The sequence below is a fragment of the Streptomyces coerulescens genome (assembly GCF_042657965.1).
Lineage (GTDB): Bacteria > Actinomycetota > Actinomycetes > Streptomycetales > Streptomycetaceae > Streptomyces > Streptomyces coerulescens.
Genome location: NZ_JBHSKM010000001.1, coordinates 168731 through 224537 on the forward strand (window position 1 = coordinate 168731; position 55807 = coordinate 224537).

52 protein-coding genes (2 of these 52 cut by a window edge) are annotated in these 55807 nt (G+C 71.5%); 19 read left to right on the forward strand and 33 right to left on the reverse strand.

Annotated features, from left to right (window positions below):
• Positions 1–17 carry the 3' end of a HAMP domain-containing sensor histidine kinase gene (locus ACFPQ9_RS00740; RefSeq protein ID WP_380844759.1) on the forward strand. The gene continues 1090 nt to the left of window position 1, outside the view, so the window shows 17 of its 1107 coding nt (coding positions 1091–1107); its start codon lies beyond the left edge, outside the window; it ends in the stop codon at positions 15–17.
• A gap of 282 nt (positions 18–299) precedes the next feature.
• Complete coding sequence (locus ACFPQ9_RS00745) at positions 300–4100, forward strand: multifunctional oxoglutarate decarboxylase/oxoglutarate dehydrogenase thiamine pyrophosphate-binding subunit/dihydrolipoyllysine-residue succinyltransferase subunit (RefSeq protein WP_380844762.1); 3801 nt, start codon at positions 300–302, stop codon at positions 4098–4100.
• Positions 4101–4200: 100 nt separating this feature from the next.
• Here the strand turns inward: ACFPQ9_RS00745 and fxsT are convergent, their stop codons facing one another.
• The 9 genes from fxsT to ACFPQ9_RS00790 all read right to left on the reverse strand — a co-directional run bounded on the left by fxsT (position 4201) and on the right by ACFPQ9_RS00790 (position 16666).
• A complete protein-coding gene (fxsT, locus tag ACFPQ9_RS00750) occupies positions 4201–7161 on the reverse strand; it encodes an FxSxx-COOH system tetratricopeptide repeat protein (RefSeq protein ID WP_380844765.1) in 2961 nt (986 codons plus the stop codon).
• 112 nt (positions 7162–7273) lie between these two features.
• Positions 7274–8479 (reverse strand): FxsB family cyclophane-forming radical SAM/SPASM peptide maturase, encoded by a 1206-nt coding sequence (locus tag ACFPQ9_RS00755; RefSeq protein ID WP_380844768.1) that lies wholly within the window; start codon positions 8477–8479, stop codon positions 7274–7276.
• A complete protein-coding gene (locus ACFPQ9_RS00760) occupies positions 8476–8628 on the reverse strand; it encodes a hypothetical protein (RefSeq protein WP_380844771.1) in 153 nt (50 codons plus the stop codon). The genes ACFPQ9_RS00755 and ACFPQ9_RS00760 overlap by 4 nt, the downstream gene beginning before the upstream one ends.
• The gene (locus ACFPQ9_RS00765) at positions 8625–11903 is read right to left on the reverse strand and encodes an SAV_2336 N-terminal domain-related protein (protein WP_380844774.1); all 3279 of its coding nucleotides are present in this window, start codon (positions 11901–11903) and stop codon (positions 8625–8627) included. Before ACFPQ9_RS00765 ends, ACFPQ9_RS00760 begins: the two co-directional genes overlap by 4 nt.
• A 3-nt stretch (positions 11904–11906) precedes the next feature.
• Positions 11907–12905, reverse strand: a complete 999-nt coding sequence (locus ACFPQ9_RS00770; RefSeq protein ID WP_380844777.1) for an AAA family ATPase — start codon at positions 12903–12905, stop codon at positions 11907–11909.
• 136 nt (positions 12906–13041) lie between these two features.
• On the reverse strand, positions 13042–15003 hold the full coding sequence (locus ACFPQ9_RS00775; protein ID WP_380844779.1) for a VMAP-C domain-containing protein: 1962 nt from the start codon (positions 15001–15003) through the stop codon (positions 13042–13044).
• Positions 14996–15352 carry a CU044_2847 family protein gene (locus tag ACFPQ9_RS00780; protein WP_380844782.1) on the reverse strand — a complete coding sequence of 119 codons (357 nt, stop codon included), beginning with the start codon at positions 15350–15352 and terminating at the stop codon, positions 14996–14998. The genes ACFPQ9_RS00775 and ACFPQ9_RS00780 overlap by 8 nt, the downstream gene beginning before the upstream one ends.
• A gap of 97 nt (positions 15353–15449) precedes the next feature.
• On the reverse strand, positions 15450–15629 hold the full coding sequence (locus ACFPQ9_RS00785) for a DUF6104 family protein (RefSeq protein ID WP_147993681.1): 180 nt from the start codon (positions 15627–15629) through the stop codon (positions 15450–15452).
• A gap of 191 nt (positions 15630–15820) precedes the next feature.
• Positions 15821–16666: a hypothetical protein gene (locus ACFPQ9_RS00790; RefSeq protein WP_380844786.1), complete on the reverse strand. Its 846-nt coding sequence runs from the start codon at positions 16664–16666 to the stop codon at positions 15821–15823.
• A gap of 252 nt (positions 16667–16918) precedes the next feature.
• Between ACFPQ9_RS00790 and ACFPQ9_RS00795 the strand changes: the two genes are divergently transcribed.
• Both ACFPQ9_RS00795 and ACFPQ9_RS00800 read left to right on the forward strand, forming a co-directional pair.
• The gene (locus tag ACFPQ9_RS00795; protein WP_380844789.1) at positions 16919–17941 is read left to right on the forward strand and encodes a DUF4097 family beta strand repeat-containing protein; all 1023 of its coding nucleotides are present in this window, start codon (positions 16919–16921) and stop codon (positions 17939–17941) included.
• Between the two features lies 1 nt (position 17942).
• Positions 17943–19004 (forward strand): PadR family transcriptional regulator, encoded by a 1062-nt coding sequence (locus ACFPQ9_RS00800; RefSeq protein WP_380844792.1) that lies wholly within the window; start codon positions 17943–17945, stop codon positions 19002–19004.
• Between the two features lie 168 nt (positions 19005–19172).
• Here ACFPQ9_RS00800 and ACFPQ9_RS00805 read toward each other — a convergent pair whose 3' ends face one another.
• The 4 genes from ACFPQ9_RS00805 to ACFPQ9_RS00820 form a co-directional block, all read right to left on the reverse strand.
• Positions 19173–19742 (reverse strand): Clp protease N-terminal domain-containing protein, encoded by a 570-nt coding sequence (locus ACFPQ9_RS00805; protein WP_380844795.1) that lies wholly within the window; start codon positions 19740–19742, stop codon positions 19173–19175.
• A complete protein-coding gene (locus tag ACFPQ9_RS00810) occupies positions 19742–19951 on the reverse strand; it encodes a helix-turn-helix domain-containing protein (RefSeq protein ID WP_030952466.1) in 210 nt (69 codons plus the stop codon). Before ACFPQ9_RS00810 ends, ACFPQ9_RS00805 begins: the two co-directional genes overlap by 1 nt.
• A 112-nt stretch (positions 19952–20063) precedes the next feature.
• Positions 20064–21026: a zinc-binding dehydrogenase gene (locus tag ACFPQ9_RS00815; protein WP_380844798.1), complete on the reverse strand. Its 963-nt coding sequence runs from the start codon at positions 21024–21026 to the stop codon at positions 20064–20066.
• A gap of 164 nt (positions 21027–21190) precedes the next feature.
• Positions 21191–22414 (reverse strand): NAD(P)-dependent malic enzyme, encoded by a 1224-nt coding sequence (locus ACFPQ9_RS00820; protein ID WP_380844801.1) that lies wholly within the window; start codon positions 22412–22414, stop codon positions 21191–21193.
• 670 nt (positions 22415–23084) lie between these two features.
• On the opposite strand from ACFPQ9_RS00820, the gene ACFPQ9_RS00825 reads away from it, so the two are divergent.
• From ACFPQ9_RS00825 to ACFPQ9_RS00835, 3 genes are read left to right on the forward strand one after another with little or no spacing between them, the layout of a single operon-like run.
• Entirely contained in the window at positions 23085–24038 is a 954-nt protein-coding gene (locus ACFPQ9_RS00825; RefSeq protein WP_380844804.1) for an ABC transporter substrate-binding protein, read from the forward strand.
• A gap of 36 nt (positions 24039–24074) precedes the next feature.
• Positions 24075–25019, forward strand: coding sequence for an amino acid ABC transporter permease (locus tag ACFPQ9_RS00830; RefSeq protein WP_380844807.1), 945 nt, complete (start codon positions 24075–24077; stop codon positions 25017–25019).
• Positions 25016–25777, forward strand: a complete 762-nt coding sequence (locus tag ACFPQ9_RS00835; RefSeq protein WP_380844810.1) for an amino acid ABC transporter ATP-binding protein — start codon at positions 25016–25018, stop codon at positions 25775–25777. Before ACFPQ9_RS00830 ends, ACFPQ9_RS00835 begins: the two co-directional genes overlap by 4 nt.
• Positions 25778–25838: 61 nt before the next feature.
• On the opposite strand, the gene ACFPQ9_RS00840 is transcribed toward ACFPQ9_RS00835, so the two are convergent.
• The 3 genes from ACFPQ9_RS00840 to ACFPQ9_RS00850 all read right to left on the reverse strand — a co-directional run bounded on the left by ACFPQ9_RS00840 (position 25839) and on the right by ACFPQ9_RS00850 (position 27905).
• Positions 25839–26558: a hypothetical protein gene (locus ACFPQ9_RS00840; protein ID WP_380844813.1), complete on the reverse strand. Its 720-nt coding sequence runs from the start codon at positions 26556–26558 to the stop codon at positions 25839–25841.
• Complete coding sequence (locus tag ACFPQ9_RS00845; RefSeq protein WP_380844816.1) at positions 26555–27043, reverse strand: SigE family RNA polymerase sigma factor; 489 nt, start codon at positions 27041–27043, stop codon at positions 26555–26557. The genes ACFPQ9_RS00840 and ACFPQ9_RS00845 overlap by 4 nt, the downstream gene beginning before the upstream one ends.
• 91 nt (positions 27044–27134) lie before the next feature.
• Positions 27135–27905 carry a class I SAM-dependent methyltransferase gene (locus ACFPQ9_RS00850; protein WP_380844819.1) on the reverse strand — a complete coding sequence of 257 codons (771 nt, stop codon included), beginning with the start codon at positions 27903–27905 and terminating at the stop codon, positions 27135–27137.
• 97 nt (positions 27906–28002) lie between these two features.
• Here ACFPQ9_RS00850 and ACFPQ9_RS00855 point away from each other — a divergent pair, with 97 nt between their 5' ends.
• Positions 28003–28632, forward strand: a complete 630-nt coding sequence (locus ACFPQ9_RS00855; protein WP_380844822.1) for a CGNR zinc finger domain-containing protein — start codon at positions 28003–28005, stop codon at positions 28630–28632.
• Here the strand turns inward: ACFPQ9_RS00855 and sodX are convergent.
• Positions 28536–28970 carry a nickel-type superoxide dismutase maturation protease gene (sodX, locus tag ACFPQ9_RS00860; RefSeq protein WP_380845186.1) on the reverse strand — a complete coding sequence of 145 codons (435 nt, stop codon included), beginning with the start codon at positions 28968–28970 and terminating at the stop codon, positions 28536–28538. The two genes, ACFPQ9_RS00855 and sodX, sit on opposite strands and share 97 nt — an antisense overlap.
• Before the next feature lie 145 nt (positions 28971–29115).
• Between sodX and sodN the strand changes: the two genes are divergently transcribed.
• On the forward strand, positions 29116–29511 hold the full coding sequence (sodN, locus tag ACFPQ9_RS00865; protein ID WP_007491258.1) for a superoxide dismutase, Ni: 396 nt from the start codon (positions 29116–29118) through the stop codon (positions 29509–29511).
• Positions 29512–29626: 115 nt separating this feature from the next.
• Here the strand turns inward: sodN and ACFPQ9_RS00870 are convergent, their stop codons facing one another.
• The 4 genes from ACFPQ9_RS00870 to ACFPQ9_RS00885 all read right to left on the reverse strand — a co-directional run bounded on the left by ACFPQ9_RS00870 (position 29627) and on the right by ACFPQ9_RS00885 (position 35121).
• Positions 29627–30046 carry a DUF3592 domain-containing protein gene (locus ACFPQ9_RS00870; protein ID WP_380844826.1) on the reverse strand — a complete coding sequence of 140 codons (420 nt, stop codon included), beginning with the start codon at positions 30044–30046 and terminating at the stop codon, positions 29627–29629.
• A 41-nt stretch (positions 30047–30087) separates the two neighbouring features.
• Positions 30088–34143, reverse strand: coding sequence for a CHAT domain-containing protein (locus tag ACFPQ9_RS00875; protein ID WP_380844829.1), 4056 nt, complete (start codon positions 34141–34143; stop codon positions 30088–30090).
• 94 nt (positions 34144–34237) lie between these two features.
• Positions 34238–34912 (reverse strand): hypothetical protein, encoded by a 675-nt coding sequence (locus ACFPQ9_RS00880; RefSeq protein WP_380844832.1) that lies wholly within the window; start codon positions 34910–34912, stop codon positions 34238–34240.
• A complete protein-coding gene (locus ACFPQ9_RS00885; protein WP_380844835.1) occupies positions 34909–35121 on the reverse strand; it encodes a hypothetical protein in 213 nt (70 codons plus the stop codon). Before ACFPQ9_RS00885 ends, ACFPQ9_RS00880 begins: the two co-directional genes overlap by 4 nt.
• Before the next feature lie 496 nt (positions 35122–35617).
• On the opposite strand from ACFPQ9_RS00885, the gene ACFPQ9_RS00890 reads away from it, so the two are divergent.
• Positions 35618–37060, forward strand: a complete 1443-nt coding sequence (locus ACFPQ9_RS00890) for a glycosyltransferase family 39 protein (protein WP_380845189.1) — start codon at positions 35618–35620, stop codon at positions 37058–37060.
• Positions 37061–37127: 67 nt separating this feature from the next.
• On the forward strand, positions 37128–37868 hold the full coding sequence (locus ACFPQ9_RS00895) for a VOC family protein (RefSeq protein ID WP_380844838.1): 741 nt from the start codon (positions 37128–37130) through the stop codon (positions 37866–37868).
• Between the two features lie 64 nt (positions 37869–37932).
• On the opposite strand, the gene ACFPQ9_RS00900 is transcribed toward ACFPQ9_RS00895, so the two are convergent.
• From ACFPQ9_RS00900 to ACFPQ9_RS00920, 5 genes are all read right to left on the reverse strand, one after another.
• Complete coding sequence (locus ACFPQ9_RS00900) at positions 37933–38265, reverse strand: DUF952 domain-containing protein (RefSeq protein WP_380844841.1); 333 nt, start codon at positions 38263–38265, stop codon at positions 37933–37935.
• Between the two features lie 9 nt (positions 38266–38274).
• Positions 38275–39501 (reverse strand): RNA polymerase sigma factor, encoded by a 1227-nt coding sequence (locus ACFPQ9_RS00905; protein ID WP_380844844.1) that lies wholly within the window; start codon positions 39499–39501, stop codon positions 38275–38277.
• Between the two features lie 31 nt (positions 39502–39532).
• Positions 39533–39949 (reverse strand): YciI family protein, encoded by a 417-nt coding sequence (locus ACFPQ9_RS00910; protein WP_380844847.1) that lies wholly within the window; start codon positions 39947–39949, stop codon positions 39533–39535.
• 96 nt (positions 39950–40045) lie between these two features.
• Positions 40046–40261, reverse strand: a complete 216-nt coding sequence (locus ACFPQ9_RS00915; RefSeq protein ID WP_380844850.1) for a hypothetical protein — start codon at positions 40259–40261, stop codon at positions 40046–40048.
• A 27-nt stretch (positions 40262–40288) separates the two neighbouring features.
• The gene (locus ACFPQ9_RS00920; RefSeq protein ID WP_380844853.1) at positions 40289–40873 is read right to left on the reverse strand and encodes a dihydrofolate reductase family protein; all 585 of its coding nucleotides are present in this window, start codon (positions 40871–40873) and stop codon (positions 40289–40291) included.
• A 124-nt stretch (positions 40874–40997) separates the two neighbouring features.
• Between ACFPQ9_RS00920 and ACFPQ9_RS00925 the strand changes: the two genes are divergently transcribed.
• Positions 40998–41588: a TetR/AcrR family transcriptional regulator gene (locus tag ACFPQ9_RS00925; protein WP_380844856.1), complete on the forward strand. Its 591-nt coding sequence runs from the start codon at positions 40998–41000 to the stop codon at positions 41586–41588.
• A 32-nt stretch (positions 41589–41620) separates the two neighbouring features.
• Here the strand turns inward: ACFPQ9_RS00925 and ACFPQ9_RS00930 are convergent, their stop codons facing one another.
• The 3 genes from ACFPQ9_RS00930 to ACFPQ9_RS00940 all read right to left on the reverse strand — a co-directional run bounded on the left by ACFPQ9_RS00930 (position 41621) and on the right by ACFPQ9_RS00940 (position 45286).
• Entirely contained in the window at positions 41621–42214 is a 594-nt protein-coding gene (locus ACFPQ9_RS00930) for a GNAT family N-acetyltransferase (protein WP_380844859.1), read from the reverse strand.
• Positions 42215–42637: 423 nt separating this feature from the next.
• Complete coding sequence (locus tag ACFPQ9_RS00935; protein ID WP_380844862.1) at positions 42638–43777, reverse strand: family 2 encapsulin nanocompartment cargo protein polyprenyl transferase; 1140 nt, start codon at positions 43775–43777, stop codon at positions 42638–42640.
• 102 nt (positions 43778–43879) lie between these two features.
• Positions 43880–45286: a family 2B encapsulin nanocompartment shell protein gene (locus tag ACFPQ9_RS00940; protein ID WP_380844865.1), complete on the reverse strand. Its 1407-nt coding sequence runs from the start codon at positions 45284–45286 to the stop codon at positions 43880–43882.
• Between the two features lie 295 nt (positions 45287–45581).
• Between ACFPQ9_RS00940 and ACFPQ9_RS00945 the strand changes: the two genes are divergently transcribed.
• Together ACFPQ9_RS00945 and ACFPQ9_RS00950 are read left to right on the forward strand one after the other, a co-directional pair.
• Positions 45582–46172, forward strand: a complete 591-nt coding sequence (locus ACFPQ9_RS00945) for an N-acetylmuramoyl-L-alanine amidase (protein WP_380844868.1) — start codon at positions 45582–45584, stop codon at positions 46170–46172.
• A 32-nt stretch (positions 46173–46204) separates the two neighbouring features.
• The gene (locus ACFPQ9_RS00950; protein ID WP_380844871.1) at positions 46205–47131 is read left to right on the forward strand and encodes a 1-aminocyclopropane-1-carboxylate deaminase/D-cysteine desulfhydrase; all 927 of its coding nucleotides are present in this window, start codon (positions 46205–46207) and stop codon (positions 47129–47131) included.
• Between the two features lie 7 nt (positions 47132–47138).
• Here ACFPQ9_RS00950 and ACFPQ9_RS00955 read toward each other — a convergent pair whose 3' ends face one another.
• On the reverse strand, positions 47139–48734 hold the full coding sequence (locus ACFPQ9_RS00955) for a Na+/H+ antiporter (RefSeq protein WP_380844874.1): 1596 nt from the start codon (positions 48732–48734) through the stop codon (positions 47139–47141).
• A gap of 119 nt (positions 48735–48853) precedes the next feature.
• Between ACFPQ9_RS00955 and ACFPQ9_RS00960 the strand changes: the two genes are divergently transcribed.
• The 3 genes from ACFPQ9_RS00960 (at position 48854) to ACFPQ9_RS00970 (ending at position 50977) form a co-directional block, all read left to right on the forward strand.
• Positions 48854–49114, forward strand: a complete 261-nt coding sequence (locus tag ACFPQ9_RS00960) for a UBP-type zinc finger domain-containing protein (RefSeq protein ID WP_380844877.1) — start codon at positions 48854–48856, stop codon at positions 49112–49114.
• A 271-nt stretch (positions 49115–49385) separates the two neighbouring features.
• Positions 49386–49799 carry an ATP-binding protein gene (locus ACFPQ9_RS00965; RefSeq protein WP_004925829.1) on the forward strand — a complete coding sequence of 138 codons (414 nt, stop codon included), beginning with the start codon at positions 49386–49388 and terminating at the stop codon, positions 49797–49799.
• A 17-nt stretch (positions 49800–49816) separates the two neighbouring features.
• Positions 49817–50977, forward strand: a complete 1161-nt coding sequence (locus ACFPQ9_RS00970) for an RNA polymerase sigma factor SigF (protein ID WP_380844881.1) — start codon at positions 49817–49819, stop codon at positions 50975–50977.
• A 3-nt stretch (positions 50978–50980) separates the two neighbouring features.
• Here ACFPQ9_RS00970 and ACFPQ9_RS00975 read toward each other — a convergent pair whose 3' ends face one another.
• Positions 50981–51430 (reverse strand): hypothetical protein, encoded by a 450-nt coding sequence (locus ACFPQ9_RS00975; RefSeq protein ID WP_380844884.1) that lies wholly within the window; start codon positions 51428–51430, stop codon positions 50981–50983.
• A gap of 144 nt (positions 51431–51574) precedes the next feature.
• On the opposite strand from ACFPQ9_RS00975, the gene ACFPQ9_RS00980 reads away from it, so the two are divergent.
• The gene (locus ACFPQ9_RS00980) at positions 51575–52543 is read left to right on the forward strand and encodes a diacylglycerol/lipid kinase family protein (RefSeq protein WP_380844887.1); all 969 of its coding nucleotides are present in this window, start codon (positions 51575–51577) and stop codon (positions 52541–52543) included.
• Between the two features lie 319 nt (positions 52544–52862).
• Positions 52863–53120 carry a WhiB family transcriptional regulator gene (locus ACFPQ9_RS00985; protein WP_006142322.1) on the forward strand — a complete coding sequence of 86 codons (258 nt, stop codon included), beginning with the start codon at positions 52863–52865 and terminating at the stop codon, positions 53118–53120.
• A 176-nt stretch (positions 53121–53296) separates the two neighbouring features.
• Here ACFPQ9_RS00985 and ACFPQ9_RS00990 read toward each other — a convergent pair whose 3' ends face one another.
• Positions 53297–54763: a sensor histidine kinase gene (locus ACFPQ9_RS00990; RefSeq protein ID WP_380845192.1), complete on the reverse strand. Its 1467-nt coding sequence runs from the start codon at positions 54761–54763 to the stop codon at positions 53297–53299.
• Between the two features lie 461 nt (positions 54764–55224).
• A protein-coding gene (locus ACFPQ9_RS00995) for an SIS domain-containing protein (RefSeq protein WP_380844892.1) crosses the window boundary here: on the reverse strand, positions 55225–55807 show its 3' portion. 506 nt of this gene lie beyond the right edge of the window; only the last 583 of its 1089 coding nucleotides appear in the window; its start codon lies beyond the right edge, outside the window; it ends in the stop codon at positions 55225–55227.

The window sequence follows — 55807 nt, forward strand, 5'->3', positions numbered from 1 at the left end:
CTTCCGTTCAAAGTTGACGTAAAGTTCGAAGCGGAGTCTCAAGATCCATGTCGTCCTGACTGACGGACACGTGTGATCAGGTCCAGACCTGCGCTTTCGGTGCGCCGGGTCCGGGTACCCCCATCCCTGTTGAAGCGGAACCTCGCTTGTTTCCCGCCATTTCCGGGCCCGAAACACGCTTTCTGATGTGACTTACGCGACGATGACCTTGCTCGACCTGACCTTCCCGGCCAGGGAGGCGTAGCCTTTATTCCCGCTGTCCATCACCTTGTGAGAAGCGGAAGAGGGCGGTTGCCGCCGTGTCGCCACAGTCCCCCAGTAACTCGAGCATCTCGACCGACACCGACCAAGCGGGCAAGAACCCCGCGGCCGCGTTCGGACCGAACGAGTGGCTCGTCGACGAGATCTATCAGCAGTACCTCCAGGACCCGAATTCGGTAGACCGAGCCTGGTGGGACTTCTTCGCCGACTACAAGCCGGGAGCTGGTGCCCCGGCTGCGGCGGGCACTGCGGCCGCGGGGGCCGCAGAGACCTCCACGGCCCCCAAGCCCGCGCCCGCCGCCCAGGCTGCTCCGACGGCCCCGTCGGTGCCCGCGCCGGCCCCCGCGGCCGCGCAGCCCGCGCCCGCCGCCCAGGCCCCGGCCGCTCCCGCGGCTCCGGCGAAGCCCGCCGCGCCCGCCCCGGCCGCGAAGCCCGCCCAGCCGAAGGCCGCGCCCGCCGCCTCCGCCGCGGGCCCCGAGCTCGTCACCCTGCGCGGCCCGGCCGCCGCGGTCGCGAAGAACATGAACGCCTCGCTGGAGGTGCCCACGGCCACGTCCGTGCGCGCGGTCCCGGTGAAGCTGCTGTTCGACAACCGCATCGTCATCAACAACCACCTGAAGCGCGCCCGGGGCGGGAAGATCTCCTTCACGCACCTGATCGGCTACGCGATGGTGCAGGCCATCAAGGCCATGCCGTCGATGAACTACTCCTTCGCGGAGAAGGACGGCAAGCCGACTCTGGTCAAGCCGGAGCACATCAACTTCGGCCTCGCCATCGACCTGGTCAAGCCCAACGGCGACCGCCAGCTCGTGGTCGCGGGCATCAAGAAGGCCGAGACCCTGAACTTCTTCGAGTTCTGGCAGGCCTACGAGGACATCGTCCGCCGCGCCCGTGACGGCAAGCTGGGCATGGACGACTTCACCGGTGTGACGGTCTCCCTGACCAACCCCGGCGGCCTCGGCACCGTCCACTCCGTGCCGCGCCTCATGCCCGGCCAGTCGGTGATCATGGGCGTCGGCTCCATGGACTACCCGGCGGAGTTCCAGGGCACCTCCCAGGACACCCTGAACAAGCTCGGCATCTCCAAGGTCATGACGCTCACGTCGACCTACGACCACCGGGTCATCCAGGGCGCCGCCTCCGGCGAGTTCCTGCGGATCGTCGCGAACCTCCTGCTCGGCGAGAACAACTTCTACGACGAGATCTTCGAGGCGCTGCGCATCCCCTACGAGCCGGTCCGCTGGCTCAAGGACATCGACGCGTCGCACGACGACGACGTGACGAAGGCCGCCCGCGTCTTCGAGCTGATCCACTCCTACCGGGTCCGCGGCCACGTCATGGCCGACACCGACCCGCTGGAGTACCGCCAGCGCAAGCACCCCGACCTCGACATCACCGAGCACGGCCTCACCCTGTGGGACCTGGAGCGCGAGTTCGCGGTCGGCGGCTTCTCCGGCAAGTCCCTGATGAAGCTGCGCGACATCCTCGGCGTGCTGCGCGACTCGTACTGCCGCACCACCGGCATCGAGTTCATGCACATCCAGGACCCCAAGCAGCGCAAGTGGATCCAGGACCGCATCGAGCGCCCGCACTCCAAGCCGGAGCGCGAGGAGCAGCTGCGCATCCTGCGCCGGCTGAACGCGGCGGAGGCCTTCGAGACCTTCCTGCAGACGAAGTACGTCGGCCAGAAGCGCTTCAGCCTGGAGGGCGGCGAGTCCGTCATCCCGCTGCTTGACGCGGTCCTGGACTCGGCCGCCGAGTCCCGCCTGGACGAGGTCGTCATCGGCATGGCCCACCGCGGCCGCCTGAACGTGCTGGCCAACATCGTCGGCAAGTCGTACGCCCAGATCTTCCGCGAGTTCGAGGGCAACCTCGACCCGAAGTCGATGCACGGCTCCGGCGACGTGAAGTACCACCTGGGCGCCGAGGGCACCTTCACCGGCCTCGACGGCGAGCAGATCACGGTCTCGCTGGCCGCCAACCCGTCCCACCTGGAGACGGTCGACCCGGTCATCGAGGGCATCGCCCGCGCCAAGCAGGACATCATCAACAAGGGCGGCACGGACTTCACCGTCCTGCCGGTCGCCCTGCACGGTGACGCGGCCTTCGCGGGCCAGGGCGTGGTGGCCGAGACCCTGAACATGTCGCAGCTGCGCGGCTACCGCACCGGCGGCACGGTCCACATCGTCATCAACAACCAGGTCGGCTTCACGGCGGCTCCCGAGTCGTCGCGCTCCTCGATGTACGCCACCGACGTGGCCCGCATGATCGAGGCGCCGATCTTCCACGTGAACGGCGACGACCCCGAGGCGGTCGTCCGCGTTGCCCGTCTGGCCTTCGAGTTCCGCCAGGCGTTCAACAAGGACGTCGTGATCGACCTCATCTGCTACCGCCGCCGCGGTCACAACGAGTCGGACAACCCGGCCTTCACCCAACCGCTGATGTACGACCTGATCGACAAGAAGCGCTCGGTGCGCAAGCTCTACACCGAGTCCCTCATCGGTCGCGGCGACATCACCCTTGAAGAGGCCGAGCAGGCGCTGCAGGACTACCAGGGCCAGCTGGAGAAGGTCTTCACCGAGGTCCGCGAGGCCGTCACGGCCCAGCCTGCCGCGGGACCGATCTCGGACCCGCAGGCGGAGTTCCCGGTCGCCGTGAACACCGCGATCTCCGCGGAGGTCGTCAAGCGGATCGCCGAGTCCCAGGTCAACATCCCCGACACCTTCCACGTCCACCCGCGTCTGCTGCCGCAGCTGCAGCGCCGGGCGACGATGGTCGAGGACGGCACGATCGACTGGGGCATGGGCGAGACCCTGGCCGTCGGCTCCCTGCTCCTTGAGGGCACCCCGGTCCGTCTGTCGGGCCAGGACTCCCAGCGCGGCACGTTCGGCCAGCGCCACGCGGTCCTCATCAACCGCGAGACGGGCGAGGAGTACACCCCGCTCCAGTACCTCAACGAGGACCAGGCGCGCTACAACGTCTACAACTCCCTCCTCTCCGAGTACGCGGTCATGGGCTTCGAGTACGGCTACTCGCTGGCCCGTCCCGACGCGCTCGTGATGTGGGAGGCGCAGTTCGGCGACTTCGTCAACGGCGCGCAGACGGTGGTCGACGAGTACATCTCGGCGGCCGAGCAGAAGTGGGGCCAGACGTCCGGCGTCACCCTGCTCCTCCCGCACGGCTACGAGGGCCAGGGCCCGGACCACTCCTCGGCCCGTGTCGAGCGCTTCCTCCAGCTGTGCGCCCAGAACAACATGACGGTCGCGATGCCGACCCTGCCGTCGAACTACTTCCACCTCCTGCGGTGGCAGGTGCACAACCCGCACCACAAGCCGCTGGTGGTCTTCACCCCGAAGTCGATGCTGCGTCTGAAGGCCGCCGCGTCGAAGACGGAGGAGTTCACGTCGGGTCAGTTCCGTCCGGTCATCGGCGACTCCACGGTCGACGCGGCAGCGGTCCGCAAGGTCGTCTTCGTGGCGGGCAAGCTGTACTACGACCTGGAGGCCGAGCGTCAGAAGCGCGGCGTCACGGACACGGCGATCATCCGCATCGAGCGCCTGTACCCGCTGCCGGGTGCCGAGCTCCAGGCGGAGATCAAGAAGTACCCGAACGCCGAGAAGTACCTGTGGGCCCAGGAGGAGCCGGCGAACCAGGGTGCCTGGCCGTTCATCGCGCTCAACCTGATCGACCACCTGGACCTGGCGGTCGGCGCCGACATCCCGCACGACGAGCGTCTGCGCCGCATCTCGCGCCCGCACGGCTCGTCCCCGGCCGTCGGCTCCGCCAAGCGGCACCAGGCCGAGCAGGAGCAACTGGTGCGTGAGGTGTTCGAGGCGTAAGCCTCCGGCGGTTCACCGACACTCAGGGCCCGGTGCCGAGTTTCCTGCTCGGTACCGGGCCCTTCGGCCTACTCGTGGGGGCAGTGGCGCCGTCGGCTGATCAGATGGGCTGGGGCTCGAAGTCCCAGTACGGCCGGTGCCGTTCGAGGATGGTGCGGGTGTGCGGGTGGTCGGCGCCGAGGAGAGAGGTCAGCCGGGCGACGGCGTCCTGGTGCAGCGTCCCGGCTTCCGCGTGTTCTCCCAGTTCGCTCAGGTCCAGTGCCAGTCCGGCCCGCAGGCTGATGGTCAGGACGTGCGCGTCGCCCAGGACGCGGGCCGAGCGCTCCGCGGTCTCCCGGCCCAGGGCGGCCGCTTCGTCGGCGTCGCCCACGGCGGCCAGGGCCGCGATCTCGTTCTTGGCGCAGCCGAGGGTCCACGGATGTTCCTTGCCGACGGCCCGCCGCATCTGGCGCGCGGTCCGCCGGGACAGCTCCAGCGCCGCCCGGTGCTCGCCCATGTCCCGCATCACGGTGGCGACGTTGTCCCGCGCGCCGATCGCGTACGGGTGATGCTCGCCGAGTTGGGCGGCGTAGTGGGTGGCGGTGGCCTCCGCCAGGTCCCTGGCCTCCTCGGTGCGCTCCAGGTCGCGCAGCAGCATCGCGTAGTCGCAGGAGACCATCAGGGTCTCCGGGTGCAGGGGGCCGCGACGGCGGATCAGCTTCTCCCGGACGCCTCTGAGCATGGCGTGTGCGAACTGCAGGTCGCCGACGCGGCGGGCACACAGTGCGAGGTTGTGCTCGGCGAGCAGGGTCTGGCTGTGGGTGCGGTCCAGGACCTGGCTGTGCACCCGGGAGTTGTGGCCCTGGATGGCCAGCGCCTCACGGTAGCTGCCGAGCAGACGCAGCATCCAGGCGGAGCGCAGCGCCGAGTTGAGGGTGAGGGCATCGCGTCCGCCGAGTACCTCCACCCGGGCCTCGAAGACTTTGCGGTGCAGGGCGAGCGACTCGGCGTAGCGGCCCTGGAGGCCGACAGCGACGGCGAGGTTGCTGCGGATGGCCAGGGTGCGCGGCACCTGCTCGCCGCCGAGTTCCGCGGCGGCGCTCGCGGCGGCCTCCTCGAACAGGGCGCGGGCCTGCGGGTACCGGCCGAGCGCCATGAGGGTGCCGCCGAGACCGTCCTTGGCGCGGATCACCTCGATCGGCCGTGCGTGCTCGGCCCGGTCGAGCCGCCCGAGGATCTCCCGGCCGACGGTCTCCGCCTCCGCGTACTTGCCCAGTCTGCGCAGCATGTTGGCGAGTTGGTGGACGGCGACGAGCACCGAGCGGTCGGTGTCGCCGGAGGTCGCCCGCCAGCGCTCCACGGCCATCCGGCTGAGCCACCAGCCGTCGTGGTACTCGCCCCGCATCCGCAGGTACTCGATGCAGTTGAGGACGAGCTCCCGGGCGTCGTCGTCGGACGACTCGAGGGCACCGGACGGTTCGAGGTGCGGGATGAGGGCGGCGTAGCGAGCCCAGTTGCCGGGCGAGGAGGAGTCGCGCGGGTCGGCGGAGACGAGGACCTTGCGGGCCGCGGCCGAGTAGCGCCGGGCGTCCGCGGGCGACTGGATGGACCGTACGAAGCGGTGGAAGAGGCGGTGCATGCGCAGTGTGCCGACGGTCTGGGTGTCCATCCGCGGCCCGGCCTCGTACTCGATCCGCATGGAGGTGATCTCGGACAGCCGGCGCAGCGCGGTGTTCCAGCTGCTGGGCTCGGCGATCAGCTCGGCCAGTTCGGCGGGCAGGTCGCCGTGCCGCGAGGTCTGCAGCAGCCGCACCGGCACCACGTCGTGCGAGAAGCAGACGAGCAGGTTGAGCAGCTGCCAGGCAGGCTCCGAGCCGTCGCGCAGGGTGTTGACGAGTTTTGCCCAGGCGACCTCGAAGCTTTCCGGGTACTGGCCGGAGGCCATGACGCCGAACCGGTCGGGGCGGCCGTCGAGGATGTCCCGGATGTAGTCGTCGACCGGCACGGTCGGGTTGATGTCCAGCCAGGCGGCGGTCTGGTCGAGCAGCAGGGGCATGTCCTCCACCGCCTCGGCGAGACGCGCGGCCTGCGCGTCGCTGAGGCGTGCCGTGCGCAGCTCGGCGAAGGCGACGCTCTCGCGGCGTTCGAAGACCGGTACGGCGATGTTCTCGGCGTGGGCGCCCCACTCGCTGCGGTGGGTGGTGACGAGGACGTGGCCGCGTCCTTCGGGCAGCAGGTCGATCAGCCGCTCCGGATCGCCGGCGCCGTCCAGGACGAGCAGCCAGGGCCGTCTGGTGCGGTCGAGTTCCCGGCGTACGGCCGTGATGGTGGAGGCGAGGTCTCCGGAGTCCCGCAGGTCCAGGGCGGGCGCGAGGTCGCCGAACTGCTGGCGGGCGGTGACGCGTTGGGCGGCGCTGACCCACCAGACGATGTCGTACTCGCCGGCGAACCGGTGGACGTACTCCAGGGCCAGCTGGGTCTTGCCGAAGCCGCCGGGGCCGAGCAGGGCCACGGCGGCGCCGTCGGCCCCCGCGGCGGAGAAGGCGCCGTAGACCTTCTCCAGCAGTTCGGTACGGCCGATGAAGCGGCGGTTGCGGCGCGGGACCTGCCAGACCTCCGGCGGGTCGTCGGGGAACCGGGGGCCGCGGCGCAGGTCGATCAGTGTGCCCGGGGCGGGAATGCCCGCGCACTCCAGGACCCGGGTGCGCGCCACTTCGGGTCGCAGGCCCCGCAGCTCGACGGGGGCCAGGGCGATGACGGCCTCGGGCATGGGCCGGGCGGTGATGCTCACGGCGGCGATGCGGTCCTCGTAGGCCGGCAGGACCTGGCGCAGGGCCTCGGCCCAGGCCTGGAAGCGCTCGTTGCCCAGGCGCTCGTGCCAGTCGTCGATCACCAGCAGGACGCGGCCCGGCGCGCTCAGCAGGTCGGTGAACGCCTCGGCGGTCGGCGGTCGGCGCAGCGGGTTCCACCTGATCAGCGTGGTGCCGCGTCCCGCTGCCCGGATCTGATGGTCGATCCACTTGGCCCAGGACTCGCTCTGTCCGGCGAAGACCACCGTGACATGTCCGAGTTCCGTCGCCATCTCGCCGTTTCCCCGCCGTTCCGCCTCGACTGAACCTGGTCACGAGTGTGCACAGGTTATTCAATTGTGCGTCAAATCGGCTCCAGAGGTGCTGAGTTGAGCGTTGTTCCGGTCATCGAAGCCAACGGGCCGTGCGCTCCAGCCGGTGGGCGATGTGCCGGACGAGCCGCTCCAGATCGGCGCAGTAGACACTGGGATGCCGGAATCCGGTCCCGGGAGCGTACCGGTGGACGTAGTTCCCGCCTCCGCAGACCTTTCCCACCGGGCAGCGCACACACTCCTCGGCCAGCGCCCGCTCCCCCAGCTGCCGCGCGGCGACGCCGGGATGGCGCAGGGCGTGGTCGAAGGGGTTGCGGAAGACGTCCAGCCCGGTCTCCGAGGCGCCCGCGTACGCCGACCTGAGCGAGTCGACCTGTTCGATGCCGCCGTCCGTCTCGACCACGACGGCGGCCATCGGCGACAGCCCCACGGCCTCGGCCCTGCTGGGCGCGCCGAGGAGCAGCCCGGCGATCTCCTGGAACAGCCGCACGCGCGTGGTGAGTCGCGCCGCGTCCCACCAGCTGTCGAAGACGGCGGCGAGCCAGTCGCCGTAGGGGGTGGGGCGGGGGCGGTGCCGTCCCGGGGGCTGCGGCTCGAGCCCTGTGGGCGGCCGGCCCCAGTTGGCGTGCGGGAGGAGGAAGTCCACGCCGGGCGGGCGCAGTTCGAGCAGCGAGTGGTAGAGGTCCAGGGGGTCGGTGGCCAGGTCGATCGTGCACAGGATGCCGGCGTACGCCTCAGGTCGCGCCGCGAGCCGCTCGGCCGCCGCGCGGGCGGCGGGCCAGGCGGGGCGTCCGGCGTGGTCGATCCGACGGGCGTTGTGCGCGGCCCGCCCGCCGTCGAGGCTGAGGCCGACCCGGAGCCCCGCGCCGGCCAGGCGGTCGAGGGCCGCCGCGGTGAGGCGGGTTCCGTTGGTCTGGACGGTGGCGGTGACCCGGCAGCCCGCGGGGACGGCCTCCCGGACGGCTCGGGTGTAGGCGAGGACCGGCTCGGGTCCGGTGAGCAGAGGTTCGCCGCCGTGGAGTTCGATGCGGACGGCGTCGAGGCCGTGGGTGCGCACGTGCTCGGCGATACGGTCCGCGGCGCGCCGCATGGTGCGCTCGGAGGTGCGGGCCGGGCGGTCGCGCCAGCCGTGGTCGGGGCCCTGGTAGAGGTAGCAGTAGGTGCAGTCGAGGTTGCAGCGGCCGTGCACCTTGAGCACGAACTGCCGGAAGGGCACCGGCCGATGGGCGGCAGTGTCGAGGAGGTCGTGCGGCCAGGGTGGGTGAGGGTGCGTCGTCATGGCGCGTCCTCGTAGTGGGCGACGACGGTGGGCTCCTCCTCGCGGCTGCGGAGTTCGGCGAGGATCGCGGCCAGTACCGGGTGGTCGGTATGGGTGTGTGGGCCGATCTCCGGGAGGGGTATCGGGGTGTCGTCGGTGGGAAGGGTCACTCGTCGGCCGTTTCGGGGGACAGTCGGGAGAGGTGCGAGCGCAGGAGCCGGACGCGATCGCGGTCGTCGGTCAGCCGGAGGGCGCGGACGTAGTCGGCGTGAGCCGTCCTGGGCCTGCCTTGCGCCTCCCGTGCCTGGCCGCGTCTGACGAGGGCCGCGGAGACCAACTCGTCGTCACCCGCCTCCTCGGCGAACTCGACGGCCTGGTTGCACAGGTCGATCGCCGTCTGCAGATGGGCGATCGCCTCCGTCCGCTCGTACAGAAGCCGGGACACGGATCCGCGGCTGATCAGGCTCAGCGCGATGAGCGCCGGGTTCTCGGTGCCGCGAACCGCCTCGGCGAACAGCCAGTCGGCCTCGTACAGGTCCGTCAGCACACCGGTCAGGAGGTAGCGCCTCTGGTAGGCGTGTCCCAGGCTCCGGCGCAGTCCCACGAGGCGGGGATCGTCAGGCGGGCACTCGTCCACCGCTCGGCGCAGATGGTCGATGCTCCTGGCGATGTCCTCGCCCTCGCCCCGCAGACCGAACCGGACGTGCAGCGCCAGGCCGAGATCGGTCAGCACGTCGGGCCGCCGGGGGTCGTCCTCACCGAGCAGCTCAACGGCCCGCTCCCACGCCTCCACGGCACGGTTCAGCTCGGCCGGTGCTCCGGACTGATCGTGACGGTCTCGGTAGATCCTCCCGGCCCGCACCAGGCACTCGAGCCTGAGCTCCGCGTCGTCGCCCGCGGCCCGGTGCGCCTGCTGCACCGCGTACAACAGCAGGCTCTCCTCGCGCTCCGGCTGCGGGATCTCCACGGCGGTCGCCACGTCCAGCCAGATCCGGCAGCGCTCCGCGGCCGGCAGCGCGGTCTCGTCCCGGACCGCCTCCATGAGGTCCTCGGCGGCGCTCGCGGCCGCATCGGCGGCGACCACGGAGTGCTGCTCGTGCCGCCTGGCCAGATCGAGCCAGAGCCGCCCGCGGGCGGCCAGGGCGAGCGGGGAGCCGGACAGCTGGATCCACGCACTCGCCGCGTCGACGGCCCGCCACAGGTGGAGAACCTGCCAGTCCCCGGATTCGAGGCCGGCGTCGTCCTCACCCCGGGCGCCCGGCCCCGCCATCGCCACGGCCCGCCGCACACCGGCCGACGCCTCCGCGGCCACCCTCCGATGCGCCAGCGCCTCGGCATCCGTGTCCGTGTCGTCCAGTACGGCGGTGAGGTTCTCGTCGGCCAGATACAGCAGCACGGCGGCCGCGTGCTCCTCGGCCCGCCCCGGCTGCCGCAGCGCCCACTCCCGCAGGGTCTCCGGGATGCCGTCGAAGTGGACTCCGCCGCCCCGCACCTCCTGGACCTGCGCCCAGCACACCAGCCCGAGAACCAGCCGCCCGCGCGCTATGGGCGCCCGGCGGTCGATCGCCTCCCAGGCCTGGAGCAGGTCCTCGCCGACCCGCCGGACCCGCCACCGGGTGAGCAGCGCATGGGCCAGCTCCGCGCAGGCGGCGGCCCGCCCCCCGTCCGTCCGGGCGACCGTCACCGCCCGCCGGAGCAGCTCGACCGCGGCGTCGAGTTCCCGGGTGAGCCCTTCACCGTTGAACCGGGCGAAGGCCTGCCGCCCCAGAGCGAACAGCTCCGACGCGCTGTGCTCCGACCCCACCGCCACCGCCGGCAGCCGTGCCCCGAGGTCCCGCAGCACCTCCGCCGACACCTCGGCGAACGCCCGCAGCCCGGCCGGTTCCCGCTCCGCCGAACCGGTCAGCGGTGCCGCGTCCGCCCGGGGCGGTACCGCGCCCCGCAGAAAGGCCCCGGCCAGGGCGGGGAAGTTGCGGGCGCTGCGCCCGAACTTGCGCTCCACGTACTCCGAGCAGTGCTTGAACAGCAGCTCCACGTCGTCGACCGACAGCCGGGAGCGCAGCTCGGTGGCCACGCCCGGCAGGAAGTCGTAGCGGACGGCCCGCGGATCGTCGGCGTCCTCCCGACGCCGCAGCAGTCCGCTGAGCAGCACCTCGGACAGGACGTCAGGCCCGCTGCCGGCCAGCATGGCGTGCTGAACGAGCTGCATCACCGGCAGATAGAGCGGCACCGCGGACAGATACACCGCCAGCCGGCGGGCCTGGGAGGACGCCGGGCGCCAGAACGCGCGGACGCGCTCCGCACCGCTGCGTTCCTGCGTGGCACGCACCGGCGCCGCGGAAGCGGGATGGTCGGGCCGCACCCAGCCCGCCGCGGCGGACAGCGACTGCCCCGTGGCGCCGGACACCAGCCGCGCCCAGCCCTCCACCGAGTCCCGGCGCAGCGCGAGCACGGGGACGGGCAGCGCACCGGCCTCCACGGGCCCCTTCTCCGGACGGAACCCGAGCGATCCGGCGGGGCCTTCGCGCCGGTGCAGCATTCCCCGCCGGGCCGGCAGATGGGTGCGCAGCCACATGCGCTGCGGCAGCGGCTGTACGACGGCCACGGGCGCCGTGGCGGCCCAGCGGTGCAGCAGCCGCTGCACCAGGCCGCTGCGCCACATGGGCCCGGCGCAGTCGCTGAGGACCAGGGTGACGCGCCGCCCGGTGGGGTCGCTGAGCTGTTCCGGTGCGTGGAGCGCGGTCGTGGGCTCCGGTGTGGCGGCGCAGCCGGGCCTGCCGTCGTGCCCTTCGTGCAGATAGCGCACCTGCACCTCACGGAAGGCACCGGCGCGGGCGCAGACCTGGCGCAGTTCGTCCAGGGCCTGTTGCCAGACGACCGTCGAGGTGGAGACGTCCATCAGGAGCAGCAGGCGGGCCTCGCGGCGCCTGTCGGTACGCAGGACGGGCAGGACCAGCCCGGACTCGGCGGCGCGTTCGGCGGTGGCCCGCTCGTCCAGGGTGCGCGGCACCGGCCGTACGGGCGCGCGGTAGCGCTGCAGGGGCCGTAAGCCGCGTTGCAGGGCGAGGGGTTCGGGCAGTGCGGGTGCGGCGGGGACGCGGACCGGGGTCATCCGGGTGCCGGTGCCGTCGCCGCCCGGACCGGGTGCGAACAGACGGGCGCCGTCCGGCTGCCGGGGCTCGTCGTCCTCGTCGGGCAGCCGCAGGGCCTGCGCCGGGTGCGGGTGCGGCGTGCCGGGATACTCGGGCGGTTCCGGCGAGGGGTCGAGGGGGGCCGGGTCGGTCCTGCCGGGCCGGTCGGGCGCCGGCAGCCAGCGGGCCAGCCACAGCGCGTCCGCGAGTTCCTCCACCCCGGGTGGGATGCCCGCGTCCCGCATACGCGCGACCAGCGACGTGAGCACGGGGCTCACGCCGTCGGCGGGGGTGCCGGGAGCGCGGTGGGCCATCGGCTATCGCGGTCCCCGGTCGAGGGGCTGCATCAGCAGGTCCGAGATCTCCTCGCGCCGCTGGCCGGCGTCCCGTGCGGCGTGCTGGGCGAGGAAGATGGCGTTGAGCAGCTGGTCGGTGGGGCGCAGCGCACCGTCGGCCTCGGCCTGGGTGAACTGGTCGACGAGGTCGTGGTTGGCGTCGTAGGCGCCCGGTCCGAAGTGCGCCTGGACGAGGGCGGCGAGGCGTTCGTCGCGCGGGGCCTTCAGGTCGAGCGGGATGCAGCGGCGCAGCAGCGCGGCCGGGAACTCGCGCTCCCGGTTGCTGGTCATGATGACGAACGGGAAGGCCCGGCAGCGGACCTGACCGCCCGTCACCGTCACCCGGCGGCCGTCGTCGGTCAGGACCCGCACCTGGGGCGTCCGGTCGGCGATCCGCTCCAGTTCGGGGATGGCGAACCGGCCTTCCTCCAGCACGTTCAGCAGGTCGTTCGGCAGGTCGATGTCGCTCTTGTCCAGCTCGTCGATGAGCAGCACCCGGGGCTTGGCGGCGGGGAGCAGGGCGGTGCCGAGCGGGCCGAGCTTGATGTACCGGCCGATGTCCTCGGCCGCGGCCTCGCCGGGCAGCTGGGCGTCCTGCAGGCGGCCGATCGCGTCGTAGGTGTAGAGGCCGTCGCGCAGTTCGCTGCGGCTGACGATCGGCCACTCCAGGACACGGCCGAGGTCGAGTTCGTAGGCGACGGAGTGGGCGAGTGTCGACTTGCCGACACCCGGTTCGCCGGTGACGAGCAGCGGGCGCCTGAGATACAGGGCTGCGTTGACGAGTTCGAGGGCGTCAGGGTCCTGGACCGGCAGCGGGACGGTGCGCTCGCCGAGCCTGCGGTGGGTGGAGGAGTCGAGCTCCGGGACCTCGTAGTCGACGGGCTCCGCGTCGAACTCCCGCCAGGGCGGCGGGTCCGGCAGCTCGGCGATCCTGGCCGGATCCGGCTCTCCGATCCCCCGGTAGATGAACCATTCGCTCACGGCGTGCTCCTCGTCGACGGGCGGTGGTAGTCCACGTCCTGGCCGACGGGAGCGTCGTGCGCCCGCAACGGGCCCCTGGGAACATACCCGGAACAGCCCTGGTAAACAGGCGGTTTCGGCCAGTCCCCAAGGGTGGTCACAGCGGCGCGTCCACCGGATCGGTCTCCTCGGCGGGCAAGGGCCGGCGCGGGTCGTCGTACAGCAGGGCGAGGGGTTCGGCCCAGGCGCTGCCGGGGCGCTGTTCGCTGATGTCCTGCCGTACGTGCCGCAACCGGTCGGGGAGTTCGGCGAGCGAGCCCAGCGTCTCCAGGAACTTCTCCAGGCGCGCGTGCAGCGTGTCGCACTCGGGCGGACAGGCTCCCCGCTCCGGGTGCGGGCCGATGTGCCACAGCGCGACGGCGTGCCCGCCGCCCAGCGCGCGCTTCATGGCGACCCGCCCGGGGCCCAGTCCGGCCGGGCGGCACATCACGGGGATACGGTCGCGCTCCGCGTCGCGGTAGCCGACGGCGTCCACGGCACCCGGCGGCGGCATGCGCCAGCCCTGGAAGCGCCGCTCGCCCGTCATGTGCCGCCAGCGGTCGAGCCAGAGATTGTCCGGATCTCCCCGGCGCTCGAGGGAGCGCAGCACCAGGCGGCGGCGCGCGCCGAGGTGTCCCGGGTCGGTCAGCGCCGCGATGTCGTCGAAGCGCCAGCGGTGCACGGCGGTGTCGAAGTGCTCGGTGGGCAGGGCGACCTCGAGGGGCACGGGATGCCCTTCGCGGTCCTTGGAGGCCAGCAGTGAGCCCAGGGGGATGCGCAGTGCCTGGACGAGTTCGTCGGGCCGGCAACCGTGTACCGAGCCGTCCGTCTCGTGGACCTCGGGCAGGCCGTCACCGTCGTGGTACCAGATCTGCCAGAAGAACCGGACGGGCTGCGAGCCGATCACCGGGTCGAGCAGCAGGGCCACCACCGGGCCCTCTCCGGGGCCGGGGTAGGAGATCACGATCCGCTCCGGGGCGGCGTCCGCGGGGAGCGGTCGCAGTTCGTCGGGGAGGGCAACGTCCCGGACCAGGGCGTGCAGCGGGCGGCGGGTGTCGTCACGCAGCCGTCGGCCGATCCATTCGGCGAGGAGCGGACTGCCGGCGCCGCGGGCGCGGGCGTGTGCCTCGACGAGCCGGAGGTAGCGCAGGAAGGTGAGCGGGTCCAGCGGGGTGGTGCCTTCGTAGAGCAGGCCGTGGCCGTCGCGCCAGGTCCGCAGTTCCGGGGTGCCGCCGGCCCACTGGCTGCCGCTGCGCGCGTGCTTGGCCATGAGGCGGACGGTGGGCTCGTCGGGCGGGGGCGGCAGCGTGGCCAGCAGTTCCAGCGCCCTGCGGCGGTCGCGAGGCGTCCACGCCGGGCTCTGGCCGGCGGGCGGACCGTGCTGGAGATCGATCCAGTTGTCACCGCTCTCCGACATCGGCTCCTCGCCGTGCCAGCGGTCGTGGGCCGCCATGACCGTCCGGTACGTCTCCCCGAAACGGCGCAGCGCGGCGATCGCGACCGCTTTGCCGCCGTCCTGCTCCCTGCGCCGCGACTTGACCAGGCCGACGACGGCTCCCGTCTCGGGGTCGAGCAGCGGGCCGCCCGACATACCGTTGGGGAAGTCGATGTCAGGCTTGATGATCAGCCCGTACGTGTCCTCGTGGCCGTTGATCTCGGCGTCCACCATGCGGAAGCGGGCCTCGGGCGGCCCGGGGAAGTATCCGCAGGCCTTGAGGGCGCCGGAGTGGCGGGCGGCGCGGTCCGTGAGCCACACGCACTCGTGGGGGTGGTCGTCGGGCTCGCCGGTCAGCCGTACCAGGGCCAGGTCCTCGGCCAGCGGGACCGTGGAGCGGCGCGGGTCGGTGATCAGCCACCCCTCGAGCCGGGCCTCGGCGTCCACGGTCTCGCCGCGCACCCGGAACACGGCCTTGCGGTCCGTCGTGAGGTGGGGGCGCAGTACATGGGCGGCGGTCAGGACCCAGCCGGGCGCGACGAAGAAGCCGCTGCCCCACAGCGGACTGTCCTTGTCACCGGTGGGGAGCAGATGGACGGTGGCGGCGCGGACGAGTTCGAAGAGGCGGTCGTTGCGCTCACTCATGCGCCACGCTCTCGTCGGCCTCCCCCGCGGGCCCGCGGTCGAACTGCCAGGTGAGCGTGACCTGCAGGGACGCCTTGACCTCACCCCGGGCGAGCACGGCGACCGCCACGCCCTCCTTGGCGGTCAGCTCGACGCCGAAGGTGATGGCGGCCTCGTTCGGCTTGGCTTCCCGGGCCGCTTGCAGGACGGTGTGGCCGACGCCCTTGATCAGCTCCTGGAGCTGCTCGACCTTCGCCGCGGCGGCCTCGGTGAAGCCGACGTCCTCCTGGTCGTCCCAGCCGTCGGCGGCACCGATCCGGGCGGTGATCACCGTGCCGTCCGGCAGTTCGAGATCCTGGATGTGCGTCATGCCGCTCCCCCCGCAGAGCCCGTGCCGTCCGGCCAACCGGCCCGGGACGGCGTCCACTTGAACTGCGACGAGGCTAGTGCCAAGGCCGGTTGCAGGACTACTCGTCGTCCTCGTCGTCGAGCCGTGCCAGCCAAGTCGCCAGCCGCTCCACCGGCACCTCGAAGTCGGGGTTGAGATCGACGAACGTCCGCAGCTGCTCGGCGAGCCACTCGAAGGTGACCTCCTCCTCGCCGCGCCGCTTTGCCAGTTCCTCGATGCCACGGTCGGTGAAGTACAACTCTTCGCTCCTGATACGGACGGGACATACCGGGATACGGCCGGGAAAGCCCGGGCGACCCTCCCCCTCAGGGTATGTCGTACCGTCCCGCGTCCGCCCCGGTGCCGGTCACGCGGGTACGCGGCACGCGGCACGCGGGGGCGTACGCCGTCCTGGCCTGGAACCCCGGCACCCGCGCCACACGCCCGGCCTCAGTCGCGCGGCTGTCTGAGCGCGTACGCCAGCCCCAGCAGCCCGTGCCCCAGCAGCAGCGCACCGGCCGCCGTCCAGCCGCCGCGGCGACGTCGTAGGCCCCAGGCCGTCAGGGGCAGGCCGAGCGCGATCTGGGCCAGGGCGAGGGCCCGGATCTGTGTGCCGCCGACCGCTGGGAAAAGGGCGGCGAGGCTGCGGCCCTCGACGACGTCGAGTTCCGCGCGGAAGGCGTCGCGCCAGCCCGACCACTCGATCAGGCGGATGTGCGACTGGTCGCGGGCGGCGGCCTGGAGCGCGTCGGCGCTCTCTCCGGGGGCGAGGCCGGCGGGCAGGGTGACGCCCGCGCGCGCGAGGACGGCGAGCAGACCACGCATGCGTGCCCGCGCGTCGGCCGCGGTGTCGGGGCGGGTCAGCGCGTCGAGGGACTGCACGTCCAGGACCGGATCGAGGCCGAGGCGGGCGGCGAAGGTGTGCATGGCCTCGTCCATGCCGGCGGGTGTGCCGTTGGCGAGCCAGACGTAGCCGACGGGGCGGCGGAAGCCCGAGGCGAGGGTGTAGCCGGCGCGGTCGGCGTCCCACCAGAGCGCGAGGACCGGCCAGGGCGCCCCGACGGCGAGGGCGGTGGCCCAGCCGGTGAGGACGCGGTCGACCGGCTCGTCGCCGTCCAGCCAGGGCCCGCCCTCCGGGATGAGCACACTCCACTCCCGGCCGGCCGGGGCGAGCAGCATGTCCTCGCGCAGCAGCCGGGCGACGGGGGCGACGGACTCGGGTCCGGCGCGGCAGATCAGCAGGGCGCCGGGGGTGGGGCGGGCCCGGCTGGCGGACCGGGACTGTTCCGTCGACATGACAACACGCTAGGCCGCTTTGTCCACCTCGCGTGATTTGTGATCACCAGAACGAGTGCCTTGACTTTCGACGTCCGCGATATATCGTGATTACTGGAAGACGCGATATGGCGTGTGTCGTGGTTCGTCGTGCGCCGCATGCACGCCGTGCGCTTCGCGTTCGTCGCGTGCTTCGCGTTCGTCGCGTCCGTCTTGTCGTCGTGTTCAGATCCGGCCGCGCGGCCGTGTCCGGTCGCCCAGGAGGTCCGCACCATGTCCGAGTGGTCCGTAGCAGAGCCCAGGAAGCTCACCTTCGACGAGCCGGTGAGCGAGCTCCACGTGCGCATCGTCAACGGAACGGTGAACGTCGTGGGGACGGACGAAGGTTCCGCCCGCCTGGAGGTCTCCGAGATCGAGGGCCCGCCCCTGGTGGTGACCCAGCAGGACGGCGCCCTGACGGTGGCCTACGAGGACCTGCCCTGGAAGGGCTTCCTCAAGTGGCTGGACCGCAAGGGCTGGCGCCGCAGCGCGGTGGTCTCCCTGGCGGTGCCGGCCGACACCCGTGTCGAGGTGGGCGTGGTGGGCGCCGGAGCGGTGGTCTCCGGGATCCACGGCCCGTCGGTCGTCAAGGGCGTCACCGGTGACACGACCCTCGTCGGCCTGTCCGGCCCGGTCCGCGCCGACACCGTCTCGGGGAACCTGGAGGCGCAGGCCGTCACCGGCGACCTCCGGTTCAACTCCGTCTCAGGCGATCTCACGGTCGTCGAGGGCTCCGGCTCCGCCGTGAAGGCCGACTCGGTGAGCGGATCCATGATCGTCGACCTCGACCCGGGCGGCCCGACCGACGTCCGTCTGACCAGTGTCTCCGGCGAGATCGCCATCCGTCTGCCGGCCCCGGCGGACGCCGACGTCGAGGCCAACACCGCCAGCGGCACGATCTCCAACGCCTTCGAGGGGCTGCGGGTGCACGGTCAGTGGGGTGCCCACAAGATCACCGGCCGGCTGGGCGACGGCACCGGCAAGCTCCGGGCGACAACGGTCTCCGGCTCGATCGCCCTGCTGCGCCGCCCTCCGCGCGAGGAGGAGCCATGGGAGGCGGAGGCCCGGGAAGCGGGGGTCCGGGAAGCGGAGGGCCGGGAGGCCGAGGCCCGGGAGGAGTCCGGGGCGGCCCCGGACGCGGCGACCGACCCGGTGAACGGCACACAGCACAGCTCGGGGGACAATTCCGTCTCCGGCGGGGGCGACGCGGAAACCGGCGCCCCGGCCGACGGCACGACCGACAAGAAGGTGCTCTGACATGCCTCCCGTCTTCGCCCACGGCCGCCTCCGTCTCTATCTGCTGAAGCTGCTGGACGAGGCCCCGCGCCACGGCTACGAGGTGATCCGCCTCCTCGAGGAGCGCTTCCAGGGGCTGTACGCACCGTCGGCCGGCACCGTCTACCCCCGTCTGGCCAAGCTGGAGGCCGAGGGCCTGGTCACCCACACCACCGAGGGCGGCCGCAAGGTGTACGCCATCACGGACGCGGGGCGCGCCGAGCTGGCCGACCGCAGCGGCGAGTTGGCCGACCTGGAGCTGGAGATCAGGGAGTCCGTCGCCGAACTCGCCGCCGAGATCCAGGCCGATGTGCGCGGCGCTGCGGGCGACCTGCGGCGCGAGATGCGGGCGGCGGCCACCGAGGCCCGCAAGGGGAGCGGCGCCAGGGCGGAGACGCCCTTCGGCGACTTCTCCGACTTCACCGACAAGGAGGCGTGGCGCGCCGCCAAGGAGGAGATGCGCCGGGCCAAGCAGGAGTGGAAGGAGCAGGCCCGCCGCGCCAAGGACGAGAGCCGGCGGGCCCGCGAGGAGGCCCAGCGCGCCCGGCGCCAGGCCAAGGAGGCACAGGACCGGGCCCGGGCCCAGGCCCAGGAGGAGGTCCAGCGCATCGCCCGCCGGGTCCAGGAACACGTACAGGACCACTTCGCCCGCGGCGACTGGCCGACGGGCGTACGGGAGGGTCTGACGGAACTGGCCAAGGAGTTCGGCGACTTCGGCAAGGACTACGGCAGGGAGTTCGGGAAGGAGTTCGGCTTCGGTCGGCAGGGTGGCGCGCAGGGCGGCCCCAAGTCGGCGCAGCAGCGGCCCGAGTACTCCGAGACTCCCGAGGACTTCCCCGCCGACTACGAGCCCACCTGGGCCCATGAGCCGCCCAGCGGCGACCCGGCCCGCGACCTGGACCGTCTGCTGGACCGCTTCCGCGACGACATCCGCGACGCGGCACGGGACCACGGCGTGACGCCGGACCAACTCCGCGACGCCCGCCGCCACCTGTCGACGGCGGCGGCACATATCGGAGCGATGCTGCGGGCGCCCAAGCCGTGACGCGAGTTCGGGTGCGAGTGCGATTCAGGGTGCGGGTGCGTGGGGGCTGGTCGCGCAGTTCCCCGCGCCCCTGAAGGGCGTGCAGCAGAGGCTCTCTTAGGGGCGCGGGGAACTGCGCGAGCAACCACCCACAACCCGCACCCACCCACCGGCCGGCCCTCCACCCCGTCACCCAGCCTTCGCCCCTCCCCCTCCGTACAGCACGCGCGTGACCGCCTCGTACGTCACCCCGTGATCGGCGAGCACCTCGGCCGGCACGCCGGGGCGAGTGGTGAGGGCCAGCAGCAGGTGTTCGTCCCCGATGTGCCGGTCGCGACGGGACGTGGCCACCCGCAGCGCCCGTACCAGAACGTCCTTGGCGTCCCGGCCGAACGGCCGGTGCCTCGTCCGCGCCCCCTTGCCCGGCCCCGTCCGGCCCCCGGACATCGCCCCGACCCCGTGCACCTCCTCCACCCGGGCGACGATCGCCCCGACATCGATCCCCAGCCCGGCGAGCGCCTCGGCCTCGGCCTGGGACAGCCCGCCGCGCCGCCGCGCCTCCGCCAGCGCCCGCCGCACGGACTCCACCCACTGCCCGCCCCCGAGCGCGGCGAGCGCGAACGAGGCGCGGCTGCCCTCCCGGTCGAGCAGCGCGAGCAGCAGATGCTCGGCGTCAACGGTCCGCGCCCCGCCCCTCTCGGCCTGCTCCACCGCCCCCGTCACCACCGCACGGGCATCCTTCGTGAACCGCTCGAACATCAACGCCTCCCGTACTTCTTGTGCACGGCCTGCCTGCTGACCCCGAGTTCCGCGGCGATCTCCTGCCAGGACCACCCCTGGTTGCGCGCACTGCGCACCTGGACCGCCTCCAACTGCTCCAGCAGCCGGCGCAGCGCCGCGACGGCGCGCAGCCCGATCCGCGGATCGCGGTCTCCCGCCCGCTCGGCGAGATCTGTTGCTTCGGTCATGATGTCAATGTAGGTTGACACGCCGGCGCGCGTCAACCCCGGTTGACAATCAAAAGGGCGGGCCCGGGACAGCCAAGTCCCGAACCCGCCGCAAGCGCCTCGACGAGAACCGTCAGTTGGTGAGCACGACCTTCCCGAACAGCTCGCCCGACTCCATCCGCTCGAAGCCCTCCCGGGCCCGGTCCATCGGAAGGACCTCGTCGATGACGGGCCGCACACCGGTGGCCGCGCAGAAGGACAGCAGGTCCTCCAGCTCGTCCTTGGTCCCCATCGTCGACCCCACGATCTTCAGCTCCAGGAAGAAGACCCGGGTGAGCTCGGCATGCGAAGGCCGGTCGCCACTGGTGGCACCGGAGATGACCAACGTGCCGCCCGGCTTCAGCGACTTGACGGAGTGCGACCAGGTGGCGGCACCGACCGTCTCGATCACGGCGTCGACCCGCTGCGGCAGCCGCGCCCCGGACTCCACGGCCTCCACGGCGCCCAGCTCCAGGGCCCGCTTGCGCTTGGCCTCGTCGCGGCTGGTGGCGAAGACCCGCAGCCCCGCGGCCTTGCCGAGCACGATGGCGGCGGTGGCCACGCCGCCCCCGGCACCCTGCACCAGCACGGAGTCACCGGGCCGTACGCCCGCGTTGGTGAACAGCATCCGGTACGCCGTCAGCCAGGCGGTCGGCAGACAGGCGGCCTCCGCGAAGGACAGCTCCTTGGGCTTGGGCAGGATGTTCCAGGTCGGCACGGCGACCTGCTCGGCGAACGTGCCCTGATAGCGCTCGGTGAGGATGGAACGGGGTTCCCGGGGGCCGACGCCATGACCGCTCTGGCCGATCACGGAGTGCAGGACGACCTCGTTGCCGTCCTCGTCGACACCGGCGGCGTCGCAGCCGAGGATCATCGGCAGCCGTTCCTCCGGGAGGCCGACGCCCCGGAGCGACCAGAGGTCATGGTGGTTGAGGGAGGCGGCCTTGACGTTGACGGTGCTCCAGCCGGGCCGGGCCTCGGGAGCGGGACGCTCCCCCAACTCGAGGCCGCTCAGCGGCTGGTCGCGGTCGATTCGGGCAGCGTAGACGGCGAACATGGCGTCGACGATAGGTGGCGTTTGCAGCCGACGGAACGGCCCCGGGCTGTGACACACGCCCTCTTGCCAAGGACTGCTCACCCGAATGGGTGGTTCGGCGGGCAAAAGAATCGGCCCCGCCCGGAGGGGCGGGGCCGATCGGAGCCTGTCGGCCGGAGCACCGGTCAGCGCCGGGCGACGCCCTCGGCCCGAGCCGCAGCCGCGACAGCCGCGGTGACGGCCGGGGCGACCCGCTCGTCGAACGGCGACGGGATCACGTAGTCCGCGGCGAGGTCGTCCCCGACGACACCCGCCAGCGCCTCCGCCGCCGCGATCTTCATGCCCTCGGTGATCCGGGAGGCCCGCACCTGGAGCGCGCCGGCGAAGATGCCCGGGAACGCCAGCACGTTGTTGATCTGGTTCGGGAAGTCGGACCGGCCGGTCGCCACGACGGCCGCGTACTTGTGCGCGACGTCGGGGTGGACCTCGGGGTTCGGGTTGGCCATGGCGAAGACGAAGGCGCCCTTCGCCATCGAGGCGACGGCCTCCTCGGCGACCGTGCCGCCGGAGACGCCGATGAAGACGTCCGCGCCCTCCAGGGCCGCCTCCAGCGATCCGGTGAGGCCGGCCTTGTTGGTGAAGGAGGCGACCTCGCGCTTGACCGGGGTGAGGTCCTCACGGTCGGCGGAGACGACGCCCTTGCGGTCCGCGACGGCCACGTCGCCGATGCCGGCCTCGATCAGCATCTTGGCGATGGCGACACCGGCCGCGCCGGCGCCCGAGATGACGGCGCGCAGGTCACCGATGGAGCGCCCGCTCAGCCGCGCGGCGTTGCGCAGCGCGGCCAGCGTCACGACGGCCGTGCCGTGCTGGTCGTCGTGGAAGACCGGGATGTCGACGCGCTCCTGGAGCTTGCGCTCGATCTCGAAGCACCGGGGTGCCGAGATGTCCTCCAGGTTGACACCGCCGAAGGACGGGGCGAGGCGCACCACCGTCTCGACGATCTCGTCGACGTCCGTGCAGTCGAGCGCGATCGGGACCGCGTCCACGCCGCCGAACTGCTTGAACAGAATCGCCTTGCCCTCCATCACGGGGAGGGAGGCTTCCGGACCGATGTCACCGAGTCCGAGCACCGCGGTGCCGTCGGTGACGACGGCCACGACGGACGACTTCCATGTGTAGTCGTGGACGAGCTCGGGCTGCTCGGCGATGGCGGTGCACACCCGCGCGACGCCGGGCGTGTACGCCAGGGACAGGTCGTCCTTGTCGCGGACCGGCACGGTGGCCTGCACGGCCATCTTGCCGCCGCGGTGCAGCGCGAACGCCGGATCGAAGGAATCGAGGGGCTCGACCCCGCCGTCCTGATCGGTATTGCTCCCGCTGCGAGGATTGACAATCTCCGCTGCCACTTTGTCTGACCCCTTAAGTGTTCATGGTTTGAGGGTGGGACCACTCCTGGTGAGAAGTGGGCGGGACCGCGTAAGGCCCTGCTCGTTGATACGTACGACGTACGACGTACGGACCAGTACGCGACGGGCGCGCCGCACACGCGCCCTGAGCCCCGGATGAGGGGTGTAAAGAACCTTCTTACCGGACGGACCGCGCTGACGACGAGTCCAATACGTGCAAGATCACATGACGGGAGGGGAAACACCTGCGCCGACGGACACAAACCAGACACAACCCGACCATGGAACGGGTGGGTTTTATGACCAAATGAGTGGACATATCAGCAGGAGAAACCACGAAGAGCGACCGTCAACCGCAAATCCCGCACACGACCGGTCCACATCCCGAGATGCACCGGAGATCTTCCGGCCGGAAGGCCGCATTCCCGCAGATGGTGCGGTCAGGATGTACCGACCTGCGGCAGTTCGGGCGATAACCCGTTATCCGATTTTGACATGACGGGCGCCCTGAATGCCTCAGTCCGAATGGCAAGATGCCGTAATCACACGAGGTCGCGGCACTCGAAGGCGTGTGCTCTCGTCGACCTAGGAAAACAAGGCCTCTGCCGACGGCTGTCGTCAGGCGCCCGCCCCATCGGCAACTCCACCCCATCCGCCGGAGGAACCCACCATGACCGCAAGCACCACCCGTCGTACCACCGCCGCCCGCTCCCGGCTCGCAGCGGTCGGCTCGATCGCGGTCGCAGGCGCACTGATTCTCACCGGCTGCGGTGACCAGACCGACAGCGGCACGAAGAGCTCCGGCTCCAAGAGCGCGGCCCCGCTCGCCGACAAGCTGCCGCAGGCGATCCGTGACAAGGGCGTCATCAAGGTCGGCTCGGACATCGCCTACGCGCCGGTCGAGTTCAAGGACGACTCCGGCAAGACGGTCGGCATCGACCCCGACCTCGCCGACGCCATGGGCAAGCAGCTCGGTGTGACGTTCCAGTTCGAGAACGGCACCTTCGACAGCCTCATCACCGGTCTGCGCTCCAAGCGGTACGACATCGCCATGTCCGCGATGACCGACACCAAGGACCGCCAGGAGGGCATCGACTCGGACACCGGCAAGAAGGTCGGTGAGGGCGTCGACTTCGTCGACTACTTCACGGCCGGTGTCTCGATCTACACCCAGAAGGGCAAGAACACCGACATCAAGACCTGGTCGGACCTGTGCGGCAAGAAGATCGTCGTGCAGCGCGGCACGGTCTCCGAGGACCTGGCCAAGGCCGAGGCCAAGAAGTGCACCGGCGGCAAGACGATCACCATCGAGGCCTTCGACAACGACCAGCAGGCCCAGACCCGCCTGCGCGCCGGTGGCGCGGCCGCCGGCTCCTCCGACTTCCCCGTCGCCGCGTACGCCGTGAAGACCTCCGGCGGCGGCAATGACTTCCAGCTCGTCGGCGAGCAGGTCGAGGCCGCGCCGTACGGCATCGCGGTCGCCAAGACCAACACCCAGCTGCGGGACGCCCTGAAGGCCGCGCTCGACGCCGTCATCGCCAACGGCGAGTACGACAAGGTCATCAAGAAGTGGGGCGTCGAGGACGGAGCGGTGAAGGAAGCCACCATCAACGGCGGCAAGTGACCGCACCTGAGCAGCGGGCACTGAAAGGCAACACCTGTGACTGACATCGACAAGAAGGACGGGCCGGCGGACACCCCGCCGGCCGGTCCGGAGGCCATCAAGGCCATCCCGGTCCGCCACTACGGGCGGTACGTCTCCGCCGTCGTGGCGCTCGGCCTCCTGGCCGCCATCGTCTACGCGTTCTCCCAGGGCAAGATCAACTGGGGTGCGATCCCGGACTACTTCTTCGACGACCGCATCCTGGACGGCGTCGGCAAGACGCTCCTGCTGACGATCCTGTCCATGGCGATCGGCATCGTCGGCGGCGTCCTGCTCGCCGTGATGCGCCTGTCCAAGAACCCCGTGACCTCGTCCATCGCGTGGTTCTACATCTGGTTCTTCCGCGGCACCCCGGTCCTGGTCCAGCTCATCGTCTGGTTCAACCTGGGCCTGGTCTTCGAGTACATCAACCTCGGCCCGTTCTACAAGAACGAGTGGTCGGACTTCATGACGCCGTTCCTGACGGCGCTGCTGGGCCTCGGCCTCAACGAGGCGGCCTACATGGCGGAGATCTGCCGCGCCGGTCTCCTCGCGGTCGACGAGGGCCAGACCGAGGCGTCCCACGCCCTGGGCATGAGTCACGTCAAGACGCTGCGCCGGATCGTCATCCCGCAGGCGATGCGCGTGATCGTGCCGCCCACGGGCAACGAGGTCATCAACATGCTGAAGACGACCTCGCTGGTCTCGGTCGTCCAGTACCCCGAGCTGCTGCGCGCGGCCCAGGACATCGGCCAGACCTCCGGCGCCCCCGCCGAGATGCTGTTCCTGGCCGCCGCCTGGTACCTGCTGCTGACCTCGATCTTCAGCATCGGCCAGTACTACCTGGAGCGCTACTACGCACGCGGCTCCAGCCGCTCGCTGCCGGCCACGCCGTTCCAGAAGATCAAGGCGAACCTGCTGTCCCTGTCCAACCGCTCGGCGTCGACGGGAGGCACCGCATGACCGCCATGGTGAAGGCCGAAGGCGTCCACAAGTCCTTCGGGCTGGTCGAAGTCCTCAAGGGCATCGACCTGGAAGTGAAGCAGGGCGAGGTGTTCTGCCTCATCGGCCCCTCCGGCTCCGGCAAGTCGACGTTCCTGCGCTGCATCAACCACCTGGAGAAGATCAACGCCGGCCGGCTGTACGTCGACGGCGAGCTGGTCGGCTACCGGCAGCAGGGCGACAAGCTGTACGAACTGCGCGACCGCGAGGTGGCCCGCAAGCGCCGGGACATCGGCATGGTGTTCCAGCGGTTCAACCTGTTCCCGCACATGACCGCGCTGGAGAACGTCATCGAGGCGCCGATCCAGGTCAAGGGCGTGAGCAAGGGCCAGGCCAAGGACCGCGCCAGGGAGCTGCTCGACCGCGTCGGCCTCGCCGACAAGGCCGGGAACTACCCCTCGCAGCTCTCCGGCGGCCAGCAGCAGCGCGTGGCCATCGCCCGGGCGCTGGCGATGGACCCGAAGCTGATGCTCTTCGACGAGCCGACCTCGGCCCTCGACCCGGAGCTGGTCGGCGACGTCCTCGACGTCATGCGCGACCTCGCCGAGTCCGGCATGACGATGGTCGTCGTCACCCATGAGATGGGCTTCGCCCGCGAGGTCGGCGACAGCCTGGTCTTCATGGACGGCGGCGTGGTCGTCGAGTCCGGCGACCCGCGCGAGGTCCTGACCAACCCGCAGCACGAGCGGACGCAGGCGTTCCTGTCCAAGGTGCTCTAGCGGTACGACGGTCAAGGGGCGGTACGACATCGTCGTACCGCCCCTTCGTCATGTGCTCGCCCTACGGCAACAGCTGTGGCGCCATGACCACCGCACGCAGCTGGTCCGCCGTCAGCGGCGGGGCGTCGAGACGTGGCCCCAGAGCCTCCCTGCCCTCGAAACCGCTGCTGGCCTTGATCATGACGACATAGCCCTTCGTGAACAGCCGCACGGACCGGAAGGGGCCCCATGTGTTGCCGTCCATACGGCTCTCCCGCGCCAGCTCGGTGGACTCGCGCTGATCGCCGTTCGGCAGCGTCTCGGGGACGCAGGTCGTCGCCGCCCCGGGGATGTACGACGAGCACCGCTCCCCCAGCGGCACCGGCCAGTCCTCTCGCCGGCCCGGGAGGACCTGGAAGTTGAGGTACCCGACGCCGCCGTCCTGGTAGACGGCGTACCGTCCGTCGTAGGGCCCTTCGCCCACGACGTGCGCGACCTGGCGGATCTCGCCGATCCCGGGCGGCAGCAGCTCTGCCAGCCGGTCCTCCTTGGACGTGGGCCGAGTGCCCGTGATCTCCGACGGCTCCGAGTCGCTCCCCGGCAGCGCCCCGGTCCCGAACAAACTCACCACGACGACGGCCGCCGCGGCCCCGCCGATCACCCGCCGTCGGCTCCTGCGCACCCGCGCGGCCCGCGCGAACACCGCGTCCGCACCGGGCCCCGACGGCATCGGAACCCCCTGGAGGGCCCGCCCCAGCAGCTCCGTCGCCTCCGGCACCTCGTCGACCTTGCCGTGACTCATACGTGCTCCTCCCGCACCACGGCCCGCAGAGCCGCGAGCCCCCTCGCCGTGTGGCTCTTGACCGTGCTCTCGCGCATGCCGAGCAGCTCGGCGGTGTCGGAGACGCTGAGGTCCTCCCAGTAGCGCAGCACGAGCACCGCCCGCTGCTTGGGCGCGAGCTGCGCGAGGGCGGCCCGCACCATGACGCCGGTGTCGCTGTCCACCGACCGCCCCGGCACGTCCGGAAGCTCGCCGTACGCCTGCTCGCGGCGCCAGAAGCGGCGGCGGGCGGCGATGAAGGTGTTCACCAGCGTCTTACGGGCGTAGGCGTCGAGGTTGTCCAGGCGCGCGTGCCGGCGTGCGCCGAGGACGACCTTGACCAGCGTGGTCTGGACGAGGTCCTCCGCCTCGTCCGGGTTGCCGCACAGCAGATATGCGCTGCGGAACAAGGCCGTACGTCTGCCCTCGACGAAGGCATGCAGTGACGCTTCCGCGCCCCCCGTCATCCCGCCCCCTCTCCCGCCCCTCCGGTAGGGACCGTCTCACTCCTTCCAGTGCGGTGGGACGCCTTCCGGGACGCAGCGGAGGCAGTACGCATCACTTCAACGCGAGCACCAGCGCGTCCGAGGGCGAGCACCACACCGGCCGCGCCTCCCCGAAGCCCTTCTCGCGCAGCACGCGTGCGTGCCACCCGGCGGACGGCGCGTCGCCCTCGGCGTGCTCGCCGTAGATCTCGAAGCGGCGTGCCGTGGGCTCGGCCAGCAGCGGGTCCCGGGCGGCCAGTTGCCACCACTCGGCCCAGTCGAGGACGCCCTTCGCCTTGGCCTGATCCATGCGGGCGTGGCGCTGGGCGCGCTCGGCGGCGTTGATCCGAGGCGTCGAGTCGTCGATCATGTGGTCCGCGTTCATGAAGACACCGCCGTCGCGGACCAGCTCCGCGACCTGACCGTAGAGGGCCGCGAGGGGTTCACGGTGCAGCCAGTGCAGGGCCGTGGCGGTCAGGACGGCGTCGTAGGAGTCGTACGGCAGCCTCGCCGCCCACTGTGGGTCCTTGAGGTCGGCGGTGACGAACGAGACCCGCTCGTCGCCCGCGAAGGTGCCCTCGGCGATGGCGAGCAGCGCGGGGTCGAGGTCGACGCCGGTGCTGGTGGCCTCGGGGAGCCGGGCGAGCAGCCGGGCCGTGATGCTTCCCGTGCCGCAGGCGAGATCGAGCACGCGCGGGGCGGGTCCGACGAGGGCCTCGACCATGTCGAGCATGATCCGGAAGCGTTCCTCCCGGTCGGGCATGTACCACTCCTGCTGGCGGTCCCAGCTCTCCTGCCAGGCGGACCAGTCGGCGGTCCTGGTGGTGGTGTCCGTGTCCGTCATAGAGCCCCTCCGTCGCACATGACGTAATACCCTGGAAGCACGATCAGCTCTTACCCGACCGCACCCTGACGATAGAACGCCTCCGTAAGGACTACAAGTGGAACTGGCCTATTACTCGGACTATGCCGTACGACTCGTCAACAGCGAGGACCCGGCCCGGGGCAAGGACTCGCTGACCTCGGTCGAGGCCGTCCGCGATCTGTTCGGCGTCAGTCAGGAGGCGGCCCGCCGGGCCACCGACGCCGACGTCACCCGCTTCCGCTCGGTCCGCGCCCGCCTCAGGGCGGTCTTCGAGGCGGCGGACCAGGGCGACGAGGCACTGGCCGTGAACCTGCTGAACTCGCTGCTGCTGGAGTTCCCGGTGAGCCCGCAGATCTCCGGCCACGACTTCCGGGACGACGACGGCCGCCCGCTGTGGCACATGCACCTGGCGGACCACCCGTCGAACGCGACCGCGGGCTACGCGGCCATCGCCACCATGGGCCTGGCGTTCCACCTGACGGAGTACGGCGTGGACCGCCTGGGCCTGTGCGAGGCGGCACCGTGCCGCAACGCCTACCTCGACACGTCCACCAACCGCTCCCGGCGGTACTGCTCGGACCGCTGTGCGACCCGCGCCAACGTGGCCGCCTACCGCGCCCGCAAACGCCTGGAGGCCGACCGGTCGGCGAACAGCGGCCGTACGGCCGACAGCGCCCAGCGGGCCAGCGCGAACGGCGAGCGCTGATCCGGCTTGCGCGGCCGGTAGCGCAGCAGGACCTTGCCGAGGATCAGCTCGTCGGGCACGACCCCGTAGTCCGTACTGTCACCTCCGGCGTACGCGTTGTCCCCGAGCACCCACCAGCCGCCCTCACGGCGCTCGGCGGCACGCTTGACGACGAGCAGGTCCTGCTGGAACGGGTGCCGCAGCACGATGACGTCCCCCGGCCGGATCCGCCCCCTGTGCCACACCACCAGCAGGTCGCCGTGATACAGCGTGGGCACCATCGACGGCCCGGTCACCTCGGCCCACCCGAAGGGCCGGTCCGCCCGCCCGCGCTCGGTCTCCTGCGACAACTCCGGCATCCCCGGCACCTCCCCGGTAGGGTCCTCCACCAGTCTCAGTCTCACCCCGGACTTTTGTCCTAAGCCCATGGGGGCACTCGCGAAAACCCGTCTTGCAGGGAGTAATGTCCCACCTGAGAAGACGATCACGAGGAAGGAATGCTCCATGCTTTCCCGCCTGTTTGCCCCCAAGGTCAAGGTCAGCGCGCACTGCGACCTGCCCTGCGGCGTGTACGACCCGGCCCAGGCCCGCATCGAGGCGGAGTCGGTGAAGGCCGTGCAGGAGAAGATGGCCGCCAACGACGACCCGCACTTCCAGGCGCGTGCCACCGTCATCAAGGAGCAGCGCGCCGAGCTCGCCAAGCACCACGTCTCGGTGCTCTGGAGCGACTACTTCAAGCCCCCGCACTTCGAGAAGTACCCCGAGCTGCACCAGCTCGTCAACGACGCCCTGAAGGCCCTCTCGGCCGCCAAGGGGTCCACCGACCCGGCGACCGGCCAGAAGGCCCTGGACTACATCGCCCAGATCGACAAGATCTTCTGGGAGACCAAGAAGGCCTGAGCCAAGGCTCTTCGGCTTTTCGCAGGGGCTCGACCGGACTTCCGGTCGGGCCCCTTCGTCGTGCGGATCGTCGGTCGTGCCTCCACGGTCTCGCAGGGGGTGCTTCCGGGCGGTCTCAGGCAACCCGGCTCACCAGCACTCCGACGATGACGGCCAGGGACAGCCCGAGCACGATGTCCGTGTAGGCGCGGCCGCGGACGCCGTGGCCGTCGATGACCAGTTCGCTCGGGTCGTCCGGCACGTGGAAGACGGTCACCTGGGCGTTCGAACGGGCGCGGACGGGGCGCTTCCTGCTGCCCACGGCCTGCTGCACGGTCCGGCCGTCCGGTGTGGTGAAGCTCAGCACGGGGTTGATCACCCACTGGCCCCTGCTGCGGGACTGCGAGGCCGGGGCGCCGGGGACGGGCCCGACGACCCGGGCCTCGGTGCGGACACCCCGTCGGCGCACCTCGTTGTCGTACATCAGGTGGTACAGGCCGTTTCCGGCCCAGACGAGGCCGGTCACGATGGGGACCAGGAAGGCGAGCATGTCCATGTGGGGGGTCCTTTCGGGAGTTGCGTCGCGACGGTTGCGGCTCAGGGGCCGGTGTGCACATAGGCGGCCCACAGCAGGGGGTCCCCGTCGCGCTGCCGGATGCGGCGGACGGCCGTGTGCAGGGCGGACGCCGCGCGGGTGGGGTCCAGGCGGCCGGGGAATTCGGGGTGGCGCAGTTCGGCGTAGAAGTGGGCGGTCAACTCCCTGGCCGTGGCGTCCTCGGCCACCCACTGGGCGGCCACGACATGGGCGTAGCCCGCCAGTTGCAGGGCGCCCGCGAGATGCAGGGCCTCGTCGGGCAGCCGCGCCGTGCCGCGGGCGGTCTCGCAGGCCGACAGGAACGCCAACTCGGCGGAGTCGAGCCGCAGACGGGCGATGTCCTCGACGGTGAGCAGCGCGGAACCGCCTTCGCCGTGGCAGCGCAGCCCGCTGGCGGCCGGGCGGACCGGGTCGTGGCGGGCGTGGCCCGCGAAGTGCAGACAGGAGTGGTTCGGCAGGGCTCTGCGCACGGCACGCCGGTCGACGGTGGGCCCCGCCAGCAGCTTGCGCTCCGCCACCTGCGTGACCAGCCGCAGCGCCTCCTTGCGCGCGAACGGCAGTGGCAGCAGACCCGGTACGTCGGCCTGGTCGACGACGAGGACGCCGCCGGCGCCGCGGTCACCGCCGCTGTGCCGGCGCCGCGCCCGGGCCAGGGACCTCAGCGTGGTGGCGTACGAGCAGACGTACCGTTCCGGAACGTCGCCCGCGGCGTGCAGCGGCAGGAGCGCGAGCAGACCGGTGGGGCACCACCAGAGCCGTCCGCTGCTCCGGCCGGCGGACTCCAGCACGGTCAGGACGGGCGCGACGACCCGCTCCCGCAGCCACTCCAGGGTGTCGCCCAGGACCCGGCCGGCCTCCTTGGGTGAGCGGCTCGCCGACGAGAGCGCGGCCAGCAGCACCTCCGTCCGCTCCCGCACTCCGCCGGTTCCCTCCAGGGCCAGGCCCGGCAGCGGTACGGTCCGCACCGCGTCCCCCGTGACCACGATCGCGTCACAGCGCAGGAAGCTGGTGTTGACGACCACCACGGCACCGTCACCCGCCGCCGCCCGCAGCTCGTCCGGGGAGGGCGGCCCCAGCAGGTCGTCAAGACCGAGCAGGCGATAGGCGTCATGGGTCAACCCGTCCAGCTCGGCGGCCAGTTCACGGCGTGTGCGGGCGTCGGCCCAGCGCTCGTGGGCGGGTGCCGCCGGGTCGGTGAAGGAGGCGTCCGCCGAGTGCAGCACCGCGCGGATCTCGGCGATGCGCTCGGCGAGCCGGGGCTCCTGTTCCGCCAGGGCCGCCGTGTCGAAGCGGGAGTCCACCGCCTGCGCGAGCAGCACGCCGCGGCCCTGTTCGAGCAGTTGCAGCGCGGTCTGGGGCCGGCCCGCGGACAGGGCGGCCGCCGCCGCGTCGCAGGCGATGCTGTCCGAGACGGCGAGCCCGCTGATCCTGTCGTCCAGCTCCAGTCCGTGCCACGCCATCAGCGGCAGCTGGCCGACCGCCACGCGGTAGGCGTCGACGGCCTGCGCCCAGTCCGCCAGCAGGGCCGCCCGCAGCCCCCAGTGCGCGGCGACGGAGAACCGCACCTTGGTCGGCACGCCCTCGACACCTGCCGCCTCCCTGAATGCGGAGCACGCCTTCTCCAGGTCATGGTGGCTCTCCTCGTGCGCGGCGGCGAGCGAGTGAGCCTGGGCCAGGACGGCGAGGAAGGACACCCGGCGCGGGTCGTCATGGGGTGTCGCCCGCAGCGCCGACTCCGCCGCGTCGATCGCCCCGGTCAGGTCGTCGGCGGAACCCGTCAGCAGGAACCGGGTGACGAAGGCCGTGGCGAGCCCGAGCAGGGATCTGCCCCGGGCCGGGTGGTCGTCCGGGGTGGCGGCCACGGCCTCCTGGCAGCAGCGGACGGCCTCGTCCGCGTCGCCCCGCCGCTCCAGCAGGTCGCAGCGGTCGACGAGGACCACCGCCAGGTTCGTCAGCGCCCCGACCCGCCGCGCATGCCCGCGCGGCCAGGCCTGAACCGCCAGCCGACCGGCGTCGACCGCCTCGTCCAACTCGGCGGCGGCCTGCGTGCGTACGTAACGTTCGGCCAGCGCGAGACAGAGGTTGCCGGCCGCTTCCCCCGCACCCTCGCTGCCGGGTACCACCGCCTCGACCGCCCGCTGCAGCACCTCGACGGCCTCGTCCAGGTCGACGAACGCGCCGGACCGCTCGTACAGCCTGCGCAGCGTCAGGCCGAGGTTCGTCAGCAGGACGGCCCGGTCGTGCGCCGGTGTCGCCGGCGGCAGTTCGGCCACTGCCTCCCGGCCCGCCCGTGCCGCGGCCTGAAGGTCCATGACCGTGTTCAGCCGCGTATAGCGGCAGGTCAGGGCCACACCCAGATGCGACAGCCACAGCGCACGCTCGGGATCACCGGCGGGTACGGCGTCCACGGCCCGTCGCGTCAGCTCCACCGCCCGGTGCAGATCGGGCACGCGGTCCAGGCGCTCGGCCCGCACCCGCAGCGCCATGCCGAGCGCGGAGAACACCTGCGCCGACTCCGGGCCGCCGAGCGTGGACACGAGCGCCACGGCCTCCTCCAGGCGCCGCACCGCCTCGTCCAGCAGGGCGACGTCGCCGGTGCGTTCGTGCAGCAGGCCGAGAGCGCGGCCGAGGTTGAACACGACCGGCAGGGCCTGTGCCCCTTCGAGGACGCGCGGGTCCGCCGCCTCCCGCAGGGCGGACACGGCCTTCTCCAGCGCCCCGGAGGCATCGCCGCGACTGCCGTGCCGGTGACGGATCGCCCGGGTGAGGTGGGTGAGCCCCAACTCGGAAAGCCGCAGGGCACGTTCCGCGCTGCTGACGCTCGCACGACGGCAGGCGGCCTCCAGAGCGGCGACGGCCTCGTCCCCGCCGTCGTCCACACCGTGGTCCCCGGCGGCGCCTTCCGGCGTGTTGCGGTACCGCACCGCCTTCGCCTCCGCCAGCAGCGCCTCGGCCCGCTCGCGTTGCGGACCCGTGGCCGCCGACACGGCCCGCTGGGCGAAGTCGACCGCGGCGGCGCCGTCCGCGGGATTCCCCGACTGCCGGAACCGGGCGAGGCAGGCGCTGCCAAGCTCGTGCAGATACGGCCCGACGACACCGTCGTCGCACGACCGCAGCGCCGCCTGGCAGAGCTCGACGGCCTCGTCGATGTCCCGCGGGTCGTGCGTACGGTCGTGGCGGAGCCGTAGCGTGACCACGAGCAGCCACATCCGCCGCGCCCGCAACCGGGCGGGCACGGCCGCCAGTTCGCGGCGCTCCCTGTCGACCAGGGCGTCGAAGTCCGCGTTCCCCTCGGCGTGTTGTGCCACGGTCGCGATGACGGCTCCGAGGTTGCCCAGATACAGGGCGTACTCCGGATCCTCGGCGGAGCACAGGCCGGCCGCCCGTCGGGCGTGCTCCAGCGCCTCCCGCACGTCACCGGCCCGCTCGACCGGGTCCGTGCCGCGCAGGGCGCTCTGGTGCTGTGCCATGCCGAGGTGGGTCAGGTACATCGGCAGCTGCGGGTCACGCGGATCCGCGGCGCTCACGGCGGCGCGGAACGCCTCGGCCGCCTCGCGCACATCGGAGTCGGCGCTGCTCCCGCCGCGCGCGGCACGGGCGATGAGCGCCACGCCCAGGTGCGACCGGAACAGGGAGACGGGGCCCGGCGCCGACCGAGCCGCTTCGCCGGCGCACGCGACGGCCTCGTCCAGGACGGCGTCCGGGCTCGACGGACGGGCCTGGACCAGGGCGTTCAGGGCGCCCGCGAGATTGCCGTGGTACATCCAGCGGTTCGGGTCGGCGGTCTGCGCACCGGCCACCGCGCGCCGCCCCGCGTCCACCGCCGTGTCCAGATCGGCCTCGTCCCGGCCCAGCACGAAGCGGTCCCGCAACGCGGCGCACAGGTTGGACAGCGCCATGGGTCGGTGCGGATGCCCTTCGGGCAGCAGGTCACGGCAGCGCCGCAGCAGTGCGACGGCATCCTCCAGCGCCCGTGGATCGCGTACGGCGCCCCAGCGCGCGTACAGCTCCAGGGCGCGGGCACCCATGCGGACGACGTCGTCCCCTGTGTTGCGCAACCTTCTCGGCCTCTCTCCTCCGGGTGCCTGCGCCGGGCGCGCCCTGCCCCGCTGCGGGTCTGTGCGCTCTGTGCGCTCTGTGCGCGGGGAGCGCTCAGCCCCCGTCCGTCGCGAGCAGGAACAGCACAGCTCCGGCCACGACGAGCAGCGACCCGAGCATCGTCTGCACGCGGGCCCTGCGCAGGGCTCCCCGCACCTGCCAGGCATGGACGAGTTCGACGAGGGCCCGGCGGCGGGCGATGGCGTTCGCGGCGTTGACGCGGGCGGCCGCGAGGGCGCGGTCCAGTTCGGCCCTCCGGCCCTCGTCCCGCTCCCGGGCGAGCCGCGCGGTCAGGTGCACCGCCACGGTGGTGTGCAGCCGGCACGCCCGGCCGAGTTCGTCGACGGTCGTGCCGAACGGGCCGAAGAACAGCTCGGGTGCGGCCTCGATCTCGGCGCGCAGGTCGGCGAGGGCGGGGTCCTGGAGCCCGCGGAGTGTGGTGAACCGAGGGGTGAGCACTTCGCCGGTGCACCAGATCGCCCGGAACACCCCGGCCAGGGCCAGCGCCAGACCGCCCGCGGCCTGCGCGATGTCGCCGAGGCCGTGGATCTTGCCGATGGCGGCCAGCGGGAAGCCGGCGAGCAGCAGTCCGCCGACAGCGGCGTCGGCCATGATCGTCCAGCGCGCCACGGCCCGCATGTCGGCGAGGGTGGCGTCCGTGAGCGTGACGACGGCCGCCTGTTCGCCGACCGGCGCCGGGGGCTCCTGCGGCGGAAGCGGGGCGCTCACGGCCGTGTGGGGCCGTCGTCGCGGTTGTCGGCGCGGAACTGCCAGGTCCCGGCGGGGCCACTGCCGTCGTCGGGCAGTTCCCCGTACGGCCGCCACGCGGTGCCGTCGTAGTGCTCCACGAGGCCGTCGTCGTTCATCCGGACGGCACCGGTCTCCGGCGTCCGCTCCCGGTCGAAGGCCGCGCCGTCGCCTCGTACCTGCTCACTCACGTCTGGAACTCCCCCACAAGGCCTGCCGGATGGCAGAGCGTAGTGGCCTCCGGCACCCGGGATGACGGATCCCGCCACCACGGGTGAACAATTGAAGATTGCCGACGAAAAGGACCAATTCGACGGTATGGCGGAGGCCGGGTTCCGTGAATGCGCGGTGATTGTGTTCACGCGCCGGAGAGTGGCCGCAGATCATCCCCGTCCCGTAGTTTTTGGCACGCCCACCCCTTCGCCCGGCCTGCGAGGCGGGTGGCCCACGGGGGAAGGTGAACAGCACTCGCTTCCCGTCTCGACCTGCGCGGTCGAGGCGGCGTTCGGCGTGCTCCGCGTCAGCGGGCGAGCGGGATCACATCACCCGGCGGCCTGTCCCCCGCCGTACGGAATGCCGATCCCTTGGAGATCCCTCTTGCCCGGAATCCGTTCGCCAAAAGGGCCCGGGCTCCCGGGCGAGGGGCCGTCGGGCGGTGTTCCCCGTCAATTCCGGACGCGAATAACCATTCACCCGGGCCGGCTTCCCCTGTGGCCGGTCCCGTTCCTGTGGACCCTCGCCCTGGGCCTGTGGGGTCTGTCCCGGGAGCACAGCGTGTGGCGTGACGAGGCCGCCACCTGGCAGGTCGCTCGGCGCTCCACCGATGACATCTGGCAGATGCTCGCGCAGGTCGACGCGGTGCACGGCCTGTACTACCTGCTGATGCGCGCCGTCTTCGAGTGCCTCGGACCCGGCACCACCGCGCTGCGGCTGCCCTCCGTCCTGGCCATGGCGGCAGCCGCGGTCTGCGTGGCCGAAATCGGTCGCCGGCTGGCAGGGATCCGGGCGGGCCTCGCGGCCGGACTGGCATTCGGGCTGCTGCCCGCCGTGCAGTTCCACCTCCAGGAAGGGCGCCCGTACGCGCTCGTCGCGGCGGGGGCCGGGATCTCGACGCTGTTGCTGGTGACCGCACTTCAGGGGCGCGGCCGGGCCGCGCACTGGCTCGCGTACGCCGGCACGGTCGCGGTGTGCGGGCTGCTGAACTGGCTGTCGCTGCTGATCCTGCCCGCGCATCTGGCGACGCTCATATGGACGCGGGCCCGGCGGCGGACATGGACGCGCTGGGCGGTGGCCGCGGCGGTGGCCGTCGCCGCCGTGCTGCCGCTGATCCTGTTCAGCCGGCGCCAGTCCGAACAGGTCTCCTGGATCCCCCCGTTGACCTGGCACATGCTGATCGGCCCGGCGGTCCTGCTGGCGCTCGGCGGTCTCGGCGCCCTGCTCGACCGGCCGCACACCGGGCGGCTGTCGGTCGCCGCCGTGGGGCTGCCGCTGCTGGCGGTGCCGCACCTCGGCCTCCTCGGACTCTCCCTGGTCCGGCCGCTCTTCCTGGACCGCTACGTCCTGTTCAGCATGCTGGGCCTGGCCCTGCTGATCGGCACGGCGCTGGGTACGGCGACCCGGGCGGCCGGACCCCGCCATCCGCGCGCGTCGGCCTGGCTCGTCCCTGTCGTGGTCGGCGTCGCGTTCGTGGCGCTGCTGCCGCAGTCGCTGGCCAAGCGCTCCCCGGAGAGCCGGGCGGACGACGTCCTGGCCGTCGCGACGGACGTACGGCGGCTGAAGGAGCCCGGGGACGCGGTGGTCTTCGTGCCGGCCGCCCGGCGCGACACCGCCCTGGTCTCCCCCGGCGCCTTCGCCGGGCTGCGGGACGTCGCGCTGGTGCGCGGCCCCGTGGCGTCGGGGACGCTGAAGGGCGAGGAGGCGGATCCCGCCCGCATACGGGCCGCGATGCTGGCCCAGCGGCGGATCCTGCTGGTCACCGATGTGCCGGAGGTGGCACGGGCGGTGACGGCGAAACGCGACCGGGTGAAGACCGCCGTACTGAAGAAGCACTTCAAGGTCGTCGCGGACGTGGAGGTCCGGGGGCGACGGGTGACGGTGTACGAGCGGATCGGCCCGGCGGAGAAGACCTGAGCCGCCGGGCCTCCCCCGCCGCACGGCACGCGGGTCCTGCAAAGCACCGACGTTCTACGATCACCTCATGAGCATCCGCTGGACCTACGCGTTCATCGACCGCCCCGTCGAGTCCTTCGCCCCGGCGCACGCCTTCTGGACCGCGGTGACCGACACCGAGCTGTCCGAATTCCGGGGCGAGCAGGGCGAGTTCGTGACGCTGCTGCCGCGCGGCGGGGCGGATGCCTGTGTGAAGGCGCAGGGGGTCGGCTCGGGTCCCGGCGGGGCGCATCTCGACTTCGCCGTGGACGACGTACCGGAATTCGTGGAGGAGGCGCTGAAGCGCGGTGCGGGGCCGGCCGCCGATCACGGGGACTGGGCCGTACTGCGCTCCCCCGCCGGGCAGTTCTTCTGTGCCGTGCCCTGGCACGGGGAGTCGGTGCGGCCGCCCGTGGTGCGCGGCAGCCGGCTCGACCAGGTCTGCCTGGACGTACCGCCGTCGGCGTACGCGGCGGAAGTCGCCTTCTGGAGTGCCCTGTTGTCCGGCTGGGAGTCGGCGCCCGGGTCGCGCCCCGAGTTCCATGTGCTGCGGCCACCGGCCGGGCTACCGGTGCGCGTGCTGCTCCAGCGGGTCGGCGAGGAACGGCCCGTCGCCGCCCACCTCGACCTCGCCTGCGCGGACATCCCGGCGACCCGTGCCCGGCACGAGGAACTGGGCGCGGCCTTCGTCGCCGAGGGTTCCCACTGGACGGTGATGCGCGACCCGGCGGGCGGCACGTACTGCCTGACGGTCCGTGATCCGGAGACCGGCGGACTGCCCGCGTCCTAGCGCCGCCGGAGGGTGCGGCTCGCCCGTCCGTTCCCGAGTCCTGCCGTCCCAGGGCCGTCGCCCGTCACGTCCACGCCTCCACGTCCACCACGGCGTCCACCGGAATCGGCCCGTACACATGCGGCAGCTCCTCGCCCCCGGGCTCCGGCGCCTCGTACCTCAACGGCACATCCAGCCGGGCGGGATCCACGACCAGGACGACCAGTTCGTCGGGTCCGTCGTAGGAGCCGTACAGGAAGGCGGCGACGGCCGGAAGCTGGGCACGGGTCGAGCAGTGGATGAAGCCCTCGTCCTGGAGCGTGCGGCCACGGGTCGACATCTCGTACGTGCCGCGCTCGCGGGCCGCCTCCCACAGGGAGCGTTCGGTGATGTGGAGGATGTACGCGTGTTCGGGCATGACGTGAGGTTACGGCCTCAGCCGTGCCGCCCGCGCGTGCAGATAGCGCTGCTCGGGCAGGCTCAGCGTTTTGGCGGCGGCGGCCTCGTAGGCGGCGCGGGCCTCGTCGCGGGCGCCGGCCCGTTCCAGCAGGTGCCCGCGCACCGCGTCCAGCCGGTGCCCGGACCCCAGCTCGTCCTCCAGCGAGGCCAGTTCGGCCAGCCCGGCGCGCGGCCCCCGGGCCATGGCGACGGCGACCGCGCGGTTGAGGCGTTCGACGGGCCCGGGGACGATACGCACCAGGACGTCGTAGAGGCCGAGGATCTCCTCCCAGTCGGTCTCCTGCGCGGAGGGCGCCTCGTCGTGCACGGCGGCGATGGCGGCGCGCAGCTGGTAGGGGCCTGCGGGCCCCCGGGTCAGGGCCCGGGTGACCAGGGCGACGCCCTCGTCGATCGCGGCCTTGTCCCAGCGGTCGCGGTCCTGTTCGTCGAGGGGGACGAGCTCGCCGTGCGGGCCGGTGCGCGCCTCGTGGCGGGCGTCGGTGAGCAGCATCAGCGCGAGGAGGCCGGCCACCTCTCCGTGGTCGGGGAGGAGGCGGTGGACCGCACGGGTCAGCCGGATCGCCTCGCCGGCGAGTTCGCGCCGGGTCAGGCTCGTGCCCGAGGTGGCCGTATAACCCTCGTTGAAGATCAGGTACAGGGTCTGCAGGACCGCGGGCAGCCGGTCCTCCCAGTTGTCGGGGCGCCCGAAGCGCACCCCGCGCACCTTCTGCTTGGCCCGGCTGATGCGCTGGGCCATCGTCGCCTCGGGCACCAGATACGCGCGGGCGATCTCCGCGGTGGTCAGACCGCCGACCGCACGCAGGGTGAGGGCGATCTGCGCGGGCGGGGTCAGATCCGGATGGCAGCTGAGGAAGAGCAGGGTGAGGGTGTCGTCCTCGCGGGGAGCACGGTCCGCGCCGGGCGGCGGGGCCGTGAAGGCGTCCCGCGGGGCGAGCGCCGCGACCTTCTCCTCCCGGGCCCGGCGCGCCTCCTCCGCGCGCAGGGTGTCGGTCAGCCGGCGCGCGCCGACCCTGATCAGCCAGCCGCGCGGGTTGTCCGGGACACCGGTGCGCGGCCACTGCTCGGCCGCCGCGAGCAGGGCTTCCTGTACGGCGTCCTCGGCGAAGTCGAAGTGGCCGTACCGGCGCACCAGCGCGCCGAGGACCTGCGGCGCGTGGCGGCGCAGCAGGTCCTCGGTCTCGGGTGTGACGCTCATGTCCGGCTCGGTGTGCGACGTGTCGTACGGCTCAGCCGATGTCTTCCGGGGCCTCGCCGATGGGCCGGATCACCACCGGGTACACGGGGGCCCCGGCAGGCTGGGGGCACTGCAGGACGCGCTCGGCGATCTCGGTGACCCGCTCCAGGCTCGCGCAGTCCAGCACCCAGTAGCCGGCCAGCAGCTCCTTGGTCTCGCTGTACGGGCCGTCGGTGATCACCGCCTTGCCGTCGTCGCCCAGGGTGACGTGCCGCGTCTTCGCGGGCTCGACCAGCCCCTGTGCGTCGATCATCTCGCCGCTCTCGGCGAGGTCGTCGTTGATGCCCTGCATATGGGCGAACATCGCCTGGATGTCCTCCTGGCTCCAGGCCACGGACCCCTCGGACCCCTTGCCCTGCATCGCCTCGTAGTCCGCCTGCGTGCCCTGCACCATGACCAGGTACTTCATCGGTCCGCTCCTTCTGTTTCCGTCGGCTCGGGCCACCCTCGGTGGGCGGCTCTCACAGGGGACGTCGGAGCCGGGCCGGGATTCTCGACATGGGGTTCAGGAATTTTTCGCGGCGGGTGCCTCGGGCTGCTCGTCCGGCCCGGGTTTCTCCTCGTGCTCGGCGGCGCCTTCCTCGACATAGGCGGCGCAATCGGGGTTCCGGCACGGGCCACCCACCCAGGTGGGAACCCAGGCGCCCAGTGTCTTGTGGCGCTTGACGACGGTGTCGACGGGCTGTCCGCAGTCGGGACAGACGTGCTCTTGGCTGCCCATGCTCCTCAGAGTAGGGCGGGAGAGGGCTCAGCGCTTCCTGCTGTACGTCCGAACCACGGCTCCGTTGCGGAACGCGCGCACCTCTTCGTGGATGAACTCCGTGACGGCGAAGTCCGAGCCGAACATCGGCATGCCGCTGCCGTAGACGATGGGGTAGGTCTTGATGACGAGTTCGTCGATCTCGTCGAACAGCGCGCCGGCGAGCTGCGAGCCGCCGCACAGATAGATGCCCAACTCGCCGTCCTCCGCCTTCAGTTCGCGGACCTTGCCGACCACGTCGTCCGCGACGATCTCGACCTGCGGGTCGGGCGACTCGGTGAGGGTGCGCGAGGCGACGTACTGGCGCAGATGGGCGTACGGGCTGGTGATGCCGTCCTTCAGGGCCAGGTCGTAGCTGCTGCGGCCCTGGATGACCGTGTCGAACCGCCGGTTGGGCAGGTCGTCGAAGCCGAGGGCGCGCCGGCCGGGGGTCGACACGGTCTCCGGGTGCTCCGTCTTGAGGAACTCCAGGAACTCCGCGTCGACGAACGGGTACATCGCCGTCGCGTCACCGCTCGGGTCGCCGATGAAGCCGTCGATGGAGCAGGCGATGAAGTAGGTGAGCTTTCGCAAGCCGGTCTCTTTTCGTAGGGTGTCCAACAACCACTCCGGTTGTAGTGCTTCAGTTGTAGTACTTCGCTTGTAGTGGTTGCAAGGGCTTTTCCCGAGCGGCTTGAAGTGAGAGAGGGGATTCCGAATGGCGGGCAATCCGGAGCGCCGGGCCGCCCTCGTCGACGCGGGCGTCGAGGTGCTCGCTCGTCAGGGGGCGCGCGGGCTGACGTTCCGCGCGGTGGACGCCGAGGCGGGGGTGCCGGTCGGCACCGCTTCCAACTACTTCACCGGGCGCGACGACCTGCTCCGGCAGATCGACGCCCGGCTGCATCTGCGGCTCGCGCCCGATCCGGAGGTGATCGCCGGGCTGCTGACCCGGCCGAAGGACCGCTCCCTGGTCAGCGCCTTCATGCACGACCTCATGGCCCGCGCGACCAGCGACCGCACGGGCTATCTGGCCCTGCTGGAGATGCGCCTGGAGGCCTCCCGGCACCCGGAACTGCGCTCGTCCTTCACCAAGTCGGTGCGCGGCGACCTCGACGAGGCCATCGAGTTCCACCGCGGCGCCGGACTGCCCGGCGGCGACGAGGTCGTCACGGTCCTGTATCTCGCGATGCTCGGGCTGCTCCTGGAGCATCTGACCCTGCCGGACGTGCTGGAGGGCGTACTGCCCGGGGTGGGCGTGCCGGACGGGCTGGTGGAGCGGATCGCGGCGACGATCGTGCCCGAGCGATGACGTCGTGCCCGAGCGATGGAGAGCGGCCGGGCTCAGCCGCGCGGATCGCGCCACATGGGCCACATCTGCGGGCCGTCCGGGAGATCGAGGGGGCTGCCCTTGAGCGCGAAGCCGAGCCGCTCGTACAGGCGCCGGCTGCGGGCGCTGCTCGCCTCCAGGTAGGCGGCGACACCCTCCTGGTCGCAGCGTTCGAGGACCGAGGTGATGAGTGCGGTGCCGAGTCCCTCGCCCTGCCGCCCGGGCACGGTGCCGATCATCCACAGATACTCGTGGGCCTCGCCCTCCGGATGGATGGCGGCCGTGAGCCGGCCTATCTGCTCGACGCGCTCGTTCGCCGGGTCGACGGCCTCGCGCAGCCGGGCGGGCCCTTCGTCGTCCTCCTCGTGCGCCTCGGCCGGCACGGACATCCACAACGCGCACGCCGTGCCGTCCTCGGTGACGTCTATCCGGCCATGGGCGAGCACGATGTCGGTGAAGGCCGCCATCAGCCTGGGGTGCGCGCTGCGGCGGTGCTCGTCGCCCGGGAACACCCAGCCGCTGACCGGGTCGTCCTGGAAGGCCGCGTCCAGCAGCCCCACCACCAGCTCCCGGTCCTCCTCGCCCGCCGACCGGATCGCGACGCCCATGATGTGTACCCGCCCCTTCGTCTCAACCGGCCTTGATCGTAGGGCGAATGCCGTGGGCACGGCGTCCCCGGCCGCATTTTGACGAGATCCGGCCGTTGCGACGAGATCCGGCCTCGCGCGCCGGAGAAACGGCATCACGCGCCGGGAACACGGCCTCGCGCGCGGCGAATACGGCCTCACCCACCCGATCGCGCCGGAACACAAGGACGGGCCCCGCACACCGTGGGGATGTGCGGGACCCGCCGGTCCGGAGCCGCCGGCCGGCCGTACGGGGTCAGGAACCGTACGGCCCCGGCGCCCCGGAGTCGCTACGGCCGTCGGCTTCCGCGCCCTCGACGGGCGCGGTCGCCGACCGCCGCGGTGTCACGGGGTGCGGCTGCCGCCCACCGTCTCGCACAGTACGGCAGGCGGCCGCCGCAGCCCTCAGCTGCTGCGCCGTGTCACGAATTCCGCCAGAGCCAGCAGGCCTCCCGCGTCCTGCGGGTCCGGCACCGCGCGGGCCAGCTCCTGCATGGCCCGGGCCATCCGGTCGGCGGCCTGGGCCTGCGCCCAGTCACGGCCACCCGCCCGCTCCACGACGAGCGCCGTGCGCTGCAGGTCCTCCTTGTCGTACGGCAACTCGTACAGTGCGGCCAGCTCCGCCGCCGCCGGACCCCCGGAGGTCAGCGCGGCGACCACCGGCAGGGATTTCTTGCGGGCGGCGAGGTCCGCACCGGCGGGTTTGCCGGTGCGGCTCGGGTCGCCCCATATACCGATCACGTCGTCGATGAGCTGGAAGGCGAGCCCGGCCTCACGGCCGAACGCGTCCAGCGCCGCCACGTCCTCCGGTGCCGCGCCCGCGTAGAGCCCGCCCAGCGCACAGGCGCACCCGAGCAGCGCGCCGGTCTTGGCCTCGGCCATGGCGAGCACCTCTTCGAGGCCGACCTCGGCCGGGCCGCGCCTCTCCAGCGCCGTGTCCGCATGCTGTCCTGCGCACAGCTCGACCACGCAGTCCGCGAGCCGGGCAGCCGCGGCGGCGGACGCCGGGTGCGGGTCCTCGGCGAGCAGCCGCAGGGCGAGCGCCTGGAGGGCGTCCCCGGCGAGGATCGCGTCGGCCTGGCCGAACACGGCCCATACGGTGGGCCGGTGCCGGCGGACGGCGTCCTGGTCCATCACGTCGTCGTGCAGCAGGGTGAAGTTGTGGACCAGCTCCACCGCGACCGCCACCCGTACGGCCGCCGCCCGCGCCCTCGGTCCGCCGAGCGCGGCGGCCGCCGTGAGGACGAGAGCGGGACGGATCGCCTTGCCCGCGTTGCCGGCCGCCGGAGTGCCGTCCGGGTGCACCCAGCCGAAGTGGTAGAGCGCGATCCGGCGCATGGACGGCGGCAACGACTCGATGGCGGCGCGCAGTTCGGGGTCGACCGAGGCCCGCGCACCCTCCAGGATCACCGCCGCCTCGGGGCCGTCGAGCGGACCCGGCGTGCCGTCCCCGTCGATCGCGATGGGCCCCCGCCTTTCGAGCGTCTCGGTGGACGGCCGCGCCCCGGCAGGGCGTTGCTGCGTCTCCGTCATGAACTCACCCATGGCATCGCCTCGGAGAGTCGGCGGACAGTGGCACTTCCGCTACGGCTGGGCGCCTACCCCGAGGGTCTACCCACGCGAGGGACGCGGAACACGGCGGAAAGGTCACCGCCAGCGCCCGATCTCGACGTTCTCCAGCACGCCGAGGGCGTCCGGCACCAGGACGGCGGCCGAGTAGTACGCCGTCACCAGATACTTGATGATGGCCTGTTCGTTGATGCCCATGAAGCGGCAGGACAGGCTCGGCTCGATCTCGTCCGGGATGCCCGACTGCTGCAGGCCGATGACGCCCTGCTCGGACTCGCCCGTACGCATCGCGATGATCGAGGTGGTGCGGGCGTCGCTGACCGGGATCTTGTTGCACGGGAAGATCGGCACACCGCGCCAGGTCGGGATGCGGTTGCCGGCCATCTCGATGGTCTCCGGCACCAGCCCGCGCTTGTTGAGCTCACGCCCGAACGCCGAGATCGCGCGCGGGTGGGCGAGGAACAGCTTGGTGCCGCGGCGCCGGCACAGCAGTTCGTCCATGTCGTCGGGGCTGGGCACACCGTCGTGGGGCTGCAGCCGCTGGTCGTACTCGCAGTTGTTGAGCAGTCCGAACTCGCGGTTGTTGATGAGCTCGTGCTCCTGGCGCTCCTTCAGGGCCTCCACGGTCAGCCGGAGCTGCTGCTCGGTCTGGTTCATCGGCTGGTTGTAGAGGTCGGCCACGCGCGAGTGGATGCGCAGCACGGTCTGGGCGACGCTCAGTTCGTACTCACGGGGCCTTGCCTCGTAGTCCACGAAGGTGTGCGGGATGTCGGGCTCGCCGCTGTGGCCGGCCGCGAGTTCGATCTCCCGCTCGCCGTACTTGTTGCTGCGCTGTTCCGGGATCGCGCGCAGCCGTTCGATGTGCTCGCGCAGCGAGTCGGCGCGCTCCGCGACCTGTTCGACGCTCTGCCGGGGCAGCACCAGCATCGTGCAGGCGGTGACCGCGCGCACGGAGTACTCCCAGATGGCGTCGGCGTCGAGCAGGGCCTGATCACCGAGGTAGGCGCCGTCGGCGAGGACCGCGAGGGACTCGTCCTCCCCGTAGGGGCCGGTGCCGAGTTTCTCCACCCTGCCGTGCGCGAGCAGGAGCACCTCGTCGGTCCGGCTGCCGAACGAGGCGATCACGGAACCCGCGGCGAACTCCCGCTGCTGGCAGCGGGAGGCGAGTTCGGCGAGCACGTCCTCGTCCTCGTACGACCGCAGCGCCGGCAGTTCGCACAGCTCGGCGGGGACGACCTCGACGCGATCACCGGTTTTGACGAAGGTGATGCGGCCGTCGCCGACGGCGTACGTCAGACGCCGGTTCACGCGGTACGTGCCGCCCTGCACGTTCACCCAGGGCAGCATGCGCAGCAGCCAGCGGGAACTGATCTCCTGCATCTGTGGCGCGGACTTGGTCGTGGTGGCCAGGTTCCGCGCGGCCGCTGTGCCAAGACTCTGCTGCGGCTTGTCCTGCTCCGTGCGGACCTCTTCGCCTACCGACATAAGGAATTGCCCTCCCGCTCATGCGTCGACGCCGATCTGACGCCACGCATCGCCATCTGCACCACCCGAGCCTTCCATTACTGAGCGTGTCGGTGCTATTACCCGAAAGAGCGGGAATGGATCACTGGGCAGTGGGCAAATAGAGGGACCTTGTCCACTGTTGGTCCCGTCTGCAACTGTCCAAAACCGCTCGCACACCGTGCGATGCGAGGAGTCCCGTCTGCCCGTTTTCGGTAGAGCACCAGTACGAGGCGGCCGCGCACGGCGGCCGACGCACGGCACGAAGGGGGCGGCCATGGCCACACCCATGTCCGCGAGCAGATTCCTGGAGAGACTTCGGACCGAGGGCGCGAGCATCGTCGAGGTCGGCGACTGGGAGCACCACAACCGCAATCACGTGGGCCCGTGGGGCCCCGTCCACGGCGTGATGATCCATCACACGGTGACCCAGGGCAGCGCCCGGACGGTGGAGCTGTGCCGCAACGGCTACGAGGGGCTGCCGGGCCCCCTCTGCCACGGCGTCATCACCAAGGACGGCAGGGTCCACCTCGTGGGCTACGGCCGCGCCAACCACGCCGGTCTCGGCGACGACGACGTGCTGCGCGCGGTCATCGCGGAGACGGCCCTGCCGGCCGACAACGAGGCCAACACCGACGGCAACCGCCACTTCTACGGCTTCGAGTGCGAGAACCTGGGCGACGGGCAGGATCCCTGGCCGCAGCCCCAGCTGGAAGCGATCGAACGCGTCTCGGCGGCCGTCTGCCGCCATCACGGCTGGACGGAACGGTCGGTGATCGGCCATCTGGAATGGCAGCCCGGGAAGGTGGATCCACGGGGATTCACGATGGCCTGGATGCGCGAGCGGATCGGCGAGCGCCTGAGGTAGGGCGTCATCGGCGTGCGCGCGACAATGAACAGGTGCCCAGCCCCGACACCGGCCCCCACACCGCGCCCGACCTCACCACCCTCCGCCCCCGGCTCCCCTCTCCCCTGCAGGAGCCGGCGGACGAGCGTTTCACCCGTCGCGGCCTGCGTCTGCTGCTCAAGCGGGACGACCTGATCCACCCGGAGCTGATCGGCAACAAGTGGCGCAAACTCGCGCCGAACCTCGAAGCCGCCGCCGGCCGCACCGTGCTCACCTTCGGCGGCGCCTACTCCAACCACCTGCGCGCCACCGCCGCCGCGGGCCGCCTCCTGGGCCTGCCCACGGTCGGGGTGGTGCGCGGCCAGGAGCTGGCCGACCGGCCCCTGAACCCGTCACTCGCCCGGTGCGTGGCCGACGGCATGCGTCTGCACTTCGTCGACAGATCGACGTACCGCCAGAAGTCCGAGCCACGCACCCTGGCCGCCGTCCTGCGCGCGGCCGGCGTCCAGGACGCGTACGTCGTCCCCGAGGGCGGCAGCAACGCCCTTGCCGTACGGGGATGCCGGGCGCTCGGCGAGGAGCTGCGCGGGCGGGCCGACGTGGTCGCGGTCGCCTGCGGCACGGGCGGGACGCTGGCCGGATTGGCCGCCGGCCTCGACCCCGGCCAGCGGACCCTGGGCGTACCCGTGCTCAAGGGCGGCTTCCTGGGGGACGACGTACGGCACTTGCAGACCGAGGCGTTCGGCGGACCGCGGGGTGACTGGCGGCTCGACGACCGGTTCCACTTCGGGGGGTACGCCCGCACGTCCCCCGAACTGGACACGTTCGCGAAGGACTTCGAACAGCGGCACAAAGTGCCCGTCGAACGTCTCTATGTCGCCAAGTTGCTGTATGGGCTTGTCACCCTGGCCGAGGAGGGCGCCTTCCCGCGCGGGACGGTGGTCGCGGCGGTCGTCACCGGGTCGCCGTTCCCCTCCTGAGGGGCCCTCACTCGGCCTCCCGGTAGGCCGCCGCCTCCTCCAGGTCCAGCCTGCGCAGCAGCGTGCGCAGCATCTCGTCGTCGATGTAGCGGCCGTCGCGCAGCCGCACGAAGACCGCGCGTTCGGCGCCGATCACGTCGCGGGACAGCCTGCGGTAGGTGTCGTCGACGGACTCGCCGGTGATGGGGTTGGCCTGGCCGAGACGCTCCCAGACGGAGTTGCGGCGGCGCTCCAGGACGGCCCGCAGTCGGTCGGCCAGCGGCTCGGGCAGGGCGTTGCGCTCGTCGGAGAGGAGTTCCTCCAGACGCTGTTCGGCGATGCGGGACGCCTGTGCCTGGGCGTTCGCCTCGGCCAGGGTCTCGGCCTGGGCGTCACGGCCGGGCAGCCGCAGCATGCGGATCAGCGGCGGCAGCGTCACCCCCTGCACGACCAGGGTGCCGATGACCGTCGTGAACGTCAGGAAGAGGATGAGGTTGCGCTCGGGGAACTCGTCGCCGCCGTGCACGGTGAGCGGGATCGAGAAGGCGATCGCCAGCGAGACGACCCCTCGCATGCCGGCCCAGGAGATGATGAACGCGCCCCGCCACGTCGGATTCGCCTCACGCTCCCGGATCCGCGCCGACAGCATGCGCGGCAGGAACGTCGCCGGATACACCCACACGAACCGCGAGACGACGACCACGAGGAAGACCGCGAGCGCGTACCAGGCGGCACGGGTGCCCTCGTACTCACCGAGGCCCTTGAGGACCACCGGCAGCTGCAACCCGATCAGCGCGAACACGGCCGACTCCAGCACGAAGGCGACCATCTTCCACACCGCCTCCTCCTGGAGCCGGGTGGCGAAGTCGACCTCCCACGCGCGGTGCCCCAGATAGAGCGCGACGACCACGACGGCCAGCACTCCGGAGGCGTGCACCTGCTCGGCGGCGGCGTACGCGACGAACGGGATCAGCAGCGAGAGCGTGTTCTGCAGCAGCGCCTCCTTCACATGGGTGCGCAGCCAGTGGATCGGCACCATCAGCACCAGCCCCACACCGATGCCGCCGAACGCCGCGAGCAGGAACTCCCCGATGCCGCCGGCCCAGGTGGCGCCCTCTCCGACGGCGGCCGCGAGGGCCACTCGGTAGGCGGTGATCGCGGTGGCGTCGTTCACCAGGGACTCGCCCTGCAGGATCGTGGTGACCCGGGACGGCAGTCCCACCCGGCGCGCGACCGCCGTCGCGGCGACCGCGTCCGGCGGCGCCACCACCGCGCCCAGCACCAGTGCCGCGGTCAGCGGCAGCTCCGGGATGACGAGATAGGCCAACCAGCCGACGGCGAAGGTCGCGAAGAGCACGTACCCGACCGACAGCAGCATCACGGGCCGCAGCTGCGCCCGCAGATCGAGGTACGAGCTGTCCGTCGCCGCGCTGTGCAGCAGCGGCGGCAGCACCAGCGGCAGCACGATGTGCGGGTCGAGGGTGTACTCGGGCACCCCGGGCACGTACGACACGGCGAGCCCGGCCGCGACCAGCAGCAGCGGCGCCGGCACCGGTGAGCGCCGAGCGGCCGCGGCCACGGCGGCGCTCCCCGCCACCAGCAACAGCAGCGGCATCACATCCATACGACTCGCCCACCCTCACCCGCACCGTCACCGGCGCCACCGCGCCGCTGCCCACACTCAACCAGCCCGGCCTCGATTTTCCGCGCGGGTGTGCGCGTGGCCGTCGTAACCTGGCAATCATGAAACAGTGCACGCACGCCGACGCGCTGCCGCACCCGGAACCAGGTCCGCTCGACGAGACCTGTCCCGAGTGTCTGGCGGAGGGCCGGCACCCGGTGCAGCTGCGGCTGTGCCTCACCTGCGGTCACGTCGCCTGCTGCGACTCCTCGCCGGGCCGGCACGCCACGGAGCACCACAAGGAGTCCGGGCACCCGATCATGCGGACCTTCGAGCCCGGCGAGCAATGGCGTTGGTGCTTTGTCGACCACGTACTGGTGTGACACCGACGTACGCTGGACGACTGGGGATCCGGACGGTTCGACCGTCTGACGCCTGGGTACGTCAAACCGGCGCGCGCTCTTCCCAATTGGGCCCGCAGACCCCCTAGCCACGGAGCGTATCCGTGTGTTTACTATGAGTGACAGCAAGGGGTTGGGGTCCTGGGGACAGGAAAGTTCAGAGCGCGATAGCGTCACCGCTGAACCACACATCGCGTTACCCCGGGGGGCGACCCTCGGCCCCGAGAAAGCTTGTACCACCTTGGAGGTGAGGGTGTCCCAGATCGCAGGCGAGCCCGCGACCCAGGACTTCGTGGAAGTCCGGCTGCCGGCCGCGGGTGCCTACCTGTCGGTGCTGCGTACGGCGACCGCCGGCCTCGCCGCCCGTTTGGACTTCACCCTCGACGAGATCGAGGACCTGCGCATCGCGGTGGACGAGGCCTGCGCGATCCTGCTCCAGCAGGCCGTGCCCGGCTCCGTTCTCAGCTGTGTCTTCCGGCTCGTCGACGACTCGCTCGAGGTCACCGTCTCGGCCCCGACCACGGACGGCCACGCCCCCTCCAGGGACACCTTCGCCTGGACCGTGCTGTCGGCTCTCGCGGGCAAGGTCTCCTCCGCCGTGGACGAGGACAAAACCGTTTCGATCAGCCTCTACAAACAGCGCGGCGCGGGACCCGGGCCGGCGTGAGGAACGGGGACGGGCCGGTGCGGGACGAAGAGCGCGGCACACGGGAGCTGCCGGACACTCCCTCCTGCTCGGGCGGAGCCGGGAGTGCGGGAGCGGGCCCTGACGGCCCGAGCGGTTCCCGACGCATGGCGGACGGCATCGACGGCATCCCCGAGCAGGCCCGGCCGCACCCGGAGGACGACTCCGTGGTGACCGGCTTCCAGGGCGGCCCGGGGGACGACGGTGCTGTGCAGGGCGCGCCTCTGGGCGGGCGAATCGGGGTGTCCCCGGTCCCCGGGGGTCCTCCCGCTCGACCGAAGTCGAGAGTGAGGACGGAGGCGAGGGCTCGGGAGAGGGCGACGGGCGGGACGATGAGCGAGCACGAGCGAGACGCCGACCACCAGGCGACGGCCGCGCCCAGCGCGCAGGCCACGCAGCACGACCCGCAGGACCGCAGCGGGGCACGCGCCCTGTTCGTCGAGCTGCGCAAGCTGAAGGACGGCAGCCCGGAGTACGCGGAGCTGCGCAACCAGCTGGTCCGTATGCACCTGCCGCTCGTCGAGCACCTCGCACGCCGCTTCCGCAACCGCGGCGAACCCCTCGACGACCTCACCCAGGTCGCCACCATCGGTCTGATCAAGTCCGTCGACCGCTTCGACCCGGACCGCGGCGTCGAGTTCTCGACCTACGCGACCCCGACGGTCGTCGGTGAGATCAAGCGCCACTTCCGGGACAAGGGCTGGGCGGTGCGCGTTCCGCGGCGCCTGCAGGAGCTGCGCCTCGCGCTCACCACCGCCACCGCCGAGCTGTCCCAGCAGCACGGCCGTTCCCCGACCGTCCATGAGCTCGCCGAGAAGCTGGCGATCTCGGAGGAGGAGGTCCTGGAGGGCCTGGAGTCCGCGAACGCGTACTCCACGCTGTCCCTGGACGTCCCCGACACCGACGACGAGTCCCCCGCGGTCGCGGACACCCTGGGCGCGGAGGACGAGGCGCTGGAGGGCGTCGAGTACCGCGAGTCCCTCAAGCCACTGCTTGAGGACCTCCCGCCGCGCGAGAAGCGGATCCTCTTGCTGCGCTTCTTCGGCAACATGACCCAGTCGCAGATCGCGCAGGAGGTCGGCATCTCCCAGATGCACGTCTCCCGACTGCTGGCCCGCACCCTGGCCCAGCTCCGGGAGAAGCTGCTGGTGGAGGAGTAGCGGCTACTTCTGCTGATCCGGCGCGCTGCCGGGCCCCCGGATCCCGAGGGCCTCGGTCGTCGCCGGGTTGATCAGGAGCACGAGCGTGGCGATCGCGGCGGCGGCGATCGCGATGCCCGCCGGGATCGCGATGCTGTCGGCCTGCAACAGGCTGTAGGCCACCGGCAGCGCCAGGATCTGCGTGATGATGGACGGCCCCCGGCTCCAGCCGCGCTGAGCGAACAGCCCGCGCGCGGCGAGCAGCGGCAGCAGCGCGAGCACGACCAGGGTCACGCCGAGAGTGACGGCCTGCCGGCGGTCGTCGGGCTCACCGGCGAGCCCCAGCACGAGCACCCAGACTCCCCCGACGGTGAGACCCACGCCTTCCAGCGCGGTCAGCACGGCCGCATACGTCAGCCGCCGCGGACGCGGGCCGGCGGTTTCCGGGGTGGTGGGGCTCTGCTCCTTGGTCACCCCTGAAGGGTAGCCCGCGCCACAATCGAACCGGCCGACGCAGTCCCCTCGGCCGCCGGGCCGTGGGCAGGCTCACGCCCCATCTCTTACTTGATCCCTACCTCGGCCTGTGCCCGGTACCCCCCAGTAGGTACGCTGCAACCCATGCGTGCACTTCTCGTGGTCAATCCGGCAGCAACCACCACAAGCGCACGTACGCGCGATGTCCTGATCCATGCGCTCGCCAGCGAGATGAAGCTGGAGGCGGTCACCACCGAGTACCGCGGCCACGCCCGCGACCTCGGCCGGCAGGCGGCGGAGAGCGACGACATAGACCTGGTGGTCGCCCTCGGCGGCGACGGCACCGTGAACGAGGTCGTCAACGGACTGCTGCACAACGGCCCCGATCCGGAGGGCCTGCCCGGCCTCGCCGTGGTCCCCGGCGGCTCCACCAACGTCTTCGCCCGCGCCCTCGGCCTGCCCAACGACGCCGTCGAGGCGACCGGCGCCCTGCTCGACGCACTGCGCGAGGGCAGCGAACGCACCGTCGGCATGGGGATCGCGGCGGGCACCCCGGGCACCGAGGACGAGGGCGTTCCCGCCAGATGGTTCACCTTCTGCGCGGGGCTCGGCTTCGACGCGGGTGTCGTCGGCCGGGTCGAACAGCAGCGCGAGCGGGGCAAGAAATCCACGCACGCCCTTTATCTGCGCCAGGTGGTACGCCAGTTCCTCCAGGAGCCCAACCGGCGGCACGGCACGATCACGCTGGAGCGGCCGGGCGAGGACCCGGTGACCGATTTGGTGCTGTCCATAGTCTGCAACACGGCTCCGTGGACGTATCTGGGCAATCGTCCGGTGTACGCGGCGCCTAAGGCTTCGTTCGATACAGGCCTCGACGTACTCGGTCTCAGCCGGATGTCCACCGCCGCGGTTGCCCGGTATGCCACCCAGTTGCTCACTTCGTCCCCCGAGCGCGGGGCCCGTGGGAAGCATGCGCTCACGCTGCACGACCTGGACCAGTTCACCTTGCATTCGAAGGTGCCGTTGCCCCTTCAGATGGACGGCGACCACCTCGGGCTGCGTACGAGCGTGACGTTCACAGGCGTACGCCGTGCACTGCGTGTGATTGTGTGAGCGGAACGGGCTAAAGTCCTTTCACTCGAACGTTTAGGCCAGGATCCACCCCATGGAAGTACGGCTGTGACCTAGTCGACACCGAGGAATCAAAAAAAACTTTCCGGAAGGGGTTGTATCCGTCGCTGAGGTTTGCGAGTCTCTACGTGGCGATCGGGACGGCCCGCAAGACCGGCCTCCACTGATCACCGGAACCCCTCTTCGAATCACAGGACCTCGCCAGGGAACCTGGCGGTCGGCCCTTCACTTGTTGAGGGATTCGTGAAAGCGTTCACATTCACAAGCAATCAGCACGTAATACCAAGGAGAGGTAGCAGCCATGGACTGGCGTCACAACGCCGTTTGCCGCGAGGAAGACCCCGAGCTCTTCTTCCCCATCGGCAACACCGGTCCTGCGCTGCTGCAGATCGAGGAAGCCAAGGCCGTCTGCCGCCGCTGCCCCGTTATGGATCAGTGTCTGCAGTGGGCGCTCGAGTCCGGCCAGGACTCCGGCGTCTGGGGTGGTCTCAGCGAGGACGAGCGCCGCGCCATGAAGCGCCGCGCCGCCCGCAACCGGGCCCGTCAGGCCTCCGCCTGACACACCCGCCCCGCTAAAACAGCCTGAGCTTGGCGGCGCGTACAGCGAGTACGCATCTCCCGCCCCCGAGCCGCAGCGCGCAGTACCCCCGATGCGCGGCGAATGCCGGCAACGAGCATGTTGAGCCCCAGCCCCCTGAACGGGCTGGGGCTCTTTGCTGTCCGGACGCCCTTCGCCTATTTGTGCGCCCGCACCGGGATGTCGAGGATCACCCGGGTCCCCCGCTCCGGCGCCGGCACCATGTCGAACGAGCCGCCCAACTCGCCCTCCACCAGGGTCCGTACGATCTGCAGGCCGAGGTTGCCCGCGGTGTGCGGGTCGAAGCCCTCGGGCAGGCCCACTCCGTCGTCCTGCACCGTGACCAGCAGGCGGGCCTGTTTCGTCGTACCGCCGCGGACCGCCGTGACCTCGACGGTTCCGGTCTCGCCCTCGCGGAAGCCGTGTTCCAGGGCGTTCTGGAGGATCTCGGTCAGGACCATCGACAGCGGAGTGGCGACCTCCGCGTCGAGGATGCCGAAGCGGCCGGTGCGCCGGCCGTTGACCTTGCCGGGTGAGATCTCGGCGACCATGGCCAGCACCCGGTCGGCGATCTCGTCGAACTCCACGCGCTCGTCGAGGTTCTGGGAGAGCGTCTCGTGCACGATCGCGATCGATCCGACGCGCCGTACCGCCTCCTCCAGTGCCTCACGGCCGCGTTCGGACTCGATGCGCCGGGCCTGGAGGCGGAGCAGGGCCGCCACCGTCTGGAGGTTGTTCTTCACCCGGTGGTGGATCTCCCGGATGGTGGCGTCCTTGGTGATCAACTCCTGCTCGCGGCGGCGCAGTTCGGTGACGTCCCGGAGCAGCACCAGCGAACCGACGCGGGTGCCCTTGGGCTTGAGCGGGATCGCGCGGAGCTGGATGACCCCGTCATTGGCCTCGATCTCGAAGTTGCGGGGCGCCCACCCGCTGGCGACCTTGGCGAGCGCCTCGTCCACCGGCCCGTGGGTCGGGGCGAGTTCGGCGGTGGTCCTGCCGAGGTGGTGGCCGACGAGGTCGGCGGCGAGGCCGAGGCGGTGATAGGCGGACAGCGCGTTCGGGGAGGCGTACTGGACGAGGCCGTCGGCGTCGAGGCGGATCAGGCCGTCGCCGACGCGCGGTGAGGCGTCCATGTCGACCTGCTGATTGGCGAACGGGAACGATCCTGCCGCGATCATCTGCGCGAGATCCGAGGCGCTCTGGAGGTACGTGAGCTCCAGGCGGCTCGGGGTGCGTACGGTCAGCAGGTTGGTGTTGCGCGCGATGACACCCAGGACGCGCCCGTCCCGTCGTACCGGAATCGACTCGACGCGGACCGGTACCTCCTCGCGCCACTCGGGGTCGCCCTCGCGCACGATCCGGCCCTCGTCGAGCGCGGCATCCAGCATCGGGCGGCGGCCGCGCGGGACGAGATGGCCCACCATGTCGTCCTGGTACGAGGTCGGGCCGGTGTTGGGCCGCATCTGGGCCACGGAGACATAGCGGGTGCCGTCGCTGGTGGGGACCCACAGCACGAGGTCGGCGAAGGAGAGGTCGGAGAGCAACTGCCACTCCGAGACCAGCAGGTGGAGCCACTCGAGGTCGGAGTCGTCGAGGGCCGTGTGCTGGCGTACGAGTTCGTTCATGGAGGGCACGTGGCCGAGCGTACCTGGCGGTACGGACATGGCTGGAAACCGGCCGCTATGAGGGAGATCCGGCCATGAAAACACCCGCGGGCCGCGGCGCCTGAGAGGGACCCTCAACCCTCCCGGCACCGCAGCCCGGAGCAATATCGGCCGTGGGGTGTGCGGTCCCGGTCGGCCGAGGATGAGGACCCGGGGCAGTCAGGGCAGAGAGCTCCGGTTCCTCGGTCCGCCTTCCTGTGCGGGGAAGACGGAAGTCGGTGCGTTCTCGTAGCCACGCACTCCTTGGCATTGTGGACTAGACCACTCTGGTGTGTCCATGCGTTGGAGCGTGTTTGCTGTTGACGTCTTTCTCGCGGGCTCCGAACCAGTTGAGGAACTGACAGGGCACCCTCACATACACCACGCAGCCTAACCCGTGTGGGTTCATGTGCGGGGCCAGATGGACATGGCAATTTCCACGATCAGCGAGTCTCCGTCACCTTCGCCAGAGCCCGCGGCGCGTCCGGGTCCTGACCTCGGGCGATGGTGACCTCGTAGGCCAGGAGCTGGAGCGGGAGGATCTCCAGGATCGGCTGGACCTCCTCGGCGACGTCCTCGGTGGGCAGGACGAAGCCGGCCGAGGCCTGTTCGACCTGGTGCCGGGGGCCGATGACGACCAGGTCGGCGCCGCGGCCACGGAGTCGTTCGAGGACGGGCCGCAGGGCCTCGCCGCCCTTGCCGTCGGGGACGACCGCGATGACCGGGGAGACGTTGTCGACCATGGCGAGGGGCCCGTGCAGGAGGTCGGCGCCGGAGTAGGCGAGCGCCGGGATGTAGCTGGTCTCCATCAGCTTCAGGGCGGCCTCCTTGGCCGTCGGGTAGCCGTAGCCGCGCGAGGTGATCACCATGCGTTCGGCGAAGCGGTAGCGGGCGGCCAGGGCGCGGACCTCGTCCTGCCGGGCGAGCAGGCGCTCGGCGATGTCCGGGAGGACCTCGGCGGCGGCGCCGTCGCCGTCGCGCAGACCTTCGACGAAGAGGTAGAGGGCGAGGAGGGAGGCCGTATAC

Excerpts from the sequence above, each read along its gene's own strand:
- fxsT (WP_380844765.1), bottom strand. The coding sequence starts at position 7,161 with ATGGCGACGGAACTCGGACATGTCACGGTGGTCTTCGCCGGACAGAGC.
- ACFPQ9_RS00755 (WP_380844768.1), bottom strand. The coding sequence starts at position 8,479 with ATGACGACGCACCCTCACCCACCCTGGCCGCACGACCTCCTCGACACT.
- ACFPQ9_RS00765 (WP_380844774.1), bottom strand. The coding sequence starts at position 11,903 with ATGGCCCACCGCGCTCCCGGCACCCCCGCCGACGGCGTGAGCCCCGTG.
- ACFPQ9_RS00775 (WP_380844779.1), bottom strand. The coding sequence starts at position 15,003 with ATGAGTGAGCGCAACGACCGCCTCTTCGAACTCGTCCGCGCCGCCACC.
- ACFPQ9_RS00780 (WP_380844782.1), bottom strand. The coding sequence starts at position 15,352 with ATGACGCACATCCAGGATCTCGAACTGCCGGACGGCACGGTGATCACC.
- ACFPQ9_RS00790 (WP_380844786.1), bottom strand. The coding sequence starts at position 16,666 with ATGTCGACGGAACAGTCCCGGTCCGCCAGCCGGGCCCGCCCCACCCCC.
- ACFPQ9_RS00795 (WP_380844789.1), top strand. The coding sequence starts at position 16,919 with ATGTCCGAGTGGTCCGTAGCAGAGCCCAGGAAGCTCACCTTCGACGAG.
- ACFPQ9_RS00800 (WP_380844792.1), top strand. The coding sequence starts at position 17,943 with ATGCCTCCCGTCTTCGCCCACGGCCGCCTCCGTCTCTATCTGCTGAAG.
- ACFPQ9_RS00805 (WP_380844795.1), bottom strand. The coding sequence starts at position 19,742 with ATGTTCGAGCGGTTCACGAAGGATGCCCGTGCGGTGGTGACGGGGGCG.
- ACFPQ9_RS00810 (WP_030952466.1), bottom strand. The coding sequence starts at position 19,951 with ATGACCGAAGCAACAGATCTCGCCGAGCGGGCGGGAGACCGCGATCCG.
- ACFPQ9_RS00815 (WP_380844798.1), bottom strand. The coding sequence starts at position 21,026 with ATGTTCGCCGTCTACGCTGCCCGAATCGACCGCGACCAGCCGCTGAGC.
- ACFPQ9_RS00825 (WP_380844804.1), top strand. The coding sequence starts at position 23,085 with ATGACCGCAAGCACCACCCGTCGTACCACCGCCGCCCGCTCCCGGCTC.
- ACFPQ9_RS00835 (WP_380844810.1), top strand. The coding sequence starts at position 25,016 with ATGACCGCCATGGTGAAGGCCGAAGGCGTCCACAAGTCCTTCGGGCTG.
- ACFPQ9_RS00840 (WP_380844813.1), bottom strand. The coding sequence starts at position 26,558 with ATGAGTCACGGCAAGGTCGACGAGGTGCCGGAGGCGACGGAGCTGCTG.
- ACFPQ9_RS00845 (WP_380844816.1), bottom strand. The coding sequence starts at position 27,043 with ATGACGGGGGGCGCGGAAGCGTCACTGCATGCCTTCGTCGAGGGCAGA.
- ACFPQ9_RS00850 (WP_380844819.1), bottom strand. The coding sequence starts at position 27,905 with ATGACGGACACGGACACCACCACCAGGACCGCCGACTGGTCCGCCTGG.
- sodX (WP_380845186.1), bottom strand. The coding sequence starts at position 28,970 with ATGCCGGAGTTGTCGCAGGAGACCGAGCGCGGGCGGGCGGACCGGCCC.
- sodN (WP_007491258.1), top strand. The coding sequence starts at position 29,116 with ATGCTTTCCCGCCTGTTTGCCCCCAAGGTCAAGGTCAGCGCGCACTGC.
- ACFPQ9_RS00870 (WP_380844826.1), bottom strand. The coding sequence starts at position 30,046 with ATGGACATGCTCGCCTTCCTGGTCCCCATCGTGACCGGCCTCGTCTGG.
- ACFPQ9_RS00895 (WP_380844838.1), top strand. The coding sequence starts at position 37,128 with ATGAGCATCCGCTGGACCTACGCGTTCATCGACCGCCCCGTCGAGTCC.
- ACFPQ9_RS00900 (WP_380844841.1), bottom strand. The coding sequence starts at position 38,265 with ATGCCCGAACACGCGTACATCCTCCACATCACCGAACGCTCCCTGTGG.
- ACFPQ9_RS00905 (WP_380844844.1), bottom strand. The coding sequence starts at position 39,501 with ATGAGCGTCACACCCGAGACCGAGGACCTGCTGCGCCGCCACGCGCCG.
- ACFPQ9_RS00910 (WP_380844847.1), bottom strand. The coding sequence starts at position 39,949 with ATGAAGTACCTGGTCATGGTGCAGGGCACGCAGGCGGACTACGAGGCG.
- ACFPQ9_RS00915 (WP_380844850.1), bottom strand. The coding sequence starts at position 40,261 with ATGGGCAGCCAAGAGCACGTCTGTCCCGACTGCGGACAGCCCGTCGAC.
- ACFPQ9_RS00925 (WP_380844856.1), top strand. The coding sequence starts at position 40,998 with ATGGCGGGCAATCCGGAGCGCCGGGCCGCCCTCGTCGACGCGGGCGTC.
- ACFPQ9_RS00930 (WP_380844859.1), bottom strand. The coding sequence starts at position 42,214 with ATGGGCGTCGCGATCCGGTCGGCGGGCGAGGAGGACCGGGAGCTGGTG.
- ACFPQ9_RS00935 (WP_380844862.1), bottom strand. The coding sequence starts at position 43,777 with ATGGGTGAGTTCATGACGGAGACGCAGCAACGCCCTGCCGGGGCGCGG.
- ACFPQ9_RS00940 (WP_380844865.1), bottom strand. The coding sequence starts at position 45,286 with ATGTCGGTAGGCGAAGAGGTCCGCACGGAGCAGGACAAGCCGCAGCAG.
- ACFPQ9_RS00945 (WP_380844868.1), top strand. The coding sequence starts at position 45,582 with ATGGCCACACCCATGTCCGCGAGCAGATTCCTGGAGAGACTTCGGACC.
- ACFPQ9_RS00955 (WP_380844874.1), bottom strand. The coding sequence starts at position 48,734 with ATGGATGTGATGCCGCTGCTGTTGCTGGTGGCGGGGAGCGCCGCCGTG.
- ACFPQ9_RS00960 (WP_380844877.1), top strand. The coding sequence starts at position 48,854 with ATGAAACAGTGCACGCACGCCGACGCGCTGCCGCACCCGGAACCAGGT.
- ACFPQ9_RS00980 (WP_380844887.1), top strand. The coding sequence starts at position 51,575 with ATGCGTGCACTTCTCGTGGTCAATCCGGCAGCAACCACCACAAGCGCA.
- ACFPQ9_RS00985 (WP_006142322.1), top strand. The coding sequence starts at position 52,863 with ATGGACTGGCGTCACAACGCCGTTTGCCGCGAGGAAGACCCCGAGCTC.
- ACFPQ9_RS00990 (WP_380845192.1), bottom strand. The coding sequence starts at position 54,763 with ATGAACGAACTCGTACGCCAGCACACGGCCCTCGACGACTCCGACCTC.